Source organism: Butyricicoccus faecihominis, from assembly GCF_014648015.1.
Classification (GTDB): domain Bacteria; phylum Bacillota; class Clostridia; order Oscillospirales; family Butyricicoccaceae; genus Agathobaculum; species Agathobaculum butyriciproducens.
Map to the genome: position 1 here is coordinate 108,168 of NZ_BMQH01000003.1, position 56,005 is coordinate 164,172.

Genomic DNA, 56,005 nt, shown 5'->3' on the forward strand with positions numbered 1-56,005 from the left:
CTGGCAGACTTACAGGCCAGTTTTCCCACTGTATGGGGCCAGTACATCGAAAAGCTGTCCGAATACATGGCCTCTACCGGTAAGCGGTATCAGAGTCATGCCGCCACCATCCGGCGCTGGGCCGGTGAGGACGCAAAAAAGGCGGCCCCGCCCACCCGCAACCGGGATTACAGCGTAAAGGAGGATGAAACTGTATGATTGAGATTACCGCAGAAATCCGGGCGCTGATCGACAAGGCAGCTGCCGGTGTGGAACTGGCCGGGGACGAGTACATAGACCCGGCAGACGGCCTCATTCACTGTAAGAAGTGCGGCGGCCACAGGCAGACCGTTGTGCCATGCTTTGGAAAACCAGGCTACTTCATGCCCCGCTGTATCTGCCAGTGCCAGCGGGAGGCCGAGGAACAGCGCAAGACTGCTGAAGAACGGCAGCGCCGCATGGAGCGTATCAAACGCCGAAAGGCACAGGGCTTGCAAGACCGTTATCTGTATGACTACACATTTTCCAATGATAACGGGCAAAACCCATTGATGGACAAGGCTCACGCCTATGTGGAGAACTGGAAAGAGGCATATAAGAGCAATATCGGGCTTTTGCTATTTGGAGATGTGGGAACCGGCAAGTCTTTTTTCGCCGGATGTATTGCCAATGCTTTGCTTGACCGGGATGTGCCGGTGCTGATGACGAACTTTCCCACCATCCTGAACCGTCTGACGGGAATGTTCTCTGAGGACAGGTCGGAGTTTATTGCCAGCTTTGACGAGTATGACCTGCTTATCATTGACGATCTGGGAGTAGAGCGCAGTACCGAATATGCTATGGAGCAGATGTTTTTCGTCATTGACAGCCGCTACCGCAGCCGCAGACCCATGATTATCACAACAAACTTGAAACTGTCCGAGCTGAAAAATCCGCCTGATCTGGTCCACGCCCGTATCTATGACCGTATTCTGGAACGGTGTGCGCCGATTCTCTTTGACGGGAAGAATTTCCGGGAAGAAAATGCCGGTGCTACCCGACAGGCAGCAAAAGACATTGTAAACAGTAAGCAAGACTGATTTTTTACCGGGCGGCACAGACCCGTTCGGAGAAAGGAGCGCCATGAACAAAGAACCCCATACTATGCAGGTGGCAGACGCCGTTACTGCGTCCAGAGCGCCGGAAAACACGCCAGCGATGGTAAAGAAAATCGGCAAGACAACCTACAAGGTTCATGTCCATTTCAGCCAGACCAGCACAGAAACCATGAGCGATAAAATCAAGCGTATGCTCAAAAATGAAATTCAGCAGATGTGACAGACTGATAAACGAAGCCGCCTTGTGCTAAACTGATAATGGTACGCACCAAAATTTTTGTCAAGGAGGACACGAAAATGCTTTACACAGAAAAAGAGAAGCATGAAATTGAACGAGTAAAGGAGGTCTTTGCGGAACATCTGCGGCAAAGCCCTGATTTTGAACTGCTCTGGTCGGACAAGGTAGGCTATGTCTGGCTGGCGATTGGCGTCAATCCGCTTTATGTGGATACTGGCATTAGGATAGAATCAGCTGCTGATCTCTGCGGCAGGTGTTTGGATGATGTTGCTACGGATGTTTTATATATGACAGGCAACGATCATGCACTGGAGAAAGCCGATCCGCTGGAATTGGCGGAAATCAAGCGGCGCTGGGAGCCATATATCAACCAGCTGCCAGACTATGCGTATCTCTGCAAAGACCTGCTGAACGGAAAAATGTAATCTATCAAACGAGGTGTCAGGAGCCATACAATGCTTCTGGCACCTTTTTTGTAGATTTTTTGTGAATTTGATTAAAAAGTCCTTGACAATTTGTCTCTGGCAAAACCGCTAAGTCGATTTTGATTTCCTGCGGTGCGCGTCTGGCCGTATTTGATATTGCGGAGCTACGCGAGGTTACATCCTACGATGAGTTGGAACTGGATACGCTGGGAGACAGAAAAACGGCCCTGTTCCTCATTATGAGTGATACGGATGACAGTTTTAACTTTCTCATTTCCATGTGCTACACCCAGTTATTCAACCTGCTTTGTGAAAAGGCCGATGATGTGTATGGCGGCAGGCTTCCGGTTCATGTGCGCTGTTTGATTGATGAGTGTGCTAACATCGGGCAGATTCCGAAACTGGAAAAGCTGGTGGCCACCATCCGAAGCCGTGAGATCAGCGCCTGTCTGGTGCTGCAGGCACGAAGTCAGCTTAAAGCCATCTACAAGGACAATGCCGACACCATCATCGGCAACATGGACTCACAGGTATTTCTCGGCGGCTCCGAACCGACTACCTTAAAGGAACTCTCCGAAGCGCTCGGCAAGGAAACCATCGACACCTTCAACACCTCAGACACGCGCGGCAGCAGTCCAAGCTGCGGCACGAACTATCAGAAGCTCGGCAAGGATGTGCCATACTTGTTGGTGAAGAGTTCAGCTGCCTTGAATTTGATATGAACAGGGACACGATCAGCTGGATTCGGAGAAAAATCGAATACAGGAGGTTGCTTATGGAACACTTACCGAAGAAAACCTGTCAAAACGGCATCAGCTATACGCTGGTCGGTGACTATTACATTTCGGATTTACAGTTACCGGAAGAAAACCGCCCCATTGGAATCTGGGGGCGGATGCACAAAGCCTATCTGGAACTGTATCATCCAGCCCGGTATAATGACCTGATTTTGTCCGGCAAACTATGGACATATCTGGCAGATCTGAATGAGCAGGCACAGAACCGGCTGGATTGTATTATTGCCCAGATGAAAGAAGCTGAAGGAATTACGGAGGAATTGAAAACTCGTGATCAGATGGCGTGGGTCAGGGCAATGAACAGCTTACGCAACCGGGCAGAAGAAATTATTCGTTCTGAAATGATTTACTGCTGAAGTGTCAGTCTTCCGGTTCAGCCAGTTTTACGATAACATTGCTCTGCCGGAGAAGCCAGCCTGAAAATTCCTTTGGGCTGGCTTCTTTCTTTTTCACAGCCTGTTTGCGCTGCAAGGCTCCTTTTTTGAAGGATTCAAAAGCAGCCAGCATTTCTTTCAGACGCTCAGAAGGAAAACCAGAAGTTTTCTTTGCCTTATTGATTTTGTTTCGCCAGTTCTGGCACTCATTTTTGTAGAGCAGATCATAATTGTTTTCTCTGGCTCGTTCATCAAACTCACGCTTGCTTTGGAGGGACTGTTTTTTGCGGCACTTATCGCTGCACAGCTCATATCGCTGGCTTTTGGCAAGAAATACTTTTCCACAGATTTTGCATTTTCGGAAATAAAGCCCCCAATCATTCAGGCGATTCAGATAATAGATCATCAGCGGATACAGGGATGAATGAGTAGCAACACACTCCGTTTTCCGTTTGTTGTCTGGATACCAGAGATCAAGTCTGGTATCTTCCTGCGGCACAGAGCCATAAATATGTGTGGAAATATTTAGTCGTTTTGGCTTCCCTGTATCCTCGTCAAAGTCAAGGGGTGGATTGCCCATAAATAAGGCTGTGAAGCTATTCATTTTCTCAATAAAACGCTCACAGGCAGACTCTCGATCTCGTGGTTCTCTTGCCTTCAAATATTCATTCCAGATACGAAGTGCCACATACATTCTCACCGGATCACCGGTGAGATATTTTTTTGCCAGAAAATCACCGGACACCTGTTCCAGTTCTGGCTGCTTCCACCGGTTAGAGTGAAGCGATTCTCTCAGCGGTATTAAACCGAGGCGATTCCATTCACCGTCTGGATCATGTTCGAAGGCTGAAAGCATAGTTCCCAAAGGGCGTGTAACATCACATAGCACCTCGGCATCAGCATATCCCTGTAAACGAAACCGGATTTGCAGTTCTTCTCCAATCAAAATACGCTCTTTCATTTTCTGTCTGTCCAGCGTCAGCACCAGCAGAATACGGTCATAAAGCGGTTCGTGCCGCACAAATTCAAAGTCCATACAATTCCCTCATCTTGACTTATGGTAATTTTATAATTCAGTTATATACGTTACACTCATGGTACTGTAAAGCTATTGTTTTGTCAAGTTTGTGGCGATATGATGACGTCAGATGGTAATTTTGTTCCATCGTGTACCTTGACAACTGAATGACCGTCTGAACCGAGATAAACCGCCATGACCTCTCCTAAAACGAGGGCGAGCGCATCGAGAAATCGGTGACTCATGTATGTCGAGCAGGGCAGCATGAAGGAAACGGGACAGGTAGAACGGCAAATATGCGGAAAATGAAATATCAAAAAATTTAAATAAAGGAGGAACACCGATATGAAAGAAAAAATAAAGTGGAATGATTACGATTCACTGCCCCTGATTTTGGATGTTACGGATATTCAGCATATCATGGGAATTTCCAGAGCCAGCGCCTATGAGCTGGTACACACGCCGGGATTTCCGGCGGTGCGCAGTGGCAGGTTGATTAAAATCAGCAAGAAAGCCTTTTTTAATTGGCTGGACAGCGGCGGCAATTCCCACGAGAACGAAAAAGAGAAAACAGCATAACCGTGAAATGGAATATGAGGAGGATTCTTATGATGAAGCTGTCTAAGTATGAGAAAGAAACCATTATCAACTGGAACGAAGCGGAAAGCACCGCCAGCATCTATACGTTCAACGCTGATCTGAAACGCAGATTGGCAGAGTTCAGTCGGAAATATCCCCAACTGTGTCGGTTAGAGCGCAGTACCCCGGAGGGAAGCGAGACCTATGTGATTGAAAAGTCCCGGCTGTCTGTCCGGTTGATTCCACCATACAGTGAGGAAAGGCTGGCGGCTGCCAGAAAGTACGCCAAACAACATGGATTTCAGGTTTTGCGTACAGAAAAGGAAAGTGCCTGATTACAGGACAAGTGACAGCAAAATGCCGGGTCTGCACCCGGCATTTTCACAGGCTGTTTGTTCAGGGGGTAAACGTATCCAGTACCATAGAAGATGAAAAATATCCGATTCGGGAGCTGTTTTCCCGGTCAGGAGAAAGGAGGAAAAAGCAATGGGAAATTTGTATGGATATATCCGTGTCAGCACCAGAGAACAGAATGAGGACAGGCAGATTCTTGCTCTGAAAGAACTTTCTATTCCAGAGAAAAATTTATTTATTGATAAGCAATCTGGCAAGGATTTTGAACGTCCTCAGTACCGGAAAATGGTACGGAAACTAAAAAAAGACGATCTGCTCTATATCAAGAGCATCGACCGTCTGGGGCGTAACTATTCTGAAATTCTGGAGCAATGGCGGATTTTGACTAAAGAAAAAGGAATTGACATCGTGGTGCTGGATATGCCTTTGCTGGATACCCGTCGGGGCAAAGACCTGATGGGGACATTCCTCAGCGATATTGTGCTGCAAGTATTGTCCTTTGTGGCAGAAAACGAGCGCACCAATATCCGACAGCGCCAAGCAGAAGGAATTGCCGCAGCCAAAGCAAGAGATGTCCGCTTCGGCAGACCCCCAGCGCCTTTACCTGAAAACTTCCATCATCTATATCAGCAATGGAAAAATGGAAAAATCACCGGAACAGCTGCCGCAAAGCTGTGCGGGATGCCGCTTTCCACCTTCCGCTATCGTGCGGAGATTTACGAAAAAGCCAAGTTGTTGTAAGCAGGTGTTTTTACAGAATTGTGTAGACGAACTTTCTTTGACTGCAGTATGGAGATTACAGGTGAATACAGGAGGCACAAATGTTGCCGACTATTGCTTGAGAAATCATGTCGCAGCAATGGGATGGAGTCTGCGTGAATTAACCCAGGCAGAACGTTCTGGGATACATACATTTTTGGATTACTGTAATCTGGCAAGAACTCAGTACAAATCATTTGACAGTGTGTGCCGTATGGTAGAGGATGTAAAAGAAGGAGACCTCCTATGGATGCGCTCAAGAAATGAAGGAAAATACTATATTGCAAGGGTTAAGGCAAATAGCACCTGGGCGTTTCGTGAAGATGCGGTACAGATTGATGCTGCGAATCAGTTGACAAACATTGACTGGTATCTGGCTACAGATACGGCAGATGAAGAATCCGTTCCTGGTGCTGTGGCAACATCATTTATTATGGGATCAACCATCCAGAGAATTAAGAAAATGGAGTGGAAGCATACAGTCAAATGCTGTATAACCGTGTCCACGATTCAGCACTGGATTTATTCAATTATCCCGATCCGGCTCTCTCATTATGTGAGAAACATTTTTATAGCTTGCTCCAGCCGGAAGATGTTGAAGATTTACTTGCGCTGTGGTTGTATGATACCAAAGGCTATGTTTGCATCCCATCGACAAATAGAATTGCCACACCAAAGTATGAGTGCGTTTTGGTTGATCCAAATGACCTGAACCGAAAGCATATTTACATTCAGGTAAAGAAGGGTGATGTTGATCCTAATACAGATGACTATTCCAGCCTGAATGGTGAAGTGTATTTGCTTACAACGGAAGGAAACGTTCAGAATGCACAGAAATATTCAAATGTGAAAGTAGCAGATCCAACGGTTATTTATGAATTTGCGATCAATCCGGATAAGTCCCATATCATTCCGGAAAATGTTTTATACTGGGTGAAGTTTCTGGCAGAAATAGAAAATAATCGATTGGAGTTCTCTGCGTGTAAGGGAATCATGTTTGATACGAATATCTCGTATTCAGACACAAATGAATCCGAGATGATTCTTGGAAACAAAATAGCGGCATATGGAGATGCAAAACGGTATATCGACAGCTTCCCCCAGGGGGATTATGCTCTTTTTTATTCCAAAGGAAGAGGAATTATTGCGGTTGGACAGATTGTCACAGACACGCCGACAGAAGTGGCAGATGAAAAATATCATAGTGTCAGAATGATTGTGCCGGAAAAATTTAATGGGGATGTCAAGGCGTTGCCTGCACTTTCTCCGAATGAAATAAAAACAATTTTGAAGCGGAATTTTTATTGGGCATCGACAATAAAAACACCGTTTCTTACAGGGGCACAGGTTGAAATGTTGATTCGAGAATTGCAAAAAAGCATGTTTAACGATGTGCAGAAGGGAGAGGAATAAGCAATGCCCTTACAGATTATCAGAAACGACATTACAAAGATGAGTGTTGATGCAATCGTCAATGCTGCCAACACATCTCTTTTGGGCGGTGGTGGTGTGGACGGCTGCATTCATCGTGCCGCCGGACCGGAGCTGCTTGCAGAGTGCAGTACGCTGCATGGCTGCGAGACAGGCAGCGCAAAAATCACAAAGGGATACCACTTGCCCTGCAAATATGTGATCCATGCAGTGGGACCGCGTTGGAGGGATGGCAAACATCGGGAACAGGAGCTTCTGGAATCTCGTTATCGGACATCTTTGAACATAGCAAAAGAAAATGGCTGTCAGTCGTGTGCCGATAAGACAGTAATTTGAGAGAACCACAAAATCGGCATCTGCCAGGCAGGATTGGACAACAAAAAACAGGTGGCACTCAGCCGGGTGCCGCCTCAGCCTGTCGAAAAAGGTCACCTACGGGTGGCCTTTTTCTGGTAAAATGGTTCGAAAAATGAAATAATAAGTACGGGTGATAAACGTACTTACGAAAGATATTGAAAACAGAAATCAAGTTGAGTTTGTAAGTTTGGAACAGACGGTTCCTCAGGACCATCTGCTGCGTCAGATCGATGCAGCGATCAACTTTAATAAGGTGTATGAATTTGTTGAGGATTTGTACTGCAAAGACAATGGACGTCCCAGCATTGATCCTGTTGTTCTGTTCAAAATTGTGCTGATTCAATATATCTACGGCATTCGTTCTCTGCGGTGAGCGCTGGAAAAGAATGGGATGAATATGGCGTATCGGTGGTTTATTGGATATCCGCTGAACGAGCAGGTTCCGCATTTTTCAACGGTGAGCTATAACTTCAAACACCGTTTTAATACCGCATCGGTAGAATATATTTTCCGCTGGGTATTAAAGGCAGCTGCGGACGAGGGATATTTGGACACAGAAGCCATATTTGTAGACAGTACGCACATAAAGGCAAGTGCGAATCTGAAAAAGCAGGCCCGCAAAGCTGCACCCAAAGAAGCAAAGCCGCTATGCACACGAATTGTTTGATGAGATAAACAAGGACAGAGAAACGCACGGAAAGAAACCCTTCGACGAAAACAACAACGGGAATGATTCCGGCAGTGGAGATAACTCCGGTAAATCGGAAATGGTAGAAAAGACTGTTTCTACTACAGACCCGGAATGCGGCGTATTCCACAAGGGCGAACACAAGAAAGTCTTTGCTTATGAAGCGCACACCGCTTGTGACAAGCACAACTTTATTTTAGGTGTACATGTTACGCCCGGAAATATTCACGACAGCGTAGCATTTGATTCTCTGTATGATGATATTTGCCAGCACTACCCCGAACACAAAATCGTTGCAGCCGACAGCGCCTACAAAACCCCTTGGATCTGCAAAAGAATCTTTGAAAGTGGCAGAGTTCTGACTTCTGCCTATACACGCCCCAAAACCAAAGATGGCAAACCCCTTACATGCTATCTGCTCTTTTGTCCTGTCGGAGTGAACGGCAGATGACATACCCTGCCGGAGCAATCATAATCAGAATAAAAATGCTGATCAGTTCATTCACTTCGGATGGCGCAAAGCCCTGCAGCATAGTAATGAGGTTGTTTGCGAAATGCACGAGGATGGGAAACAACAGGTTCTTTTTCTTCTCGTAAAGGATTCCTGCGGCAATGCCCATAAGGGTGGCATAAACGGCCTGCACGATATTCAGGTGATAAACGTCGAAGAGTATGGATGACATTAGAATCGCGGCCCAAACGGGGGTGAATTTCCGCATGGAGCGAAGTACAATGCCGCGGAATAGAATTTCTTCTACAACAGGTGCAGCAATCACCGCAATCATAAATGTTCCAAATGCATTTCCGCCGGCAATATTTTCAGCACCGGCGTTTATTGCCTCAACGCTTTTCTGCAGCGAGGGAAGCTGTTCTGCCAGCATGATCCAAAGACCGGAGATCCCGCAAATGCCAAATCCCACGACCAGACTGCCGAGCACATCTTTAAAATTTGTCGCTGTGCGCGGTTCGCTTATATCTTTCCTCCAAAGCAGTTTATAGAGCGTAAAGAATACGAGGATAAGAACAGCGTAGATCAAAATCTCGCCCCAATATGAGTGTTTCATAAATTGCTGCGGGGGGATATGAAAAATATCCAAAACGAGCCTTTCCACAAGGAAATATAATAGATTGGATAGCAAAAAATGTAGTGCGATTGCAAGAATGGGAATAGCGAGATATCTTTTTTTCATCATACGGTCAATTTTTTCTCCTGTCTGTATTTTTGAGGGGACTGCAGCAGTATAACAGATTTAACTTAAAGTCTTCGTTAAGGGGCGAAGCCGCAATCTTTCGGAAGCGGCATCGCAAAAGGACACTGTTCATCTTCCCTGTCGAACCGTTTGACCTTCCTCTAAAAGATGTTTTCCTCATAGTTGGTGACATGCTGAATTTGGCATTAGGCTCCTTGCGTTCTGCAAAGATTTTAGAGTTCAAACAGAAAATACCCACAGCCAAAGCGGCTGTGGGTATGATCAAATCAGATTGTACGAGCTGACGCTACCTTGTCAATCTCTGCAGGTTCGTAGTTGCGCTCTCCTTCTGTAAAAGCCCAACATTCTGCCCGGTGTATCCGCACTTTCCAATACGCCCAAAGGGGGCTCCTTATCGCGTAGAAGGAGGAAGGCCGTCCGTCTCTGGCGCCTTGAGAAGAAAGTGGCTTTTATGAAAGTCAAGCAGGCCCTCATCCCGCATTTTGCCAAGCTCCAGCGACAGTCCGCTGCGCTCCACGCCGAGATAATCCGCAAGCTGCTGGCGGGAGAATGGAATGTCGAATTCATAGCCACCCCGGCGCTGCGCCTCGGCGGAAAAATAGGACATCAGCTTTGCCCGCGTTGTGCGCTGGCCCATGTGGGTGAGCTTTTCGTTGAGCCGCAGGTTCTTCTCTGCCAGTTCGCCCAGCAGGTTGCGGATGATCCGGCTGTGGTGGGAGCAGGCGGAGGGGCACATGCTCAAAACGCGTCTTATATGCAGAAACATCACCGTCACCGTGCTCTCCGCCTCCACGCTCACATTCAGCACCGCCCCCGGCGCGCAGGCGAACACCTCCGCGAAGGTCTGCCCCGGCCCGGTCTTGGAGAGGATGTTGCGGTTTCCCCAGATATCCTCCTGCACGATGAGGGCGCTGCCTGCCAGCACAAGCCCCACTTCATCCACCGCGTCTCCGGCGCGGAGCAGGCGGGAGCCTTTTGGGAAGGTGTCGATCCTCGCCCCAAGGCAGGAGAGCATGGCGGCAAGCTCATCGTCGGAAATGCCGGAGAAAAGCGCCGCGGTGTGGAGTACCGGAAAAAATTCTTTCATAAATAATCCTCTTTCGTTGAAAATTCAACCGACTTGTTGCCTTTAGTATAGTACAATGAGCGCAGACAAGCAACAGGAGGACCGAACATGAAGCGACGGATCATTGAAATCGATCAGGAGAAGTGCAACGGCTGCGGCGCCTGCGCCGCAGCCTGTCACGAGGGCGCCATCGCCATGGTGGACGGCAAGGCGCGGCTCATGCGGGACGATTACTGTGACGGGCTGGAACTGGCCGCGAAAAAGGCGCTCCAGCAGAGCGGGAAATTCATTCCGTGGCAGGTGGTTACCGTAACAGTGGACGGCCGGCTGGTGGAAGAATAACAAAATCATTAGAAAAAGGAAGGAAGAAAGAAGCACAATAAAGTATATATGCAGTCTTTGCGGTTGATAATATGACGAGAGCGCAGGTTATCCAGAGGGCGGCATCGCCCCCGGAACGCCTTGGAGCGAGGTGCCGGAGGATTTTGAGTGCCACCTGTGCAATGTGGGAAGGAGTTCTTCGAGGAGGCGTGAGCTTCTGATAAAAGGACATAATTTGAACCGAAATAGGAGGAAAACGATAATGGATCATAAAATGTTTTGCTTTCAGTGCGAGCAGACAGCGGGTTGTACCGGCTGTACCGGTAAGGCTGGTGTCTGCGGTAAGACCGCCGATGTAGCGGAACTTCAGGACGAGCTGACGGGCGCGCTCATTGGGCTGGCAAGAGCCACGGACGCCGATACACCAGTCAATGCCGATACATGGCGGCTGATGATCGAGGGATTGTTCACCACCGTCACTAATGTGAACTTCAACGAAAAGACCATTCGCGAGTTGATCGAACAGGTGCACGCGGAAAGGGAACGACTGGCACCAAACTGCTCTGGCTGCGGCTCTCGCTGCGGGCGGAATGATGATTATGATATGAATTTGCTCTGGAACGCGCAGGAGGATATTCGCAGCCTCAAATCTCTGATCCTTTTCGGTGTGCGTGGTATGTCGGCGTATGCCCATCACGCCATGGTACTGGGCTATGTCGATGAGGAAGTAAACCGCTTTTTCGCCAAGGCACTCTTTGCCGTGGGCGAGGACTGGGGCATGGATGAGCTGCTGCCCATCGTCATGGAGGTGGGCGAGAAAAACCTCAAGTGTATGGCGTTGCTGGATAAGGCCAACACCGAAAGCTACGGTACGCCCGCGCCTGCCACTGTCCCGCTGACGGTGGAGAAGGGGCCGTTCATCGTCATCACAGGCCACGACCTCCACGACCTGAAGCTGCTGCTGGAGCAGACCGAGGGTAAAGGCGTCAACATCTACACCCATGGCGAAATGCTGCCTGCCCACGGCTATCCTGAACTGAAAAAATATGCCCATCTCAAGGGCAACTTCGGCACGGCGTGGCAGAATCAGCAAAGAGAATTTGCCGACATCCCCGCGCCGGTGCTGTTTACCACCAATTGCCTGATGCCGCCGAAAGCAAGCTACGCCGACCGCGTGTTCACCACGGCGGTGGTATCCTACCCGGAACTGACGCACATCGGCGAGGATAAGGACTTTACCCCTGTCATCGAAAAGGCATTGGAGCTTGGCGGCTACAACGAGGACAAGCCGTTCACCGGTATCAACGGCGGCGGCACGGTCATGACCGGATTCGGTCATGGCGCGGTGCTTGGCGTGGCGGATCAGGTGATCGATGCGGTAAAGAGCGGCGCTATCCGGCACTTTTTCCTGGTCGGCGGCTGTGACGGAGCCCGCCCCGGACGGAACTACTATACTGAGTTTGTCAAGCAGACGCCCGCCGACACTGTGGTGCTGACGCTGGCCTGCGGCAAATTCCGCTTCAATGACCTTGATCTCGGAACCATTGGCGGCCTGCCTCGACTCATGGATGTAGGCCAGTGCAACGACGCTTACGGTGCTGTCAAAATCGCGCTGGCCTTGGCGGATGCCTTTGGCTGCGGGGTCAACGACCTGCCCCTGTCTCTGGTGCTCTCGTGGTATGAGCAGAAGGCAGTGTGTATCCTGCTGACGCTGCTGTATCTGGGGATCAAGAATATTCGCCTTGGCCCCACGCTGCCGGCATTTGTCTCGCCCAATGTGCTGAACTACCTTGTAGAGAATTTCGGTATTGCTCCCATCACCACCCCGGAAGAGGATCTGAAGGTGCTGCTGAAGCGCTGACAAACCGTAATGCGGCTGCGGAGAGGAACATCTCCGCAGCCGCACTTTATTGAAAGCACTCATGAGCGTTTTTTTGGTTCTTTGCTTCGATACTCCTACACGCCGCCTGCACCAGATAATGCTTCTCATGGCAGAACACCTGGAGATGTGAGGAAAGTTGCTTGCTGCAAAAGCCGCAACACTTTGTATATCTTAACATAGGTTTTATGATCCGGTGCTATAATAACCTTAGCAAATCGAGCAATCGCCAAAGAAAGGACAGATTAGAACTATGAGATCACGATGGGAAATCACTTTTATTATATGTGTTGTGCTTATTGCCGCCGTACTTGCAGGCTGCGGCGCAGCCGAGCAGCGTCCGGCATTGGAAAAAATTGAATACACGAACCTGAACGACAGTGGTTCGAGGGAGCTTTTGCAGGAGCTGCTCTCCGACGCAGGCGTGTCAGATGGGCGTATTCAGGGCTTTTTCCGCCGTGTGGATCACTTTAATGACATCGTGAAGCAGGAATGGCTTACGGATGGCTTTGAGGAAGCGGAGCTGCTGTATACGAAATACGACCCTTATACCATGCAGGACGAATGGACGGCGAAGAACGGGACGTTTCCGGGCTATAACTGCCGGATCACCGCCATGAGCCTGTTTGGGGATTTCATCTCTGTGAGCGCAGACTCTCAAATCAATTCCGGTGAAGATGTGCTGTTTGTGGACGAGGAGACGCTGAAAACAGATCCCTCTGCGTTGGGAGGAAGCAGCCTTGCGGATTTCCGCGCACTGTATTCCTCTATGAAGGCGAAGAATACCACGGAAATACCGCGTCATGTGCAAACTGTACAAGAAGAATGGGCATCCCGCGGCGTTACATTTCAGGAGAATGAAAGGATCCGCCTTATCACGGTATTCTTCCATGATAAGCCGACTGAGGAGGAATCTCTGCTGTTTGTCGGGCATGTTGGCGTACTTTTGACGGCGGAGGACGGGACGCTGTACTTTGTAGAAAAAGTTGCCTTTCAGGAGCCGTACCGGCTGCTGCGATTTGCGAACCGAACGGCACTGAGCGATTATCTTATGGGGAAATATGACACCTCATGGGGACAGGATACGGCGACTCCCTTTATCATGGAGAATGACAAGCTCATGGACGGCTGGCGTCCAAACCCGGATAGCGGAAGCTCCACACTCGGCTAAGGACTGCGCGTTGCTGCCAAACTATGCATGAAGTCTTTAGAGGAATCATGCCGGAACGCTTATTTCTCTCTTTTCTGGAATCTGCTTAACTATTTCAGTATATTCTTATTACAAATCTTGCTGAATAAGGCGTAAAGCTATGAAAAAGGAGTGCCCCTTGGGGCACTCCTTTGCTCTGTTGGAACAGTGCGAAGCTGTCATTTTAAGTCTGCTTCTTTATCATAAAGCATTGGCATTCAGTTTTTCAAATTCCACATAGGCTACGGCAAAGGCACAGACCTGCCGTGTGCAGCCGGGGATGGTATCCTTGAGATAGAAATGTGGTTATTTCTCTCGAAAGAGCGAAACAGAGTTTAATAGAATAGATATCCCTACACATACCCACAGAGCCTTGCTCATGGTTGGCATAATATCCATCAAGCCTCCCCAATCTTCATTTAGCACACGCATCGCTCCGTCTGAATAAAACGAACATACGGTCAATGCAGTGAACGATAGGGCTGCGAATCTAAACCATTTTTCATTCTTGTTTTTAAAAGAGTAAATCAGATTGAATCCTGTAAAAATGATCGCAGAAATTCCGAAAAACAGCCACATATATATGATCTCCTTAATCTAACATGCCCTGCGCTCTTTTGAGGCAAGGCTCGCAATCGTATCGCTTACGGACAGGAACTGCCGTTGAGAGGATCGTTTGCAGCCCTTTACCGATTCTCCGCCAGATATTCCTCCGCATAGTGGACGGCCACTGCGCCGTCCGATACGGCGGTGACCACCTGCCGCAGCGCCTTGGTGCGCACGTCGCCCACGGCAAACACGCCGGGAAGATTCGTGCGGGTGGATTCGTCTGCCACGATATAGCCGGACTTGTCCAGCGCCAGCTCATTTCGGAACAGCTCCGTGGCCGGGGCACGTCCCACGCTGATGAACACGCCGTCACAGGCAAGCTCCTGCTCCGCGCCGGTGTTGACGTCTTTTAGCCGAAGCCCCGTCAGGCGGCTTTCGTGCAGCAGTGCGGAAACGGTGCTGTTCCAGCGGAATTCCACGTTGGGCGCGTTCATCAGCGGCTCATGATAGACCTTCGTCGCCCGCAGGCTGTCGCGGCGGTGGATGAGATAGACCTTCTTTGCAATACGGGACAGGGCGAGAGCGTCCGCCGCGGCGGAGTTGCCGCCGCCCACCACCGCCACGGTCTTGCCCCGATAGGGCGCGCCGTCGCAGGCGGCACAGTAGTGGACGCCCTTGCCGATGAGCGTATCCTCGCCGGGAACGCCCAGGGGACGGGGCGACGCGCCGGTGGCGATGACCACCGTGCGGCCCTGAAAGACGCCCTCGCTGGTTTCCAGCGTCTTGATCTTCCCGGAAAGGCTTACTTTGTACACCTCCGCCAGCTCCGTCACCGCGCCGAAGCGCTCTGCGCTCTGCTGCATTTTTTCGCCCAGCGTAAAGCCGTCGATGCCGTCCTCGAAGCCGGGATAGTTGTCGATCTGCTCCGTCAGCGCCATCTGCCCGCCGGCGGAGAGCTTTTCCAGCACCAGCGTGGAAAGTCCGGCACGGGCGGCATACAGGGCGGCGGTGTAACCGGCGGGGCCGCCGCCGATGACGATCATATCATAGATCTGCTTCATAATCGTGTCCTCACTGCGCCAGCGTTTCCTTGATAAACGCTTCAATGGCCGCCTTGGAGGCGGGGGCGACAATGGAGCCGAGCACCTTGCCGTCCTTAAAGAGCAGCAGCGTGGGGATGGTGTCGATGCCGAAGCGCTCGATGAGCTGCGGCTCCTCGTCGTAGTTGATCTTGCCCGCCGTCAGGGTATCGGCGTACTGCTCGCCCACCTTGTCAAAGGCCGGGGCAATGCGGCGGCAGTAGGGGCACCACTGTGCCCAGAAGTCCACCAGCACGGGCTTGTCCGCGCGGAGAACATCGTTTTCAAAGCTGTTGGTCGTAATGGTAAGCATCGTATATCCTCCTATTTCTGTGTAAAAAGCTGTGTTTCAATATCTGTGATCGTAATGTGCGAGAGATAGGCGGCGCATTCCTCGTTCATGTTCCGATACAGCGTGTCCATGACGCCCGCCATGCCGGAGCAGATGGCGCAGTCCCGGTCGATGTCGCCGCTGTGCCACGCACAGTCCACAAAGCGGGTATTTACCGCCTCCGCCACTTGCCGCAGAGTCAGGCTCGCAGGATCGGCCGTCAGGCGGTAGCCGCCGTCCAAGCCCTCCCGGGTCTCCACCATTCCTGCCTTTTTCAGCCCCGCCAGCACCCGGCGGACGCGGGTGGGGTTGGTGCAGATGTTCTCCGCCAGCGCTTCGCTGCTGAGAGAGCGTCCGCTGTGGCTCAGGCAGACCAGCGCGTGGACTGCCAGATTAAAGGAGCTGTTCACAATTATCCCTCCTTCACAAGCTCGTAGGGCCAGTCGATGACGCCGCCGAAGTCGTAGACGCTCTGATACCCAAGCGCCAGCAGCTTTTGGGCGGCATCCTTGCTGCGGCGGCCGCTGCGGCAGTAGATCAGCAGCGTTGCCTCCTTATCGGGCAGCGCCTCGGGCATTTCGCTCCCGATGCTCTCGTTGGGGACAAGGACGGCGTTTTCAATATGTCCGCCGTCGTATTCCTCCCGGGTGCGAACGTCCACCACCACGACCTCCTGCGAGGTCATCATCTTATAGGCTTCCTCGGCGCTGATTTTATGATACGCCGCCTTCTCTGCCACGTCCTCCGTATCCTTTTTTGTTTTGGACAGCGCGCAGCCAGCCAGCAGTGCCAGCGAGGCGGCAAGTGCCGCAAAAAGTAATATCTGACGCATAGATTCACCTCCGAAATAACTGTGTCTGTTTTGATAACAGTTTATACTGTAACTATATCAGACACAGTTTGAGCTGTCAAGAGTTACTCTCAAAAAAAATGACAAAACATATCCTGATAGACGGGAAAAAAGCAAGATCGGCAGTCCGGTGCAGGGAAATCTATTACTGCGGCAACGACATGTCAACGCAGTTTTTTACGGCAAGCGTGGCGGAGGAGCTGCTGCTGAATACCGGATTGACGGAAGAAAACAAAGACCGTACCAGACATTTGCTGAAAGAATTTGGGCTTTACGAGTACAGGGATGCGCATCCGTCCGCCCTGTCCGGCGGACAGAAGCAGCGCCTTGCCATCGCCTGCGCCATTTTTCCGGCCGCAGGATATTGATCCTTGATGAGCCCACCAGCGGCCTTGATGGGCAGAATATGCGCCTGATCGCGGAAAGGCTGAAAAGCGAAGCGCGGAACGGCAGAACCATTCTTGTGATCACCCACGACAGGAAACTGATCGAAAGTTGCCGCGATAATGTTGTGGAGGTTGAAAAACGATCGCCATGAATCAGCCGAGGACTGTTATGTGATATCCGCGCCGGAGGGATCGCTTTCTGTCCCTGCCGGCAGTTCGACCGCGATGGTCGTGCCCTTGTCCGAGCTTTCCTCCACCCAAACGGAGCCGCCGTGGAGATCGGCGATCTCCCACACCAGAGAAAGCCCCAGTCCCGCGCCGCCGTACTCGCGGCTGCGGGATTTGTCTACCCGGAAGAAGGGATGAAAAATGCTCTGCTGATACTCCTCCGGAATGCCGCAGCCGGTGTCGGAAACGCGAATGATGCACTTTTCCTGCCCATGCTCAAGCTCGACCTGCACCGAGCCGCCGGGGCGGTTGTATTTGACGGCGTTCTCCGTCAGGTTGAAGAGTAGATGGTAGATCAGCGCGTCGTTGCCGGTCAGGGAGCTGTCGCCCTCCGCTTCCAGCGTGATGCTTCGCTTCTCCGCCAGCGGCGCGAGATCTGTGAAGATCTCCTCGACCATGGAGCGAGCTGGATCCGCTCATTCCGCGCCACCTGCCGCAGATTGCTCATCTCCAGCAGCGTCCTGGTCATCTGCGTCAGCCGCTCTGTCTGCTCGCGCAGGAGGGTGAGAAACTCCGCCGTCTCCGGTCGCACATCGGGATGCTCCGCGGAAAACAGCTCCAACTGTGCCTGCATTAGTGCCAGTGGCGTGCGCAGCTTGTGGGCGGCGTTGCCGATGAACTGCCGCTGAGCAGCGTTACCGCCGCCGTGATGTACCAGTTGGTGGTGCGGAAGCGCCCCTGCACCCCATCGACGACGATGGTCAACTCCTCGTTGGGCGCTATGAGCTGCGGGTCAAAGCTCGCCGCTCCGCCATCATTCAGGATCACCGTGCTGCCGCCTTGTAAGCTGTCCGCAATGGTGTCCATATAGTACACACCGGAGGAGCACAGCAGTAAATTCATGGCCACGCAGGTGATGCCGATGGGCAGGACGGTCATCAGCGTGATGCGCCACTGCAAAGAAAGACGCTTCATTCCTCCTCGCCTCCCATCAGATAGCCCTCGCCGATGCGGTTGCGGATGGGGTCATAGCCCAGCATGGCGCGGAGCTTTTTGCGCAGGGCGGAGATGTGGACGCGAATGGAATTGCTGAAGCTGTCCACGCTATTGTCCCAAACGTGATCCATCAGCGCCTCCTGACTTACTGGACTTCCTTGATGCACCATCAGGTATCCCAGGATTCCCGTTTCCTTGCGAGTCAGCGTCAGCGTCTGCCCGTTGACGGCGGCGGTACGGGAGCGGGTGTCAAAGGTCAGGCCTCCGCAGCTTAGCAGCACATCCTGCTGGGTGAACTGCCGCAATGTCAGGCTGCGGATGCGGGCCTCCAGCTCCGCCAAGTGGAAGAGCTTTGCCCGATAGTCGTTCGCCCCGGGCGCGTTCATCTTCAATTACTAAAAGGTGCATGAGAGCCCTCCTTTATATTTCTTCGTTTTTGTGTTGCTTTCCTTATAGAAAAAACAGATAAGAGTTGCGTTAAGTTTTCGTTCTTAACAGAGACTTTAACTCTCCCGCGCTATAATGGGGGTAGAAAATCGGAAAGGGTGATGAAAAATGAGCTGCGGGAAAAAGGCCGCGGCGCAGATCGTGCTGCTGATAACCGGAATTACCATGCTGTGCTTCGGTGTCTGGCGGGGCGAGGCGGCGACGGTGCTGAGCAAAGCAATCCAATTATGTCTGGAGTGTGTGGGCATTGGGTAAAAAGTTTTCAGGCGTTTCACAGACCATGTCCCGCTTCCGGGGCTGGATTCAGGCGGGGGCGACGCTGCTGACCAACCTGCATCTGCCGAATTTCCTCAAGGGCAGACTGTATCAGGGGGCAGGGAAGACCGTCTGCGTGCCGGGGCTGAACTGCTACTCCTGTCCGGCGGCGTCCGGGGCCTGCCCCATTGGGGCGTTTCAGGCGGTGGTGGGCTCGTCCAAGTTCAGCTTCTCCTACTATATCACAGGCTTTCTCATTCTGCTGGGCGTGCTGCTGGGGCGCTTTATCTGCGGCTTTCTATGCCCCTTCGGCTGGTTTCAGGAGCTGCTGCATAAAATTCCGACAAAGAAGCTCTCCACAAAGAGGCTGAAGCCGCTGACATACCTGAAATACGCTGTCCTGCTGGTGATGGTCATTCTCCTGCCGGCGTTCCTTGTGAACGATGTTGGCATGGGAGACCCGTTCTTCTGCAAATACCTCTGCCCCCAAGGCGTGCTGGAGGGAGCCATCCCGCTGTCCCTTGCCAATTCCGGCATCCGGGCGGCGCTGGGCAAGCTGTTTACATGGAAATTCAGCATCCTGCTGTCGGTGATTGCGCTGAGTGTACTGTTCTACCGACCGTTCTGCAAGTGGCTCTGCCCGCTGGGCGCGTTCTACGCGCTGTTCAACCGGGTGTCCCTCTTCCAGATGAAAGTGGATAAGAATAAGTGCGTCTCCTGCGGGAAATGCGCCAGAGCCTGCAAGATGGATGTGGATGTGACGAAAACGCCCAACCATACCGAGTGCATCCGCTGCGGGATGTGCATCCGCGCCTGCCCGACGAACGCCGTGAGCTTCCACTACGGCTTCGGCAATGGGAAAGAAACAACAAAGAAAATAACGATGGAGGAATCAAAATGAACAGAAAGAGAATTTTTACACGGGCTTTTGCCGTGCTGATGTTGCTGGCCTTGGCGGCCTGCGGTACGAAGAACAATGACAAGATGGGCGACATGAGCGGTAACGGCTCCGCCATGACTGGCGAAGCGAAAAATGCCGAGGAAGCGCTCGCCATGCACAAGGAACTCATGGCACAGGAGAACGCGCTCCTGTCGGAAAAAACCGAGCTCTGGGAGAAGGTGTTCATGGCGGCCGATAAGGGCATGACCATGCAGGAGGACGGCAAAAACTATGGCGACTTCCTGCTCAAGACCATCGAGGACGCCAAGGAAGAGTTCAGCGACGAGGAGTTTGCATGGCTGAAGGAGTCAGCCACGGAGATCAGCAATATTGAAAACAAGCTGACCGAGTTGGAAGAGAAGTATCCCGATATCATGCAGAAATCCATGGACGGCGATATGAGCATGCCCGCGGGCAGCGACACGAGCAACCCTCCCGACGACGGCAGTATGCAGAAATTCCCCGTCTTTGATGGCAAGGACCTGGATGGCAACACGGTGAAGAGCGACGAGCTGTTCTCCGCCAACGCCGTCACCGTGGTGAATTTCTGGTTCACCACCTGCAATCCCTGCGTGGGTGAGCTTGGCGAGCTGGACGCGCTGAACAAGGAACTGGCGAAGAAGGGCGGCGCGCTCATCGGCGTCAACACCTTCACGCTGGACGGCGACGAGAAGGCCATTGCCGAGGCGAAGGAGGTGCTTGCCAAGAAAGGCGCCACCTATCAGAATGTGTATTTTGACTCCGACGGTGAGGCGGGAAAGTTTACCACCAACATCTTTGCCTATCCCACAACCTATGTGGTCGACCGCAGCGGCAACATCGTGGGTGAACCCATCGTAGGCGCCATCACGGAAAAGAAGCAGGCGGAGACGCTGCAAAAACTCATCGACCAGGCTCTTGCCGCCGATATGGGCTGACCTGAGATTTAAAAAAGTGCCTGCTGCGCGCCATTGCATTGCCCTCGGCGGGCAAGGGGCGGAGTGAGCCCGGATTCCCCTGAAAGGAGGAAACGCGATGTATCGAAGTGTATTAGCCCTGCTTTTCGCCGCGGTACTGCTGCTGAGCGGCTGCGCCGCCGGGCGGCAGACTGTGCCGAAGGAAAAGAGCGGACAGGAAGCAAACATGGACGGCCCGGCTTTTGACCGGTCTGACGAGGAGATCACCTATATGGATACCACAGACAATGTCATCTATCTGGCGGGCGGCTGCTTCTGGGGCATGGAACAGCTGATGCAGTCCATCCCCGGCGTTATCGACGCCGAGAGCGGCTACGCCAACGGCACCTGCGAGGCGGACGCCGATTACAAGACCGTCTGCAAGGGAGAGACCGGCTTTCGGGAGACCGTGCGGGTGGAATACGACCCCGAGCAGGTGAGCCTCGACGCGCTGCTGATGGCGTACTTCTATGTCATCGACCCCACGGTACAAAACCGGCAGGGAAACGACCGGGGCAGCCAGTACCAGACCGGCGTTTACTTCACCAATGAAAGCGCGAGAGAAACGGTGAAGCGCATCGCGGAGATCGAGCGCGGCCGCAGCGAGAAATTCTTCGTGGAGATCGGCCCGCTCAAGAACTACTATCCCGCCGAGGAATACCATCAGAACTACCTCGAAAAGAATCCGGACGGCTACTGCCACATCCCGCGCGAGGAGATGGAGCTTTTTTCCCGGCTGCGCATCGACCCGGGCGACTATCAGAAGCCTGCGGCGGAGTCCATCCGGGACAAGCTGACGGCGGAGCAGTACCGTGTTACGCAGGAGAGCGGCACGGAGCGTGCCTTCACGGGCGAGTTCTGGGACAAGTTTGAAAAGGGTATCTATGTGGATGTCGTCACCGGCGAGCCGCTCTTTTCCTCCACGGATAAGTACGAAAGCGGCTGCGGCTGGCCGGCTTTCACAAAGCCCATTGAGGGCCCTGCCGTGGTGGAACTGGAGGACCTGAGCCACGGCATGCGCCGCACAGAGGTCAGAAGCCGTGCCGGAGACTCCCACCTCGGCCACGTGTTCACCGGCGATCCGGAGTCCCCCAATGGCGTGCGCTACTGCATCAACAGTGCGGCTCTGCGCTTCGTCCCCTATGAAAAAATGGAGGCCGAGGGCTACGGATATCTGCTGCATCTGTTTGAAAAATAGGATGCAAGCGGTCGGCAATTCTTATGCAAAGTACCATCAGCACATCACAGCATATCGGACTGCCGCCGGGCAGTCCGATATGCTGTGAATGGATTTTCCGGCACTCTCAATGAGCCGATTTCGAAACGGAGAAGCACCATGTATCTTTTTCAAATAAGCAACTGCGATGACCCTGCTGTGGACAGAGAAACCGTAGAGCTGCTGCACCAGTGTTTGGAAGCTGAAAGCCGGCGGCGCTGCCCTGCTATGTGGAATGCGATAGACCGCATCAGAACTCACGCCGCGAAAGGCCCGGCGCGCGAAAAGCGGACGGTGCGCTACCGCATTTATGGCGTGTTCCTGCTGGCTCTGGGCCTTTTGACACTGATTCTTGGTTTGATGCCGCCAAAAACCACCGCGGGAATCATTGTGGGCGGAGCCGTGATCATTGCAGGTTTGCTGGAGTTTGCCCTTGCTCGCGGAAGAACGCCGCCGCGCATACCGGCATCCTGCAAAAAGGAGGCGTGGAAAGCGCTGAAGCTGCGGCGGGCCGTTGATTGGGAAAAGTTCAAAACCACTATCCGCTTCGAGGATGCCGGTGTAACGATCTGCGCAGAGGAGAAGGAAGAACATCTCTCTTATACACGGATAAAGAGCGTCTTTGAATCATTGCATTTGTGGCTTGTGGTCTGCGACGATGAACGCGTGCTGCTGCTTCAGAAAAAGGACCTGAGGTCTGGGAACGCAGACAGCTTCCTCTCTGACATCATTTCAAAAATGAACACAGGAGCAGATGCATCCGGCTGAACATGGCAGCTATGTGATGTCACCAGCCCGTTTGTCCCAGTGGGACTTCAACTATGGTCCAGCTATCGGCGGAAGTACACAAATGAGCAATTTCCGGAAGGATGATCGGAGGCAGATGAACAAGCGAGGGATAGCTTTTATAGTGGTAGATATCAGGGCTGTTGTCAGCAAAATGTAGGAACAAGAGGCCAATCGGTAGGCAACGAACATGGGGGTTGAAGCAGCATTCTATACCCGCCTAAGAAATAACCGGCAGGCATTCGACCACTGAGAACACACCATCTGATACATCCCTCTGTTCAGAGCTTCTGAACAGCCATCCATGTTGAAAGCGGAGAGACTGCGATACAGCAATCTCTCCGCTTTTCTGTCGTGATCTTCTGCTTTGAGCGCAGAGGCCGAACCTGCACGATAATGAAAAACATGGCTCCAAGCCGGAACAGGCGGTTCTTATGAGGTATCCTCACATCCGCGGCACTGTCGTCGCTGTCGAATGGCAGCCCTCCTTCATTCACCTATGGCCGGGCATCGGATGCCCTGACTTTTTGCGTCCTTTTGAGGATACCCCGCCCCGTCCATCATCGTTACCCTCAAATACTCTTATGCCCGCAGCGGTGTCGCTGTGGGATTTTTTGCGCCCTGTGCGCAACCCCGCTGCCGCGGCCCGCCCTCCGTTTCCGAGATTTGCAGCCAACCAAATTTCAGAATACGGAGGAAGCATACGGATGCAATCAAAGATGTACTGATTCCGCCGGATGTGATCCCACAGCGTCAGTGCTTTACCTACGCCAATGAAGCAGATGTGCTGAATGTTGCACTGTTCGGCATCACGGCAAAGGAATGGCGCCAGACACACCCGGATTCCAAAGGAAATATTCGGGATGAAGCAAGCCTGCAACAATTGATCGTTCTTGCTAATCTTGAAAGCATCAATGCGGAGTTGATTCGCCAAGGAATCCCCCAGAGTGAGAGACTGCTCCGGTTGAACGCCAGCGCAAAGCAGATGATGCAGTCCCCTTGTAGGAGATCATCGCATTGACGAATTTAGATCATATGGTGAACTGCTGAATAAGAAAAGCAAATAAGCCCTAAGTATATATTAAAACTAAGGCAACACCGCACAATTAAAGCGGCGGTGCTTTGCGGAAATTTTGTGCCCTGACTTTGTTGCAGTTTCACGGTAATACATCAAGTATTACCGCAAAACTGAGCCTCGTCAGTACGCAAAATTTACTCGCAAATCACTCTTGTTCAATTATGCGGTATTGCCCTAAGTTTATCATCCGCAACATACATAGAAATCTCTACTCTGTAACACATTGGGAGGCCTCATTATGGAGTTTGACCGTGAAGTATTTGGGTGGCCTTTTTCTGGTAAAATGGTTCGAAAAATGGAATAATAAGTACGAGTGATAAACGTGCTAACGAAAAATATTGAAAACAGAAATCAAGTTGAGTTTGTAAGTTTGGAACAGATGGTTCCTCAGGACCATCTGCTGCGTCAGATCGATGCAGCGATCGACTTTAATAAGGTGTATGAATTTGTTGAGGATTTGTGCTGCAAAGACAATGGACGTCCCAGCATTGATCCTGTTGTTCTGTTCAAAATTGTGCTGATTCAACATATCTACGGCATTCGTTCTCTGCACCGAACACTGGAAGAGATTGGGATGAATATGGCGCATCGGTGGTTTATTGGATATCCGCTGAACGAGCAGGTTCCGCATTTTTCAACGGTGAGCTATAACTTCAAACACCGTTTTAATACCGCATCGGTAGAGTGTATTTTTCGCTGGGTATTAAAGGCAGCTGCGGACGAGGGATATTTGGACAGAGAAGCGCACGGAAAGAAGCCCTTCGACGAAAACAACAACGGGAATGATTCTGGCAGTGGAGATAACTCCGGTGAATCGGAAATGGTAGAAAAGACTGTTTCGACTACAGACCCGGAATGCGGCGTATTCGGGCGAACACAAGAAAGTCTTTGCCTATGAAGCGTATACCGCTTGTGACAAGCACAACTTTATTTTAGGTGTACATGTTACGCCAGGAAATATTCACGACAGCGTAGCATTTGATTCTCTGTATGATGATATTTGCCAGCACTACCCCGAACACAAAATCGTTGCAGCCGACAGCGCCTACAAAACCCCTTGGATCTGCAAAAGAATCTTTGAAAGTGGCAGAGTTCTGACTTCATTCTACCACAAACCGCGATGGCTACCGCGAATACAAAAGCCGTTCTTATCTGTGTGCAGACTGCCCAACAAAAGCGATGTGTACACAAAATGCCAAGTGCGAAAAAAACGTTACAAGGCATATCTGGCAGCACTTTGTGGAGATGGCTGAGGATGTACGACACACACCTTCGTACAGGGATATCTACAAGCTAAGACAACAAAAAATTGAGCGTGTGTTTGCCGATGCAAAAGAAAAGCACGGTATGCGCTATACGCAGTACAGAGGCTTGGCTCAGGTTACCAACTGGGTGAAGCTTAAATTTGCTGCCATGAATTTGAAAAAACTGGCCGCTTGGAAATGGAAACGCAAAAATCCTTCTCATAGGAAGAGGTGGAGAAGGATTTTGGCGGCCGATTATTTTTCTTGGCTGCTATTTTTCCCTTTTCAAACGAAAAAGCCTGCCTTGGCGTGATTGCTAAGACAGACTTTTTCTACAGGCTGAGCGGCACTCAGCTGGGTGCCGCCTGTTTTTGTACATCTAAGGGTCGAAAATCACCAATTTTCGTCTCTGTAAAGCAAGGGCAGTGAAAAAGGTGAAATAGTTATCGCTTTTGTGCAGTTCCTTTGTGAAACAGTGAATTGCTGCGGGGTGAACACCATTCGCTGGGGCGTGTGTATATTTGCGGTCGTGCAAAAAATCCCACAAAACCGCAAAGTCGATAGGTGGGTATTTCGATGCAGAGTATGTTCGACACTGTGGAAACTGAAAATCAGCTTGTATTCGCAGAAAAGTTGCATTTTAGGGCGATAACCGCCGGGTGATTGTAAAGCGCTATTCAATACCACCCGGCTCGCTCGATGCAGGAAGCCACGCATCGGATATATTCTGTGCTGACGGGCATAATATAGCAAAACAGACAGCTTTCGTCAACCGTTGCGCAGAAATGCGGCTTCGGTGGAAAGCTGCTATTTTTTGCAAGATACGATTTCTTACTTGGTTATCTCTGCATCGACCAGATGGCAGTCCATATATCCGTTTTCTTCGTAGGTCTGGAATGTGCCAACGACCGTGATTTCTGTTCCCAGTTCGGGATAGTCGGCAGGATAGCTATGCTCGCCCGCGAGGACGAATTCCAGCCCCTGCGAGCAGCAGGCAGTCGCGTCCATGATGATGCAGACCGTGTACACCGCGCCGGTGTTCGGATTCCCATAGGCCGCAAACTGCCCATTCATTTGGATGCGCTTTCCGACATACCGATCCGGCTCGTACATCATGTTATAGATCTCGGAGTAGACCATCGTGCTGCTGAGCGTAGTCAGATCGACATCCGGTTCGCCGGAGGCCTGTGCCGGTTCATAGTCCGGAAGCGCTTCGGCGGGCTGCGTCTGCTCCGGTTCCGGAACGGATTTTTTCGGTGCAGTTTTATCCGAAGCAGGCTGCTGCTCCGGAATTGCAGTCGGCGGAGCGGTTGTTTCGCCTGTGGCATTCGCCATCTGCTCCTGAACGACCTGCTGGGTCGCGCTGCCCTGCTTCGATTTGGACTGGATCTTCTGATCGCCGCAGGCGCAGAGGGAAACCAGATAAAGCGCGACGGCGAGAATAAACAAAGCCTGTTTCATGTGCGGATACCTCCCAATCGGGATATTCCTGAGAAAATCAGAAATGCAAAAATATCCACAGCCACAATGGTCGAGCCGACCGGCGTTCCAGCTAGGATGGAGATCAGAATGCCCAGTGCGGCGCAGCAGACGGAAAGGACGGCCGCACAGATCGTCACCGCACGGAAGTTTTTGTAGACCCGCATGGCAGACAGCGCCGGGAAAATAACAAGGGCGGATATGAGCAGTGAGCCGACAAGGTTCATTGCCAACACGATCACAACGGCGACCGTTATGGCAATCAGTAAGTTATACAAATCGGCCTTTGTCCCCACAGCCTTTGCAAAGTTTTCATCAAAGGTCACAGCGAAAATTTTGTTGTAGCAAAGAACAAATACCGCCACGACCGCCACCGACAGCACCGCGCACAGCCAGACCTCGCTTTTCGTCAGCATCAGAATAGAGGTCGAGCCGAATAGCGTACTGCACACATCGCCGGACAAGTTAGAGGATGTGGAGAACAAATTCATCAGCAGATAGCCGATAGCAAGTGCCCCCACCGAGATCATGGCGATGGCGGCGTCGCCCTTGATCTTCGTGTTCTGCCCGGTACGCAGAAGCAGCACGGCGCTGATGATTGTAATGACCATGACCAGCGGCATTTCGTTGGTGATTTGTAGCACAGCGGCAACCGCCATGGCTCCGAACGCCACATGAGAAAGTCCGTCACCGATGAAGGAAAACCGTTTCAGCACCAGCGTTACGCCCAGCAGAGAGGAACAGAGCGCAATCAGCACGCCGACCACCAGCGCATAGCGGACAAAGGGGTACGCCCAATAGAGGGTCAGTTTTTCCAAGATTGCAGTCATTGTTCATCACCGCCTTTCTCTGCGGCAAATAGCCGCCCTTGCGGGCTTTGGAGATACTCTGCCTTTGTTCCGAAGAAAACGGTGTTGCCAATATGCAGAATATGGCTGGCGTATTTGACTGCGGCGGCAATATCGTGAGAAATCATAATAATGGTGATACCGTCCCGATGGTGCAGTTCGTCGATCAGACGATACATTTCCGCTGTCACTTTGGGATCAAGCCCGGAAACAGGCTCGTCCAAGAGCAGCATTTTTTGTGTGGCGCACAGCGCACGGGCAAGCAATACCCGCTGTTGCTGCCCGCCGGACAACTCTCGATAACATCGCTTTGAGAGCTTATCAATCTGCATTTTCCGAATGTTTTCTTCAGCAAGCTGTTTTTCTTCTTTGTTATAAAAGGGGCGGCTGCCGCAGCGCCCCTGACACCCGGAGAGAACGATCTCTCTCACGGATGCAGGGAAATCCTTTTGTACGACGGTCTGCTGCGGCAGGTAGCCGATCCCATTTTTCCTTAGCCCGTCGCCTGTCAAAATTCTGCCGCTGATGGGCGGCTGCAAGCCAAGGATCGTTTTCATAAGTGTACTCTTACCAGAGCCGTTTTCCCCTACGATGCAGAGGTAGTCGCCTGCAAAGACCTCAAAGCTGAGATCTTGCAGAACGGACTTCCCATCATAGCCGACGCGGAGATTTTGACAAGTGAGCTGAGCCATAAACCTACCTCCTTAACCCAATGCTTCTTTCAGCACGGACAGGTTCTTCTCCATCACGGAGAGGTAGGTCGTACCGTTTGCCACATCTTTAGAAGCGGTGGACTGCATGGAATCCATGGTCAGCACCTTTTGATTTTTCTCAGCGGTGTTCTGGACAATGGTTTCGGAAATTTTATGCTGTGCGCCCTCAATGGTCAGAACGCAGGGCAGTTTCGATTCATCCACCTTCTTAGCAAGGAACGAAACGGTCTCAAAGCTGGCTTCCGTTTCGGCGGAGCAGCCCACAAAAGCGGCATAGTAGCTCAGACCGTAATCGTCCACCAGATAGCGGAACGGGAAACGGTCGCCGAACAGAACGGTCTTATAGGTCGCAGCGTCCACGGCAGCCTGATATTCGCCGTCCAGCGCAGAGAGCTTTTCGATATAGGCAGCGGCGTTGGTAGCGTAGGTGTCCTTATTGTCGGGGTCCAGCTCCTGCAAGGACTTGGAAATGGCATTTACAAGAACCTCCGCGTTTTTCAGAGAAAGCCAAACGTGCTCGTCCTTTTCTTCCTCATGCTCGTGGTCTTCGTCCTCGTCGTGGTCATGCCCTTCCATGTGTTCGCAGATCTCTTCGCCGGTCATGTCAGCCGGGAAGAAGGTGGGCCAGGAGTTTTCGGGATCGACAATCGCGTCGAAGCTCTCGTTGCTCATCCGGATGTGGAAGTGTTCGGCGGCGGCCGGTTCGATCATGTGGTCATTGAACTCAATGTAGACCGGCGCGCCGGAATCCTTGTCCTCCGCCTCAAAGCGATACATGGCCGCCTTCGTGCCGGTAGACCAGTTCTGAATGTAATAGCCGACATACTTGTAGTTAGAGCCGACCTTCTTGCTATCTTCGTAGGTGAACTCGATGTGGTCACCCTCAATATCGATGTTGGTAATGTCCGTTTTGTAGCCGTTCTGATAGTAGGTCTTGTATTCTTCGGCGGTCATTTCGCCTTTCTCTGCCATCGCTGCAAACGCATCATCCAGCGTTCCGTCCAGCACAAAGGGATAGGCAGACTGCCAGTCGCCCGCCCAATCAGACAGGCTTCTGTCCTGAACCTCGTCATCTTCAAAGGTGGAGACTTCCTTGCTGTGGTCATGGTCGTGATCGTGCTCTGTTTCCTGCATACCCTCGACCACTTCTTCGGTCTTGACGCTGTCGCCAAGGACATCCAGCAGGTTGATGACCTTCATGTTCTTGTTGGTGGCATTTTTCAGAGCATCGTCCACCCAGTCGTCGGACTCGCCGCCCACATAGATGAACAGGTCGCAGTTGGAGATTTTGACAATGTCATCGGCAGTGGGCTGATAGCTGTGCAGGTCAACGCCGTTATCAAGCAGCATCGTGACTTCGGCGTTATCGGCTTTGTCACCTAAAATCTCACGCACCCAGTCATATTCGGGGAAAATGGTGGTGACAATGCTCAGTTTGTCGGTTTTGTTGGTATCGTTCTGCTTTCCGCAGCCGGCAAGAGCGCCGACGAGCATCAAAAGCGCAAGCAGCAGCGCAGTTATTTTTTTCATAGGGTTTGTTACCTCCAAATCATGATAAGAACTTAAAAATGGGCGCAAAAATACAAGGGTAACAGCAACGCCGCAAAAGTCTATCCGAAAACAGATAGACTACACCCTTGTAAAAAGTTCTTATTTTTAATTTGAAAGTTTGACCTTGAGAGAAACCAGCGTAAAGGTGCGGGCAACCTCTGTACAGGAGGGAATGATCCGGCACAGAATATATAGAATCGCCGTTACAGTAGCTGCGGCGGAGCCAGCAAGCCCAATGCTTTTGAGCAGGTTTTCGCAGACGTTGATCTGATGGCAGATGGCGCAGTCCACGCCAGTACAGTCATGGTCGGATTCCACTGCGATATAGGCAAGAGAGGACAGCATAACAAAGGCCAGCACTACGGCCAGCAAGCCCGTCATAAAACGAAATTTCTTTGTCATGGTCTGTCCTCCTTTCCAATCGTTATTTTCCCTTGCAGTCCGAACAAGTTCCATAGAGGATCGTGTCAGTCGTGTCCAATATAAACTGTTCGCTCTGCGCCAAAAGCTTTGCGAGCAAAGCTGCGTTACCATCTGCCATGTGAAAGGTCTTGCCGCATTTGATACAGCTCATGTGCAGCGCACCTTTGCAGCCTTCGGCATCAAGGTATTGATAGTAGACCTCGCGCGTGCCGCTCTTGCTGCTCCGACGCACTTTTTCCTCTGTCTCTAACTGTGCAAGGTTTCGATATACGGCGCTCAGGCTGATGTTTTTATCTGCCAAAGCGTCCGCAATTTGCCGTGCGGACAACAGCTCGTCCGGGTGCTGGCTCAAATAGGCAAGCAGAACCTTTCGCTGCCGCGTGCTGTAGCTATGCAAGTCACCGCACCTCCAATTTGCAGTTCATTCGCAAATATTATAATCCAAGAAAGCAAGAAAGTCAATATGCGAGTTGTTCGCAAATTGCAAGTTTTCAATGAACGCAGCTACCGCGAAAATCAAAACTACTTTTACTGTTGCCCAATATGTTTGACTGCATATTTTAGGACTACAATTTCTGGATGTTGGAGTTGCCACTTGTCCAGATCCAGGAGACGCTCGGCAAGGCAGGGGTTACCCTTTCCCATTCGAGCAAATTCGATATGATTGTAGAATATTTTGTCGAACGAGGAAGCATAGAATAAAGCCAAGGTTTGGTGAGCATCAGCCGAACAATCCCAAGCTGGTGTATACGATGGACTTCAAGGTGACTCCGCATATGCTGCGGCACACCTACATCACCAGTCTGATTTACAAAGGTGGTGATCCTAAGACGGTGCAGTATCTGGCAGGCCATGAGAACAGCAAAGCGACTATGGACATCTATGCGAAAGTCAAGTATAATAAACCTGAGGAATTGAGCAGCGTTGTGAATGCAGCATTCGGGCTGCGTTAAACTACACCAAAAATTTCTCGATTTCGTGGGTTTACCTATGGGTTTACTGAGAGAGGAAAGCCCGAAAACCCGCATGAATACTGGACTTTTCGGATCAAGGTCAGGTGAGTACGGTCTCAAAGCCGCTCGTCGCGCACCGCAGTTCTCCAAGCGCTAATCAATATTTGTGCTTTCAAAGTGCAGAAAACGCAAGTTTTCTGCACTTTTTCTTTGTTTTTAGACAAAACAATATATATGCAGAATTGCAATGCAAAACATGAGAAACATGTGCTTTTCTCATCAATAAAACCGTGCTGCAATAGAAGTAGACCAAAAAACGAAACGGAGAATGCACATGGCAAAGACAAAACGCTCGATCGATATACTGCACGGACCGCTGAACGGCAAACTCCCGGCGAGATTGTCGGCCGGCTGATCAGCCTGTTGTTCATGGTGCTCGGTACCTGCCCGCTGCTGCAATCGATCGAAACCTGTATCCCGTCAAAAACCGGCTGTTTCATCGGTCGTTTTTTTGTATGCCGAGACTAACCCTACCACTGGACGAATGCACAAAAATATGCTACAATTCAATATAGATATTTACACGGAGGTGTCGTGCGATGCACAGTACCAGAAAGGTCAAGGATGATCTCATTTATGTTGGCGGCAGCGACCGCCGCCTGAGCCGCTTTGAAAATTTGTTCCCGATTCCCAAGGGGGTATCCTATAACAGCTATGTGCTGCTGGATGAGAAAACCGTGCTGTTTGACACGGCGGACGAGTCCATTAGCCGTCAGTATATCGAAAACGTCGTTCACGCGCTGAACGGCCGTCCGCTGGACTACATGGTCGTTCAGCACATGGAGCCGGATCACTGTGCGATGATCGACGATATGCTGCGCCGCTATCCGGAGGCGAAGATGGTATGCAGCGCCAAGGCGGTCGGCATGTTCGCCCAGTTCTACGGAACGGACGTTGCCGCGCGTGCGCTGGTCGTCAAGGAAGGCGACAAGCTGTCCACGGGCGAGCATACGCTGCACTTTGTTATGGCGCCGATGGTGCACTGGCCGGAGGTCATGGTCACCTACGACGAGAAGGACAAGATCCTGTTCTCTGCTGATGCATTCGGCACATTCGGCGCACTGGCGGGCAACATTTTCGATGACGAGATCACGTTCGACACCACATGGATGAACGATGCCCGCCGTTACTACACCAACATTGTCGGCAAGTACGGCGTACAGGTGCAGACGCTGCTTAAGAAAGCGGCATCGCTCGATATTGAGATGATCTGCCCGCTGCATGGTCCGATCTGGCACAAGGATCTCGGCCTGCTGCTGGAGAAGTACCAGAAGTGGAGCACCTACGAGCCGGAGGACAAGACGGTCATGATCGCCTACGCGACCATGTACGGCAACACCGAGAACGCCGCAAACGTGCTCGCAGGCATGCTGGCCGACAAGGGCGTGAAGAATATCGCGATGTACGATGTATCTGAGACCGACGTTTCCGAGCTGGTGGCAGAGAGCTTCCGCTGCAGCCATCTGGTGCTCGCTGCGCCGACCTACAACAGCGGCATCCAGCCCAAGATGGAAGCATATCTGTCCGACATCAAGGCGCTTAACCTGCAGAACCGCACGGTTGCCGTCATCGACAACGGCACCTGGGCCGCTACTGCGGGCAAGCAGATGATCGGCATGCTCGAGGGCATGAAGAACATGACCATCCTCGAGAACCCGATCTCCATCAAGTCTGCACTGGCAGAGAACCAGCTCGGCGCACTCGAAGCGCTGGCTGACGAGCTGGCAAAGCAGGTAAACGGTTAAGGCAATACCGCATAATTGAACAAGAGCGATTTGCGAGCAAATTTTGTGTACTAACGAGGCGCGGTTTTGCAGTAATACTTAATGTATTACTGTGAAATCGCAACAAAGTCAGTACACAAAATTTCCGCAAAGCGCCGCAGCTTTAATTGTGCGGTGTTGCCTTAATAATCAAATACCGGCGGCTGTCGCAATGCGGCAGCCGTTTTGCTGTATATGCAGGGGAGAGCGGCGAGGAAAAATGCCCTCCCTTCCTTTATAAAATGTATACGAAATTGATGATGTTATAGAGAAAACCCGGATTTGTCCAAGCAAACAGCAGGGAAAAGTGAAAGAGCGTCAGCGGTGCGGGACGAATGCATCTCCCGGTTTACTGTTTTCCACGGAAAGACAGGGCAAAGTGGCATGAAAAAAACGCATGAAAGCACAAAAATTTTGTGCGAACAGTGAAAAATTAAAAATTTTGTGAAATCCGGTTAAAAATGTGTTGCATAATGCGTTAATAGTGCTATTATAGTACAAGGGTTGAAACAACCGCCACAATATCTAAAGTATAGAGAAATACATCAGGAGAAGAAACGAGGAATTTTTATGCTTCGGTTTTTGGAGAGCATGCAGTGGGTGCTGTTCATTTTCTTTACTGCGGCGTATGCGTACCAGATCTTTTACCTTCTGGTTGGCTTGTGGGGCAAGCAGCGCGGCGGCGTAGAAAATGCAGAGCTGCACCGTTACGCGGCGATCATTTCAGCACGCAATGAGTCCGCCGTTATCGGCAGACTGATCCGCACCTTGAAGGAGCAGGATTATCCGTCAGAGCTGCTCGATGTCATTGTTGTTGCAGATAACTGCACGGACAATACCGCTGAGGTAGCACGCAGCGCCGGTGCGATCGTGTACGAGCGATTTAATAAGGTGCAGGTCGGCAAGGGCTACGCGCTGGATTATCTGTTCAAGCATATTTTTGAGGAGCAGGGTGAGGATGCGTACGACGCGTTTTTCGTATTCGATGCGGACAACATCGTAGATCCGCAGTTCGTCCGTGAGATGAACAAGATGTACGATACCGGCGAGTATTCCGCACTGACCAGCTACCGCAATTCGCAGAACTTCTGCGCGAACTGGATCTCCGCAGGCTATGCACTGTGGTTCCTGCGTGAGTCGCGCTTCCTGAACCGCCCGAGAACCCGTCTGGGCGTCAACTGTGCGGTTTCCGGCACTGGTTTTCTGATTTCGGCTGATGTGCTCCGTGAGGAAGGCGGATGGAATTATCATCTGCTGACTGAGGATATCGAGTTCTCCATCGCCAGTGCGGTCCGCGGCCGTAAGATCGGCTACTGCGGCAATGCCATCATCTACGATGAGCAGCCGGAGCGTTTCCGCCAGTCGTGGGACCAGCGTCTGCGCTGGAGCAAGGGCTTCTATCAGGTGGACGCAAAGTATACCGGCGCACTGCTGCGCGGCTGTACGCGCGGCGGCAAGGCGGGCATGTCCTGCTATGATATGCTGATGACGGTTGCACCGTGCAACCTTGTTACCATCGGCTCGCTGCTGCTGGCCGTACTCCTGTGCGTGACCAGCTTCGCACAGCCGGCATACATTACATACCGCGTTATGCGCATGCTCGGCCGTATTCTGATGCTGACCGTGCGCGGCATTACGTTCAGCCTGTTTGCCTTCGGCGCGGTGACGATGATCGCCGAGTGGAAGCGCATCGCAGGTCCGGCGTGGAAAAAGGTGCTGTATACCTTTACCTTCCCGTTCTTCATGCTCACCTATGTTCCGATCTCGATCGCCGCTCTGGTCGGCAAGGTCGAGTGGAAGCCGATCCAGCATGGCATCGCCAAGGTGCAGGAGGAGCGCGAGAGCGCGTAATTGAATCAAAACAGCCGCAGGGTGTCTGCGGCTGTTTTTTTACCATTTGCAGATGTGTAATCGCAGGGGAGGCCGGTGGTCTCCCTTGCGGGATAAATTGTGCGGACCGATGACAAGCGGTGCGCCAAGGTCGGCGCACCCTGCGGGATAGCATTTAGCAATAGATAGAATTCGCAGATGCCGTCTGTGGCCACCAGACCAACGAGTTGCGCGGCACAGGTATCTCTGGAGGACTCTCTCTTGCCCTTCAGGCAATTCACCGTTCTCTGATTTTCGCTGTGCTGAATAGGAAGGAGGGGACCTTGGTTCTCTTCTTCTTGTGCCCCTGCCGGTGAGGCAGGATTCTCTCGCTTCACAAGCGAAAACCCTAATTTCTGGAATGACAATGAAAAGCCGCTCAAACACGGCACAATCGACTTTGCAAATTTGCCGTATAGTTTTGAACCGATCCATCAAAAGTTCATCACACGCGATTCTGACGCGAAATACAAAACGAAAACCGATGCCATCCATGTCTGCAACCGCAAAACCGCTCAAACAGGCAGAAAAAAAGAGCCGTGCTTTCGCACAGCTCTTCAAAATTTACTTGAGCAGATATACGTTTGCGTACTGCACGCCAAGCTCGTTTGCACGCTCGTGGGTGCTTACTGCAATGTCGATCTTGTTGCCCTTGATCGCTCCGCCGGTGTCCTCAGCGATGAACACGCCGTAGCCCTCGATGAATACGCGGCTGCCGAGCGGAATGACGGACGGGTCAACTGCGATCGTGCGGCCTTCGGTCAGGGTGGTGCCGGTAGCAGTCAGTGCCTGATTGTTGCCGTTGCACGCAACGCACGGATCGTAGAAGGTCAGTTTATAATTGCCAAGCGCAGTGGCATTTGCCTTGATGGCATCGCTTGCCAGATACGTTGTGGAGTAAGCTACCGGACGGGCAGTGGCTGCACTTGCGACCAGCTGGTTGTAAGCGGTCTTGGTTGCAGCGGCCTTGATCTCGGCTTCCTTCTTAGCTGCTTCTTCAGCGGCCTTTTTGGCAGCCTCAGCCTTAGCCTTCTTAGCAGCTTCCTCCTGCGCCTTCTTGGCAGCATCCTGCTGTGCCTTGAGTGCGGAAGCCTTTGCCTTCGCCATAGCCTGCTGTGCGTTGGAGATTTCGGCAGAGGTGAGCACCGTGCCGACAGAATGGTTCAGAGTGGAAGAGAGTACCGCAGTCGGCTGATCCAGTGCAGCAGCGCCGAAGGTTGCCATCGAGCCTACCGTGAAGGTTGCCGCGAGGAACATGGCAGCATGCTTACGCAGAGAAATAGACATTTGTGTTACGCTCCTAAAAGTCAGGTGAAAACGCAGCGGGAACACTTCCCGCGCCATCGGAAAAACCGATGTTGTTTTCTGGGTTGTTACTGTTTTGTTTACGTTCTGTTTCCGAACTGTAACCAATCATACTGCATCCTCTCCAATTTGTCAAACGGTTTCATAGAATTTTGTGCATATTTCACAGAGTTCGTCGCTGGATTTCGTTAATCTGTATGGCATAATTGGGCGAAAAAACAGTTTTTTACGGTTAGCCGTGTAAAACGCACATCGGCGGCTTTGTTACAAACCGCAGGGACCGAAAAGAAAGTCTGCCCGGTTTGACCGGTCATTATGCAGGACACGCAGAATGGGTAAAACAGCGGGACACTGTGCATAAATAGTATATAGGTAGATTGGCTGTTTCGACGAAGCCGCGCAGAGCGCTTTGGTGACTGACTCTTTACAATTCTGCTGAGCTGTGGTATATTAAAAATAAGTGTTTGCAGTCCGTGCGGGAATGCGCTGTGCCATTTGCAGCGAAAACGGGCCGCATCCTTCACATGTGGATAAAGACAGACGGGATCGCATGGTCTGCCTTTTCAGAAAAGCGGAAACGACATCCGCGTACATATAATAAACAACAATCAGATAAAGGAAAGTGATAATACTATTATGAAGGAAAAATTGAAGATCATACCGCTCGGCGGCCTGAACGAGATCGGTAAGAACATGACGGTGATCGAGTACGGCAATGACATCGTAGTTATCGACTGCGGCGTTGCCTTTCCGGATGACGATATGCTGGGTGTTGACCTGGTCATTCCGGATACAACGTACCTCAAGCGCAACCTGAACAAGCTGCGCGGCTATGTGATCACCCACGGACATGAGGACCATATCGGCGCTATTCCGTATGTTCTGCGCGAGTGCAACGCACCGATCTACGCGACCCGACTGACCTGCGGCATCATCGAGACCAAGCTGTCCGAGCACAAGATGCCCCAGAAGGTCAAGATGAACCGCGTGCGCGCCGGTGATACGATTAAGCTCGGCTGCTTCAAGATCGAGTTTATCCACACCAACCACTCTATTGCGGATTCGGTTGCGCTGGCGATCACCACGCCGCTGGGCACCATCCTGCACACGGGCGACTTCAAGATCGACCTGACGCCGGTTTCCGGTGAGATGATCGACCTTGTCCGCATCGGTGAGCTGGGCAAGAAGGGACTGCTTGCGCTGATGAGCGACTCGACCAATGTCGAGCGTCCGGGCTACACGCCGAGTGAGAAAATCGTCGGCAAATCGCTCGAGAAATTTATCATGGAGAGCGACCAGCGCATCATCATTGCAACGTTCGCGTCCAATGTATCGCGTCTGCAGCAGATTCTCGACATTGCCGCCAAGGCAGGACGCAAGGTAGCCGTCTGCGGCCGAAGTATGGAGAAGATCTCCAAGGTTTCGATGGAGCTGGGTTATCTGAAGGATTCCGGCAAGGTCATGATCGACATTTCTGAGATCAAGCGCTACGCGCGCAGCCAGCTGATCATCGTATCCACCGGCTCTCAGGGTGAGACCATGTCCGCGCTGTACCGTATGGCGTACGGCAGCCACAAGCAGGTGGAGGTCAATTCCGGCGACCGTATCCTGATCGCAGCGTCTGCTATCCCGGGCAACGAGAAGTCGATCAACAACATGGTCAACGAGCTGTACAAGCAGGGCGCTGAGGTCATTTACGACCGTTCGGCAGCCATCCATGTTTCCGGCCATGCCTGCCAGGAGGATCTTAAGCTGATGCTCGGTCTGTGCAAGCCGAAGTACTTCATTCCCGTACACGGCGAGTATCGCATGCTCGTGCAGCATGCCGGTCTGGCACGCGAGATGGGTGTCAACCCGAAGAACATTCTCGTCAGTGAGATCGGCCGTCCGATCGAGATCAGCGAAAATTCGGCTCGTCTGGGCAATTCCGTGCCGGCCGGCCGTCTGCTGGTAGACGGTCTGGGCATCGGTGATGTCGGCACTGCCGTTCTGCGTGACCGCAAGCATCTGTCCGAGGACGGTCTGCTGGTTATCGTTGTCACGGTTGATGCAACGACCGGCGTTGTCATTGCGGGTCCGGATATCGTATCGCGCGGCTTCGTTTACGTCAAGGAAGCCGAGGCGCTCATGGAGGAGCTGCGTACCATTTCGCAGATGGCGCTCGACCGCTGCTCGGTAGAGAATCTGCGTGACTGGAACAGCCTGAAATCCGCCATCAAGGGCGATGTCAGTGATTACCTGTTCAAGAAGACCAAGCGCAGTCCGATGGTCCTGCCGATCATTATGGAAATCTAAATGTAAGCCAGATAAGAAAAGACACCGATTTTTTCGGTGTCTTTTTATTCCTTAACGGGAGAATAATGGAGAATTGAGAATGGAAAATGAACGTGCGGGTTAATTTATACGCATTATTGTTTCACATAACGCAATTTGAAATAAAAATGGAGAATGGAAAACTGTATCGTAATTCTCCATTCTCCATTTTCAATTCTCAATTACCCTTTATACATGCCGATCTTGCACAGCTCTTTGATCATATCCGGCACGGTCTGACCGGCGATCTCGAGGCGCTCTGCGGCGCCGGGTTTCTCCTCGGAGAAGGTATCCCATGCGGTGACAAGATGTCCGGTCGGCTCCATGCCGTATTTTTTCAGCAGGGGAACGAAACGCTTTGCAGTCTCGCTGTAAATGGACAGAACCTTGTACTTCTGTACGAAAAGCTCCTCCTCGGTGGTCAGAGAGCCAATGGCGAATGCCGAAAGACCGTCCTGATACAGCAGCTCGCCGTAGCCGTCTAAAATCATGGTCAGCTGCTTTTTCGTCATGCCGTCCAGATACCAGACCTCATCGCTTTCCGCATCCGGATGGATGGCGAGAAACAGCGGCTCGTCCAGCTCGGCGTAGAATGAATGCACAAAGTCGCTCAGCTTCTCGAAGCTGAGGTTTGCGGTGATGGTGTTGCCGTCCAGCTCGTACTGCTCGGACAGCTTTTCGGGGAACGGAACGGTCACGCCTGCAGCGGTTTGAAACATAGAAATATCTCCTTATATATAATGTATAAAAATGCGGTTTACAGTCGAATGCTGATCTCGCCCGAGGACAGGGCATTTACCTGTCCGTCCGCGGTTTTCACCAGCAGATGCGCATTCTCGTCCAGTCCGATGCACTCGGCTTCGTAGCGGCCTGCCGGACTGCTGACCGTTACCGGACGGCCGATGCAGCACAGCCGTTCGCGGTACTGCTCGAGCAACTCGGGTTTCTTGCCCTGATCGAGCAACGCGTACACGTCCTCGAAGTGGTTGAGGACAGCGGCTGCCAGTTCGGCTCTGCGGGGCGGCTTGCCGAAGTCGCTGATGGCACCCGCGACCGCCTGTACCTCCTCGGGCCACGCCGGATTGGGATGCAGATTGATGCCGATGCCGACCACAAGCGAGCTTACCGTGCCGGTTTCGCCCTCGATGGTCGCTTCCGTGAGGATGCCGCACAGCTTGCGTCCGTTCATCAGCACGTCGTTCACCCATTTGATCTGCGGCGTGAAGCCTGCGGTCTGCTCAATGGCGCGCACGACCGCGATCGCCGCCGAAATGGTGACGAACGACAGGTGCGACAGCGGCAGTGTCGGATGCAGCAGAATGGTCATGTACACGCCGGTGTCGGCAGGGGAGACGAATGTGCGGCCGAGCCGTCCGCGTCCGCCGGTCTGCTCCTCGGCAAACAGCGTGAAGCCGTGTCTGCGGCCGAGATACTGCTCCTTCATCGTCGTGTTGGACGAGGTAAGCGACGGCTCGACCAGGATTTCGCGTCCGATGACCGCGGTATCGAGCAGCGCGTTAATGCCTGCGGCGGTCAGGCTGTCATCATCCGAGGCCAGGCGATAGCCTTCTCCGGTCACGGCGTCAATGGCAAGGCCGCTCTCGCGCAGTGCGGCGATCGCCTTGTGCACCGCCGCACGGGATACGCCAAGCTGCTCGGCCAGCCGTCCGCCGGAAAGGCGGGTGCCTCGTGCCTGTTCGAGTGCCTGCAAAACGGCGTCCTTCACGGTCAATTTGATCATCTCCATCATTAAAATGCTAATCTCTATTGTAAACGAAAAAAGAAGATAGTACAATACTATCATGCAAAACAATAGGCGGCATAACGGAAAATCTATGCCGCAATGGAGGAAAATACCTTGAAGACCAAGCAAGAGATCCTGACCGCGCTTGCACACAGCGGCGACGATAAGCTGCTGCTGGCAGGACTGCTCGACAAGGAGCAGACGTGTGAGCAGCGCGGTTATCTGACCCATACCAAGTTCCTCGACCTCAAGCAGCGGGCGTTGTGCACGGATGCGGTGCGCCTTGCCGGAGCGACCGGTCATGCGCTGTTCTGGGGCGGCTATGAGGACGCGGAACGCGGGATCTATCTGTTTTATCCGGATTACATGGATGCCGAGAGCGCAAAGCTGTCCGCTCCGTTGGCGCTGCTGCGCGCCCGCAAGCGCAGGGAGGACACGCTCACGCACCGCGACTACCTCGGTTCGCTGATGGGTCTGCAGATCGATCGTTCGGTGGTCGGTGACATTCTCGTGCACGAGGAAGGCGCAGACATCATCGTGCTCGAGGATATGGCGGAGTTCATCCTCATGCACTTCGCCAAAGCGGGCCGCAAGCAGCTTTCGCTGACGCGCGAGGACCTCGGCGACCTGAAGCACGCGGCAGTCGAGGAAAAACGGGGGACCGGTTCGGTGGCGTCGCCCAGACTGGACAGCGTAGCCGCTCTGATCTTTGGTCTGCCGCGCAAGGACGCACAGGCGCGGATCGAGAAGGGACTGGTGTTCGTCAACAACACACCCTGCATGAAGCCGGAGCACCAGATCACGGAAGGCGACCGCCTGACCGTGCGCGGCGTCGGCCGTGCGCGCGTGGAAGCGTTCGGCGGCACAAGTCGTAAAGGGCGAATTTTCCTCGAATATGTCCGAAATGCGTAAATATTGGCAGAATGTGTCCGGCAAAGCCTGTTGTCAAGCGGGTTTGTCTATGTTATACTTTAGGCAATACCAAACGATTAAAGCTGCGGCGCTTTACGGAAATTTTGTGTCCTGATGTCGTTGTGATTTTTTGCAATACCTCGTATTGCTGCAAAACCACGCCTAATCAGTACGCAAAATTTGCTCGTAAATCGCTCTTGTTCAATCATTTGGTATTGCCTGTAACCCACATACGAGGTGTATCTTATGAAAAAACGCTTACTATCTGCTTTCCTGTGTGCAGCGATGCTGGCAACGATGATACCGGCAGCGTTTGCCTCCGATCTGGACGGACACTGGAGCAAAAACTTTATCGAATATCTGGATGATGAGGGCATCATCAATCCGAGTGCGACCACTGGCAAGTACGAGCCGGAGCGCAAGGTCACTCGTGCGGAGTTCATGCGCTATGTCAACCGTGCGTTTCACTTCACGGAGAAGGCAAGCATTTCGTACAGCGATGTGCAGTCCAACTCGTGGTACTACGACACGGTGCGCATTGCCGAGAAGTACGGCTACATTAACGGCACCGGCAACGGCAGGATGAATCCGGAGGGGTATGTCACCCGTGAGCAGGCGGCGGTTATCCTCGGACGGCTGTACAAGGCCAATCCGGGCAATGTAAAACCGGCAAACCTGTCGTTTAAGGATAAGGCGCAGGTTGCGGCGTGGTCGGCAGGCTACGTCAAGGCGGCTGTGGACAAGGGCATCATCACCGGCTACAAGGATAACACCTTCAAGCCGGCCAAGGTCATCACCCGTGCCGAGCTGGCGAAGATCCTGTACTATTACCTTGGAACCTCGCTTTCGACGGCCGGCAAAGCCTATACCGGCTCCGACCTCAAGAGCGATACCGCGAACGTCACCATCTCGGAAAGCTGCACGCTGTCCGACGCGACGATCGACGGCGATCTGTACCTGACCGAAGGTCTGGCCTCGGATGCGGTACAGCTGAATGACGTGTACGTCAAGGGTACGATCATCGTAGCCGGCGGCACGGTAACAATGACGAATACAATGAGCGACCACATCGTTGTGTCCTCGCCTATGGGTCGCCTGCTGCAGGTTACTGCGGCAGGCGCCGCTCGTTTTCCGAACACAGAGGTCCGCAGCACAGCGGTGCTCTACGAGAAAAAGCTGACCACCCCAGGCTATGAAGGCTTCGCGGATGTAAAAATAAACGGCGATAAGAAGGTTTCGCTGACGCTGGATGCGGATATCAATCATCTGGAGCTGGATACCGAATCCATGGTTTCCACCACCGCGAATGCGTCGGTCTACCGCATGACCGCCAGCAAGCCTGCGTCTGTCACCGGCTATGGCACGATTTATCAGGCGGAGATCAAGAGCAGCGGCGTGAGTTTTGCCAGCAGCGTGCGGGTCTCCGGCTACACGATCGCAAACGGCGTGACCGCCACCGCAGGCGGACAGACGCTCACGGGCAGCGTGACGGCGGCTGTTTCGCCGGAAAGCATAGCGGTCGATTTGAATAACCTCTCTGCACTGGGCAAAAATGTTGCGGTCACCGTGCCGAACGGTCTGAAAATTGAGAAAATCGAGAGTAACGGTGCAGTCCTCACCGCAGGCACGGACTATACGCAGACCTCGACCGGCGCCGCCATCAGCGCGGACTGGCTGGGCAGGCTGCCGCGCGGAAGTTACAAGCTGACGCTGACGCTCTCGGACGGCAAAACGGCGGCAATCGCCATTGCTGTTACCGATTCTTCGGTGAGCGAAAATGTGCAGAATGCGTCTTTTGACCGCTATTACAAGTCGGAGAACTACGCAGATGTACGCACGCGTCTGAGCGGCGCCAATACCTCGGAGGATATCCGGGATGTGGTGCTCGGTCTGTCGAGCATCGACTACACGTTCGATTCTTCGACGCGTTCGCTTATCCTGCCGCGCGGTGTGCTGGCACAGCTTCGAGCGGGCAGCTATACCATCAGCGTTGAACTGAAAAACGGCAAGACCGAGGCGTTCACCCTGACCGTGAGCGATTCCGCACCGACCGGCGAAAGCTGGGCGGTCGAGGAGTACAACACGTTCTCGCCGAGCGAACCGAAGTTCACGCTGCCGCTGACGCGCACAAGCCTGAAAAGCGTGACCGTGAACGGCGATACGCTGACCTCAAACAAGGACTACACGGTCAGCGGTCAGACGCTGACGCTGAAAAAGTCCGCGCTCGAGCGTTACCGCAAGGACGGTACGACTGTCGTATTCAGCGCCGATCTGGCGGACAGCACGACTTATGCCCTCGTTATCGACTATGTAAAGCGAAAGTAATTTCTTGTAAAGGAGCGTGATGAAATGAAAAAGGCAGCAGGCTTTATCGTTTTACTGATTTTCATGACGGGATTGATCGGCTGCAGTGGAAAAACGGTCAAGCTGGACTTGCCGTTTACAGCCGATGATGTGGAAAGTGCTGTAATGTATCATTTCGAGGGCGTTCCTATAGAGGCAGAGAAGAAAATCGTTACAGAAAAAGATGATATCAAAGCGCTGTACGAGCGGCTGGAAGGTCTGCCGCTCAAAGATAAGACGATAGATGATAGCGGTGACGGAGGAGATGTGACCAGTTTTCGGTTTCAGCTTTCGGACGGGACGAACTATGAACTGATTTACGTCTGCAGCGGCGTGAAAAACGGCTATCTGGCTTCGCAGACAGGCGGATTTCGCTATTTCACACGTGCGGATATCGGCGCCTGTTGGAATGACTTGAATCAAGAGCTTATGGCAGAACCTGCCGATCAGAGCGAACTGCCGGGATATGATCCGACATAAAGGCATAAAAACCCTCCGTATGAAACCATACGGAGGGTTTTCTCGATCTTACGGGCACGCTCAGCACTCACACTTCCAGAAGTAAGCCGAGTACGGCGGCAATTCGCTTCCACCGCCGAAGTCGTGCATTTCTCCGGTAATGAGGTCCACAGCACGGCCGCAGCGCGCGTCAAAGTGTGCGTGGTACGGCTGCTCGTCGATATTTACGGCAACGAGCACTCGTTCGCCGTCTGTCTCGCGCTCCCAGATGCACTGCTTGTTGGTGAGTACAAGCTGCTTAAAGCCGCCGTAGCAGAGCGCACGGCTTTCGCGGTGCGCCTTCGCCATTGCGGTGATGCGGGCGGTCAGGTCGTTCACGATCGGCTGCTCGAACGAGGGGCGCAGAGCGTCATCGCCGTCCTGCTTTTTGCCCTCGGCACCCCACTCGCTGCCGTAGTAGATGCACGGAATGCCGGGCATGCCGAACAGCAGCGCATAGATCAGCGGCAGATGCGCCGGATTCTGCAGGATGGACGCAACGCGCGTCACATCGTGGTTATCCACAAACGAAAGCAGGTGCTTGCCTTTATACAGCGTCCAGTTTTCCGGACCGAACTGGCGCAGCAGCGAATGCGTGATCTCGAACAGGTTGTAGCTGTTCATCGAGGAATACAGACCCTTGTAGCACTCGTAATTCGTGCAGGAGTGCAGCATGCCGTCTCCGACAAACTGGTTGTAATCGCCGTGGAGCAGTTCGCCGACGAGGAAAAAGTCGGGCGAGAGCGAGTCGCAGAAGCCGCGCAGCGCACGGATGAAATCCTTGTCGAGACAGTACGCCACGTCCAGCCGCAGACCGTCAATGCCGAATTCGTCCTTCCACTGGCGGATACACTCGAAAATGTGGTGCTGTACATCGGGGTGGCGCAGATTGAGCTTTACCAGCTCAAAATGACCTTCCCAGCCCTCGTACCAGAAGCCGTCATTGTAGTTTGAGTTGCCGTCAAAGGAGATGTGGAACCAGTCCTTGTAGGGGGAATCCCATTTTTTCTCCTGCACATCCTTGAACGCCCAGAAACCTCGTCCGACGTGATTGAATACGCCGTCCAGCACAACTTTGATGCCGTGCTCGTGCAGCGTTTTGCAGACAGCGGCGAAGTCCTCGTTGGTGCCGAGACGGCAGTCCACGCGGCGAAAATCGCGGGTGTCGTAGCCGTGGCTGTCGGACTCAAAAATCGGGGAGAAGTACACGGCATTGCAGCCGAGAGATGCAATATGCTCCGCCCAGTCGCTGACCTTGCGGATGCGCGGAACGGTCACGCTGTCGTTTACGCGCGGCGCACCGCAGAAGCCGATGGGATAGATCTGATAAAATACGCTTTCGTATGCCCACATGAAAAAACACTCCTTTACATCGGGTAGCATTTTCAGTATAATAAAAGTGAATAAGAAATGCAAGCGATTTGCGATAAAAATTATGCAAGATGGCAATAAAATGCGAAAAAATTCTTATGCTGCGGGATTGGGGATTTGTCTGCTTTTATGCGCTTGCAGTCAGCAAAAGCCGATTAGATTGCTTGCCGACGCAGAAATTGTGTCCACAGACAGCCGGAATCAAACAATCACTGTGCGGGATGCGGGAGAGACGACTGTATTCGGCGAGCATGGCACGGCAGACTGTTTGAAAGCAATGCTTTCTGCCTACAATTCCGACACCGGCAAAACGCAGGAAATCGGCTTTGAGGACCTGCAGGTGGGAGACTACGTTGTCATCGGCCTTTATGACAACGAGAAGGCGCAGGCGCAGACCGAGACCGTTCACGCCGAGTCTGTCGAGCGAATGAGACAAAAATCTGCGCAGGATTGAAAAAACACTTGCAATCCGCCACATGATATGATATTATAGTTGAGTAACAATGAACACGGGCATTCCTCTGCTCATTTATGGGTTTACGATGCGGCAAGAATGTCTAAGACGAAAGGAAGACTAAAAAATGGATCTCGTTAAAGTCCTGTCCGAGCAGCAGCTCAAGAGCGATCTGCCCACTCTGAAGATCGGCGACACCGTTAAGGTACACGCAAAGATCAAGGAGGGCAACCGCGAGCGTATTCAGGTATTCGAAGGCATCATCATTGCTAAGAAGCACGCTGGCGTAAACCAGACCGTAACCGTTCGCCGCATTTCTTACGGCGTAGGCGTAGAGAAGACCTTCCCGGTACATTCCCCGAACGTTGCTAAGTTCGAGGTTGTTCGCAGCGGTAAGGTTCGCCGTGCTAAGCTGTACTACCTGCGCGGCCGCGTAGGCAAGGCTGCCAAGATCGCAGAGAAGGTTTAATTCTAACATTACAACCGAACAAAAACGGGGAGCTTTTGCTCTCCGTTTTTTGTTTTCACTTGCGCATACGCTGTATTATCGCTATAATAATATTGTATGCTATCTTTTTGATGGAGGAAATCATAATGCAGCAAACCGAAAATAAAAAGAGTGAGGGACGCTTCTCGAGCGAGCTGTTCGGCTGGGGCGAATCCCTGATGGCGGTTCTGGTGTTCTTCGTGGTCGTATTCACGTTTTTCGTGCGCCTGATCGGCGTGGACGGCATGAGCATGTACCCGACCCTCGAGGATCACAGCATCATGCTGGTAAGCAACCTGAACTATACGCCCGAGCGCGGAGACGTTGTCGTGCTGCGCAAGGAGGGTTTTTACAACAATCAGCCGATCGTCAAGCGCATCATTGCGACCGGCGGCGATACGGTGGACATTGATCCTGTAACCGGCGACGTGAGCGTCAACGGCGAGGTCCTCGATGAGCCGTATATCAACGAAACGATCGACGTACTCGAGCATATGGGCGATCTGACCTATCCGCAGACCGTGCCGGAGGGCTGCGTGTTCGTCATGGGCGACAACCGCAACGCCTCTACCGACAGCCGCGACAGCCGTCTCGGCATGGTGGATGAGCGCTACATCCTCGGTCATGTGCAGAGCGTGGTTTTCCCAATCAGCGATTTTGGAACGGTGAAGTAATATGAATATTCAATGGTATCCCGGACATATGACAAAGACCCGCAGGCAGATGGCGGAGTATATCAAGCAGGTGGACGCGGTCTGTGAGGTCGTGGACGCACGCATTCCGCAGGTGTCCCGCAACCCGGATATGGATGAGATCGCGGCAGGCAAGCCGCGTATGATGATCCTTAACCGCATCGACCTGGCCGATCCGAACATGACGGCTGTCTGGGCGAAGCATTTCCGTGAGCAGGGCATGGCGGTCATCCAGACCGACAGCCGCAGCGGCAATGGCACGCAGGCGTTCTCCGGTGCGGTTCGCACGCTGCTGGCGGACAAGATCGCCCAGTGGAACGAGAAGGGTCTGGTCGGCAAGTCCGTCCGCGTGATGGTCGTCGGCATCCCGAATGTGGGCAAATCCACGTTCATCAACCGCATTCTCGGCAGAAAATCCGCCAAGGCGGCAGATCGTCCGGGCGTAACACGCGGCAGCCAGTGGTTCCGCGTGGAGAGCGGTATTGACCTGCTCGACACCCCGGGCATCCTGTGGCCCAAGTTCGACGATGAGCGCGTCGGCATTCTGCTGGCGTGCACGGGCGCGATCAAGGATGATATTCTGGATGTTGAGACGCTCGGCTGCAAGCTGATGGAGCTACTCGCCGAACAGGCGCCGCAGACCATCATCGACCGCTACAGCATCGCCATTCCGGAGGAGGAGTGCGATTTCCTCGGTTATGGGCTGCTGCAGCAGGCGGGCAGGCGCCGCGGTTTCCTGCTGCGCGGCGGTGAGATCGACACCGAGCGCATGGCGCGCATCCTGCTCGATGAGTTCCGCGGCGGTGTTCTCGGCCGCATTACGCTCGAGAAGCCGGAATAAACCAACATTTCGAGGGCGAACCGCAGTGTTCGCCCTTGGTTTTAGGAGAGACAAACATGACTTGGGAATACGAAGAAAAAGCATGGGCGAACGGCTACGGCTCGGTGTGCGGCGTGGATGAGGCCGGACGCGGTCCGGTCGCCGGACCGGTGTGCGCTGCCGCAGTTATCCTGCCCGCCGGAATCGTCATCGAGGGACTGAACGACTCGAAAAAGCTCAGCGAAAAGAAGCGAGAGAAGCTGTTCGATGAAATCACGGAAAACGCGCTTGCGTGGTCGGTTTCGCTCGTGGACGAGCGGGTGATTGACGAGATCAACATCCTGCAGGCGACTTACCGCGCGATGAAGCAGGCGGTGGACGGTCTGACACGCCCGGCGGATTTCGTCTATGTGGACGGCAACCGCTCACAGGGACTCGAGCAGCCGCACGAGTGCGTGGTTTCCGGCGATGCAAAAATCCCGTCTGTCGCGGCAGCGTCCATCATCGCCAAGGTAACGCGAGACCGCCTGATGCGCCGGTTCGCCGAGCAGTACCCGCAGTATGGCTTTGAAAAGCACAAGGGCTACGAGACTAAGGCGCACGATGAGGCACTGCTCGAACACGGTCCATGCCCGATTCACCGGATGACCTTCCTCAAGAAATTTTACGAAAAGCATCCGGATGCACCGCGATGAAGGGCGCGTGGGGAGAAAAAGCGGCTCGGCTGTACCTCGAAAAGCGCGGCTGGCACACGGCAGCGACGAATTTCCGCACCCGGTTCGGTGAGATTGACATTATTGCGGAGAACGCGCAGTATGTTATCTTTGCGGAGGTCAAGACGCGCAAAAACGCCCGCTACGGTCCGGCGTGCGAAGCCGTCACATCGGCCAAGCAGGCGAAGATCATCGCCGCTGCACAGGCATGGCTGCAGGAGCACCCGACCGAAAAGCAGCCGCGGTTTGACGTGATCGAGGTTTACGGCGAGGAAAACGCATCGGTTCCGCCGCGCATCAATCATCTGGAAAACGCCTTTGGAGGGTGAGTATGAAGCTGTTTGATCTGCACTGTGACACCATCTATGAGTGCTGCGAGACAGGAAAACACCTGCGGGAGAACGATTTACATATCAATTATGCAGCAGCGCACAGGTATCAGCCGTATGTGCAGTTTTTTGCGCTGTTCTGCGGTGCGAGACAGCCGTATTCGCCGGAAACGCGCGACTGTCTGCTCGATACGCCCGCCGATGAGCGGTTCGACCGCATGCTGACGACTGCCAGACGCGAGTTTGCCGCCAACGCCGACTGGCTGACGTTCTGCCGCTCGGCGGCGGATATTCGGGCGGCGGTGGAGGCGGGAAAGGCGGCGGCGCTGCTCTCTATCGAGGGCGCGGAGCTGCTGCCCGACCGGCCGGACGCGCTCGACTATGTTTACGACGCCGGTGTGCGTCTCATCACGCTGACGTGGAATTACCGCAGCCGCTACGGCTGCTCATCCGCCGTGGATCAGAACGAGGGTCTGACCGAGCTGGGCAAGCAGCTGGTCCGCGACTGCGGAGAGAAGGGGATAATCGTTGATGTATCTCATCTGTCCGACCGCGGCTTCCAGGATGTGTGCGAGGCAACCGACCGTCCGTTTGTTGCAACGCACAGCGATTCGCGGGTTCTGTGCCGCAACTCGCGCAACCTGACCGACGAGCAGTTCGCCGAGATTGCAAACCGCAGGGGATTGGTCGGCGTCAACCTGTACACGCCGTTCCTCGTGCGGCAGAGCGATTCGGTGATTGATGACGCCATCGACCACATCGAGCGCTTCATCGGCATGTACGGCGAGAAGGTGGTCGCGCTCGGCTGTGACTTTGACGGCTGCGATACCCTGCCGATCGGCATTGACGGTCTGGCGGATATGTACCGTCTGGCAGACCACATGTTGACGCTTGGCTACAAGCAGGAAACGGTCGATGGGCTGTTTTATGACAACGCATTCAACTTTATGCAGAAAATGTTGTGACAGGACGGCGGAATTTCCACGGAATTGCCTATTGCCCAAACATACATATTTGCTATACAATAGAAGGAGCAATCAAAACCACTGCGGAGGTTGTAAAAATATGGATTATGTAAGCACAAGAAATAAGGAGCGCAAGGTTTCCGCGGCATACGCCATCGCCAACGGTATCGCACCGGATGGCGGCCTGTACTGCCCGACCGCGTTTCCCGCGCTTACCGACGCGGATTGGAAAACGCTTGCGGAGAGCGATTACAAGGGCCGCTCGGCGCTCATTCTCGGCAAGTTTCTGACCGACTTCACGGCGGAGGAGCTGGCGGACTTTGCGTCCAAGGCCTACGCCGATGAGAAGTTCGGCGGCGCAGATACTGCACCGGTGGTAAAGCTGGGCGAGGGCAAGAATCTGCTCGAGCTGTGGCACGGTCCGACCTGCGCGTTCAAGGATATGGCGCTGCAGATGCTGCCGCACCTGCTCACCGCGTCCCTGCGCAAGACCGGCGAAACCCGTACCGCCTGCATTCTGGTCGCTACATCGGGTGACACCGGCAAGGCAGCGCTCGACGGCTTCCACGATGTACCGGGCACCAAGATCATGGTGTACTATCCGGTGGACGGCGTATCGCCTATGCAGAAGCTGCAGATGGTAACGCAGGAAGGCGGAAACGTCGAGGTCGTAGCCATCCACGGCAACTTTGACGATGCACAGAGCGCGGTAAAGCGCATCTTCACCGATGAGGATACCCGCGCAGCGCTCGACAAGGACGGCATGATGCTGTCCTCGGCAAACTCCATCAACTGGGGCCGTCTGGCGCCGCAGATCGCGTACTACGTTTCTGCGTACTGCGATATGGTTGCCGCAGGCACCATTGCACAGGGCGACAAGATCAACGTCTGCGTACCGACGGGCAACTTCGGCAACATCCTTGCGGCGTACATCGCCAAGAAGATGGGTCTGCCGGTCAATAAGTTCATCTGCGCGTCCAACCGCAACAACGTGCTGACCGACTTCTTCAAGAAGGGCGGCGAGTACAACCGCAACCGCGATTTCTTCACCACGACTTCTCCGTCGATGGACATCCTGATTTCGTCCAATCTCGAGCGTCTGCTGTTCTTCGCTTCCGACTTCAACGACAAGCTGGTTGCTGAGCTGATGAACAAACTGAACACCGAGGGCAGCTACAAGATAGCTGAGGACGTATTTGCCAAGATCGAGGCTGAGTTCGACGCAGGCTGCTGCGACGACAGCCATGCGGCTGATACCATCAACAAGCTGTGGAAGGACGAGAACTATCTGTGCGATACGCACACCGCAGTTGCCGTTCGTGTATACGAGGACTACCGCGCCCGCACCGGCGATGAAACGCCGACCGTGATCGCGTCCACCGCGTCTCCGTTCAAGTTCTGCCGCTCGGTTATCGAGGCGCTCGGCGGTACGCTCGAGAACGACGACGTTACCCAGCTGGAGGTGCTCTCTCAGCTGACGGGTGTACCGGCACCCGCTCCGCTTGCCGCTCTGGCAGGCAAGACGCCGCGCTTTGACCGCGTGGTAGACAAGGCCGACATTCTGTCCACCGTCGGTCTGCTCAAGGATCTGTAATGGCGCTTTATACGCTTGCCGATCTGCACCTTGCTGCCGATGTAGCCAAGCCGATGGATATTTTCGGCGGCCGGTGGCAGGGGCACACGGAAAAGATCATCAAAAACTGGCGTGCGCTTGTTGCGCCGGAGGACACCATTGTTTTGGGCGGGGATATTTCGTGGGGCATCAACCTTGCGGAAGCGAAAGGCGATTTTGCGCTGATCGACTCGCTGCCGGGCAAAAAGATCATTTTGAAGGGCAACCACGATCTGTGGTGGGAAACCGCCTCCAAAATGCACCGTTTCTTAGATGAAAACGGATTTACTACTATTGATTTTCTGCATAACAACTGTTTTTTCTATGAAAAGACTGCGCTGTGCGGCACACGCGGCTGGCCCTTTGAGGAGGACTTCGCCGACCCGCACAACGAGAAGATCTTCAAGCGCGAGCTGCTGCGGCTCGAGGCATCGCTGAAGCTCGGCGCTGCCGCAGACCCGGAGGAGATTCTCTGTTTCCTGCATTATCCGCCGCTTTATGCGTCCTACCGCTGCGGTGAGATCATCGAACTGCTGCATAAGTACGGTGTAAAGCGCTGCATTTACGGACATTTGCACGGGAAAAGCCTGAGTCATGCCGTAACAGGTGAGCAGGAAGGAATTGAATGGAAGCTCGTCTCCGGAGATTTTGTGGATTTTATCCCGATTTTTCTGAAAAAATAGAAAAAACTATGGAAATTCTCAAAATAATCTGGTAGAATGATTTAGATACAATCGAAAGTAAGTAAGGAGATTGGCAACATGGAACTGAAAAACACTGAAAAGCAGGAGCACAGCGTCGTTGCTCTGACTATCGAGATCACCAAGGCTGAGTTTGAAGCAGCTAAGGACAAGGCATTCAAGAAGACCGGCAAGAACATCACCGTTCCGGGCTTCCGCAAGGGCAAGGCACCGCGCAAGATGATCGAGAAGCTGTACGGCGAAGGCGTGTTCTTTGAAGAGGCTTTCAATATCATTTACCCGGACGCTATGGAAATGGCTGTTGAGAAGTCCGGCATCAAGCCGGTCGGCCGTGCAGACGTTGATCTGGGCGACCCGGCAGAAGAGGGCGGCCTGACCATCATCGCCAAGGTGCCGGTTGAGCCGGAAGTTGAGCTCGGCGAGTACAAGGGCATCGAGGTTGAGAAGGAGACCGTTAAGGTTCTGCAGGCTGACGTTAAGGCAGAGCTGAACCGCATGGCTCAGCGCAATGCCCGCACCGAGACCGTAGAGCGCAAGGCTAAGAAGAACGATACCGTTGACATCGACTTCGAGGGTTTTGTAGACGGCGTTCCGTTCGAGGGCGGCAAGGCTGAGCATCACGAGCTGACTCTGGGCTCCGGCGCATTCATCCCGGGCTTCGAGGATCAGCTGATCGGCTGCAAGGCCAGCGACGAGAAGGACGTAGTTGTTACCTTCCCGGAGGAGTACCACGCTAAGGAGCTGGCAGGCAAGGAAGCTACCTTCAAGTGCAAGGTGCACAAGGTTGAGGAGACCATCCTGCCGGAGATCGACGACGAGTTCGCAAAGGACGTTTCCGACACCTGCGAGACCCTTGACGATCTGAAGAAGGAGATCACCGAGCGCCTGAAGGCAGAGCGTCAGGAAGCTGCTGACAACGCTTTCGAGGAGAAGGTTCTGGACGCTGTAATCGACGGCATGAAGGCTGACATTCCGGCTGCTATGATCGACTCCCAGGTTGACACCATTGTACAGGACTTCGGCTACCGCCTGCAGATGCAGGGCATGGGCCTTGAGCAGTACCTCAAGATGACCGGCACTGAGATGGGTGCATTCCGCGCAATGTTCCAGAGCCAGGCAGAGCGTCAGGTGAAGACCCGTCTGGCACTGCAGAAGGTTGTAGAGCTGGAAGGCATTACTGTTTCCGACACGGAACTCGAGGAAGAGTATGCTAAGATGGCAGAGCAGTACAAGATGGAAGTCGAGAAGGTTAAGGCCATCGTATCCAAGGAAGCTCTGGAGGGCGATCTGAAGATCTCGAACGCGCTCGAGTTCATCAAGAAGAACGCCAAGGTTAAGAAGGCAGCAAAGAAGAAGGCTGCTGAGGAGACCACCGAGGAGACTGCAGAGTAATTTCTGCTGATTCCCCAAAGCGCGCAAACAACAGCAAACCAAACGCTTAGCGTTGGTTCATAAGAAAAGCGCGAGCGACGCTCGCGCTTTTTCACCTATATTCAAGGAGGACAAAATCTGCGCTTTTTCGCAGCTTATCCACCTTGCTGAAAGGAGTTTTCCCAAGTGAGTTTAGTCCCTATGGTCGTAGAGCAGACCGGTCGCGGTGAGCGTTCGTTTGATATTTACTCCCGTCTGTTGAATGACCGCATTATCATGCTGTGCGATGAAGTAAACGACACGACCGCTTCTCTGGTCGTGGCTCAGCTGCTTTATCTGGAAGCACAGGACCCGGATAAGGATATTTCGCTGTATATTAACAGCCCCGGCGGCTCCGTAACCGCAGGCATGGCGATTTACGACACCATGAACTATATCAAGTGCGATGTTTCGACCATCTGCATCGGCATGGCGGCTTCCATGGGCGCGTTCCTGCTGTCCTCGGGCGCCAAGGGCAAGCGCTACGCGCTGCCGAATGCCGAGATCATGATCCATCAGCCGTCCGCCGGCACGCAGGGTCAGATCACTGATATGGCGATCCACCTGAAGCGCCTTGAGATCATCAAGAAGCGCATGAACAAGATTCTGTCCGAAAATACCGGCAAGCCGGTTGAGACCGTGACGGCTGACTGCGAGCGCGATAACTTCATGACCGCAGACGAGGCTGTTGCATACGGCCTGATCGACAAGGTATTCGATAAGCACTAAGGCAATTCTGCATTGTCGTAATTGTAATTTTTTTTCGTAGTATAGAGGTGGCATATGCCAAGTTATGATGATGGAAAAGAACTGAAATGCTCGTTCTGCGGCAAGCCGCAGAGCCGCGTGCGCAAGCTGATCGCAGGACCGAACGTGTATATCTGCGATGAGTGTATCGGCGTATGCACCAGCATTCTGGATGACGAGCTGGATCTCATGCCGGAGTACGAGCCGCAGAGCCATGCACTCGTAAAGCCCGAGCACCTGCCGACGCCGCAGGAGCTGAAAAAGGTGCTCGATGAGTACGTTATCGGTCAGGATCGTGCGAAGATTGCCCTTTCGGTTGCGGTTTACAACCACTACAAGCGCATCTACCATCCGGAAACCGAGGTAGAGCTGCAGAAGTCCAACATCCTGATGCTGGGTCCGTCCGGCTCGGGCAAGACGCTGCTGGCACAGACGCTGGCCAAGACTCTGCAGGTTCCGTTCGCGATCGCGGATGCGACCACGCTGACCGAGGCCGGTTACGTCGGTGAGGATGTCGAGAACATCCTGCTGCGACTGATTCAGGCGGCGGACTTTGATGTGGAGCTGGCAGAGCACGGCATTATCTATGTCGATGAGATCGACAAGATTGCCCGCAAGAGCGAAAACCCGTCCATCACCCGCGATGTTTCGGGTGAGGGCGTACAGCAGGCACTGCTGAAAATGCTCGAGGGCACGGTTGCCAACGTACCGCCGCAGGGCGGACGCAAGCATCCGCATCAGGAGTTCATTCAGATCGACACGACCAATATTCTGTTTATCTGCGGCGGTGCATTTGACGGTATCGAGGGTATCATCCAGAAGCGCACCGGTAAGCAGGGTATGGGCTTCGGTTCTGAGGTAAAGGGAAAGGAAGACGAGCAGACCGACCGTCTGCTGGCCAAGATCGAGCCGCATGACCTGATGAAGTTCGGCCTGATCCCCGAGCTGATCGGTCGTCTGCCGGCCATCGTTTCGCTCGATACGCTGGATAAGGACGCACTCGTCCGCATCCTGCAGGAGCCGAAGAACGCACTGGTCAAGCAGTACGAAACGCTGTTCGCAATGGACGGCGTAGAGCTGAAGTTCCAGCCGGAGGCGCTGGAGCGTGTGGCTGAGGTCGCACTCGAACGCAAAACGGGTGCCCGCGGTCTGCGCGGCGTGCTGGAGAACGTGATGACCGATATCATGTTCCGCATTCCGTCCGACGAGACCGTCTGCCGCGTGGAGATCACGCCGGGCGTTGTGGACGGTACCGGTGAGCCGGTTGTCGAGCACGGCGAACGCACGGCTGTTCCGGCGGAAAAGAAGCCGCCGAAAAAGGCTTCGCGCAGAAAGCCGACCAAGAGCGCATAATCAATCAAAATCAATACGGGCGGGGAACGAGATTCCCGCCCGTATTTTTAACGTTCAACGCCTTTACAAACCCCGGAAGATATACTATACTGAAACTAATAGACAATTTTCCGTGCAAGGAGAAACGAATATATGACAGAGCTTAACGGAATCGTCCTTAGCCGCCTGCCGGTGCTGCCGCTGCGCGGACTGACGGCGTTCCCTAATATGATTGTCCACTTTGATGTGGGCAGAATGATGTCGATTCGCGCACTGGAAGCGGCAATGAAGAATGGACAGACCATCTTCCTGACCGCACAGCGCGAACTGAAAACCGATACGCCGACGCCGAGCGACCTGTACCAGATCGGCACGATCTGCCAGATTCGCCAGATCCTGCGTCTGCCGGGCGACAATATCCGCGTGCTGGTCGAGGGCAAGACCCGTGCGCTCGCGCACAACTTTATCGCCGCCGAGAAGGACGAGGACTGCATGTATGCCGAGGTTGAGGAACTCGAGGACTACGTTTACGGCGTGACCGAACGCCGCGCGCAGGCACTCGTGCGCACCGCGCAG

The 56,005-nt window shown here is 53.2% G+C and carries 60 protein-coding genes and 8 pseudogenes (1 of these 68 running past the window's edge); 48 read left to right on the top strand and 20 right to left on the bottom strand.

Going from position 1 to position 56,005, the window contains the following annotated elements; translation table 11 throughout:
* From IEY11_RS03755 to IEY11_RS03780, 6 genes and pseudogenes are all read left to right on the top strand, one after another.
* Positions 1-198: pseudogene (locus tag IEY11_RS03755) on the top strand (hypothetical protein); the annotation flags it as partial.
* Entirely contained in the window at positions 195-1,058 is an 864-nt protein-coding gene (locus IEY11_RS03760; RefSeq protein ID WP_151165513.1) for an ATP-binding protein, read from the top strand. The pseudogene IEY11_RS03755 and the gene IEY11_RS03760, both read left to right, overlap by 4 nt.
* A gap of 64 nt (positions 1,059-1,122) precedes the next feature.
* The gene (locus IEY11_RS03765; RefSeq protein WP_425463782.1) at positions 1,123-1,296 is read left to right on the top strand and encodes a transposon-encoded TnpW family protein; all 174 of its coding nucleotides are present in this window, start codon (positions 1,123-1,125) and stop codon (positions 1,294-1,296) included.
* A 77-nt stretch (positions 1,297-1,373) separates the two neighbouring features.
* On the top strand, positions 1,374-1,739 hold the full coding sequence (locus IEY11_RS03770; protein WP_050004289.1) for a hypothetical protein: 366 nt from the start codon (positions 1,374-1,376) through the stop codon (positions 1,737-1,739).
* 86 nt (positions 1,740-1,825) lie between these two features.
* Positions 1,826-2,416, top strand: a pseudogene (locus IEY11_RS03775) (VirD4-like conjugal transfer protein, CD1115 family); the annotation flags it as partial.
* Between the two features lie 98 nt (positions 2,417-2,514).
* The gene (locus IEY11_RS03780; RefSeq protein ID WP_118730245.1) at positions 2,515-2,892 is read left to right on the top strand and encodes a TnpV protein; all 378 of its coding nucleotides are present in this window, start codon (positions 2,515-2,517) and stop codon (positions 2,890-2,892) included.
* Between the two features lie 4 nt (positions 2,893-2,896).
* Here the strand turns inward: IEY11_RS03780 and IEY11_RS03785 are convergent, their stop codons facing one another.
* Complete coding sequence (locus IEY11_RS03785; RefSeq protein WP_118730244.1) at positions 2,897-3,946, bottom strand: hypothetical protein; 1,050 nt, start codon at positions 3,944-3,946, stop codon at positions 2,897-2,899.
* 327 nt (positions 3,947-4,273) lie between these two features.
* Between IEY11_RS03785 and IEY11_RS03790 the strand changes: the two genes are divergently transcribed.
* The 7 genes and pseudogenes from IEY11_RS03790 to IEY11_RS03825 all read left to right on the top strand — a co-directional run bounded on the left by IEY11_RS03790 (position 4,274) and on the right by IEY11_RS03825 (position 8,547).
* A complete protein-coding gene (locus tag IEY11_RS03790; RefSeq protein WP_118730243.1) occupies positions 4,274-4,507 on the top strand; it encodes a helix-turn-helix domain-containing protein in 234 nt (77 codons plus the stop codon).
* A 29-nt stretch (positions 4,508-4,536) separates the two neighbouring features.
* Positions 4,537-4,842, top strand: a complete 306-nt coding sequence (locus tag IEY11_RS03795; protein ID WP_118730242.1) for a molecular chaperone — start codon at positions 4,537-4,539, stop codon at positions 4,840-4,842.
* Positions 4,843-4,993: 151 nt separating this feature from the next.
* Entirely contained in the window at positions 4,994-5,602 is a 609-nt protein-coding gene (locus tag IEY11_RS03800; protein WP_188885834.1) for a recombinase family protein, read from the top strand.
* A 504-nt stretch (positions 5,603-6,106) separates the two neighbouring features.
* Positions 6,107-7,033 carry a hypothetical protein gene (locus tag IEY11_RS03805; protein WP_147358109.1) on the top strand — a complete coding sequence of 309 codons (927 nt, stop codon included), beginning with the start codon at positions 6,107-6,109 and terminating at the stop codon, positions 7,031-7,033.
* Between the two features lie 3 nt (positions 7,034-7,036).
* Positions 7,037-7,369, top strand: a pseudogene (locus IEY11_RS03810) (macro domain-containing protein); the annotation flags it as partial.
* Positions 7,370-7,661: 292 nt separating this feature from the next.
* Positions 7,662-8,075, top strand: a pseudogene (locus tag IEY11_RS03820) (transposase).
* Positions 8,068-8,547, top strand: coding sequence for a transposase (locus IEY11_RS03825; RefSeq protein WP_118730236.1), 480 nt, complete (start codon positions 8,068-8,070; stop codon positions 8,545-8,547). The pseudogene IEY11_RS03820 and the gene IEY11_RS03825 overlap by 8 nt, the downstream one beginning before the upstream one ends.
* Here the strand turns inward: IEY11_RS03825 and IEY11_RS03830 are convergent.
* Together IEY11_RS03830 and IEY11_RS03835 are read right to left on the bottom strand one after the other, a co-directional pair.
* Positions 8,501-9,289, bottom strand: a complete 789-nt coding sequence (locus IEY11_RS03830; RefSeq protein WP_118730235.1) for a CPBP family intramembrane glutamic endopeptidase — start codon at positions 9,287-9,289, stop codon at positions 8,501-8,503. The genes IEY11_RS03825 and IEY11_RS03830 overlap by 47 nt on opposite strands.
* A gap of 409 nt (positions 9,290-9,698) precedes the next feature.
* A complete protein-coding gene (locus IEY11_RS03835; protein WP_188885836.1) occupies positions 9,699-10,394 on the bottom strand; it encodes a Crp/Fnr family transcriptional regulator in 696 nt (231 codons plus the stop codon).
* A gap of 87 nt (positions 10,395-10,481) precedes the next feature.
* Between IEY11_RS03835 and IEY11_RS15200 the strand changes: the two genes are divergently transcribed.
* From IEY11_RS15200 to IEY11_RS03855, 4 genes and pseudogenes are all read left to right on the top strand, one after another.
* Complete coding sequence (locus tag IEY11_RS15200) at positions 10,482-10,715, top strand: ATP-binding protein (protein ID WP_188885837.1); 234 nt, start codon at positions 10,482-10,484, stop codon at positions 10,713-10,715.
* Between the two features lie 82 nt (positions 10,716-10,797).
* Positions 10,798-10,878: pseudogene (locus IEY11_RS15205) on the top strand (rubredoxin); the annotation flags it as partial.
* A 78-nt stretch (positions 10,879-10,956) separates the two neighbouring features.
* A complete protein-coding gene (gene hcp, locus IEY11_RS03850; RefSeq protein WP_188885838.1) occupies positions 10,957-12,555 on the top strand; it encodes a hydroxylamine reductase in 1,599 nt (532 codons plus the stop codon).
* A gap of 271 nt (positions 12,556-12,826) precedes the next feature.
* Positions 12,827-13,744 (top strand): DUF4300 family protein, encoded by a 918-nt coding sequence (locus IEY11_RS03855; RefSeq protein WP_243183945.1) that lies wholly within the window; start codon positions 12,827-12,829, stop codon positions 13,742-13,744.
* 324 nt (positions 13,745-14,068) lie between these two features.
* Here the strand turns inward: IEY11_RS03855 and IEY11_RS03860 are convergent, their stop codons facing one another.
* From IEY11_RS03860 to IEY11_RS03880, 5 genes are all read right to left on the bottom strand, one after another.
* Positions 14,069-14,341: a hypothetical protein gene (locus IEY11_RS03860; protein WP_118480771.1), complete on the bottom strand. Its 273-nt coding sequence runs from the start codon at positions 14,339-14,341 to the stop codon at positions 14,069-14,071.
* A gap of 107 nt (positions 14,342-14,448) precedes the next feature.
* On the bottom strand, positions 14,449-15,372 hold the full coding sequence (gene trxB / locus IEY11_RS03865) for a thioredoxin-disulfide reductase (RefSeq protein WP_118730233.1): 924 nt from the start codon (positions 15,370-15,372) through the stop codon (positions 14,449-14,451).
* Positions 15,373-15,382: 10 nt separating this feature from the next.
* Entirely contained in the window at positions 15,383-15,703 is a 321-nt protein-coding gene (gene trxA, locus IEY11_RS03870; protein ID WP_188885839.1) for a thioredoxin, read from the bottom strand.
* An 11-nt stretch (positions 15,704-15,714) separates the two neighbouring features.
* Positions 15,715-16,131 carry an RrF2 family transcriptional regulator gene (locus tag IEY11_RS03875; protein WP_118480765.1) on the bottom strand — a complete coding sequence of 139 codons (417 nt, stop codon included), beginning with the start codon at positions 16,129-16,131 and terminating at the stop codon, positions 15,715-15,717.
* A gap of 2 nt (positions 16,132-16,133) precedes the next feature.
* Positions 16,134-16,553: a rhodanese-like domain-containing protein gene (locus tag IEY11_RS03880; protein ID WP_188885840.1), complete on the bottom strand. Its 420-nt coding sequence runs from the start codon at positions 16,551-16,553 to the stop codon at positions 16,134-16,136.
* Between the two features lie 98 nt (positions 16,554-16,651).
* On the opposite strand from IEY11_RS03880, the gene IEY11_RS14820 reads away from it, so the two are divergent.
* Entirely contained in the window at positions 16,652-16,939 is a 288-nt protein-coding gene (locus tag IEY11_RS14820; RefSeq protein WP_243183946.1) for an ATP-binding cassette domain-containing protein, read from the top strand.
* 38 nt (positions 16,940-16,977) lie between these two features.
* The gene (locus IEY11_RS14825; protein ID WP_243022757.1) at positions 16,978-17,109 is read left to right on the top strand and encodes a P-loop NTPase family protein; all 132 of its coding nucleotides are present in this window, start codon (positions 16,978-16,980) and stop codon (positions 17,107-17,109) included.
* 15 nt (positions 17,110-17,124) lie between these two features.
* Here the strand turns inward: IEY11_RS14825 and IEY11_RS03890 are convergent.
* Positions 17,125-18,100: pseudogene (locus IEY11_RS03890) on the bottom strand (sensor histidine kinase).
* A pseudogene (locus tag IEY11_RS03895) lies at positions 18,097-18,495 on the bottom strand (winged helix-turn-helix domain-containing protein); the annotation flags it as partial. The pseudogenes IEY11_RS03890 and IEY11_RS03895, both read right to left, overlap by 4 nt.
* 181 nt (positions 18,496-18,676) lie before the next feature.
* Between IEY11_RS03895 and IEY11_RS03900 the strand changes: the two are divergent.
* The 9 genes from IEY11_RS03900 (at position 18,677) to IEY11_RS14645 (ending at position 25,335) form a co-directional block, all read left to right on the top strand.
* Positions 18,677-18,823, top strand: a complete 147-nt coding sequence (locus IEY11_RS03900; protein WP_188885841.1) for a CD1871A family CXXC motif-containing protein — start codon at positions 18,677-18,679, stop codon at positions 18,821-18,823.
* A 25-nt stretch (positions 18,824-18,848) separates the two neighbouring features.
* The gene (locus IEY11_RS03905) at positions 18,849-19,724 is read left to right on the top strand and encodes a 4Fe-4S binding protein (protein WP_188885944.1); all 876 of its coding nucleotides are present in this window, start codon (positions 18,849-18,851) and stop codon (positions 19,722-19,724) included.
* Positions 19,721-20,680, top strand: a complete 960-nt coding sequence (locus IEY11_RS03910) for a TlpA disulfide reductase family protein (RefSeq protein WP_118730229.1) — start codon at positions 19,721-19,723, stop codon at positions 20,678-20,680. Before IEY11_RS03905 ends, IEY11_RS03910 begins: the two co-directional genes overlap by 4 nt.
* A gap of 250 nt (positions 20,681-20,930) precedes the next feature.
* The gene (gene msrB, locus IEY11_RS03915) at positions 20,931-21,896 is read left to right on the top strand and encodes a peptide-methionine (R)-S-oxide reductase MsrB (protein ID WP_407926641.1); all 966 of its coding nucleotides are present in this window, start codon (positions 20,931-20,933) and stop codon (positions 21,894-21,896) included.
* 138 nt (positions 21,897-22,034) lie between these two features.
* Complete coding sequence (locus IEY11_RS03920) at positions 22,035-22,682, top strand: YcxB family protein (RefSeq protein ID WP_118730227.1); 648 nt, start codon at positions 22,035-22,037, stop codon at positions 22,680-22,682.
* Positions 22,683-23,304: 622 nt separating this feature from the next.
* Positions 23,305-23,721: a hypothetical protein gene (locus IEY11_RS03925; RefSeq protein ID WP_147359202.1), complete on the top strand. Its 417-nt coding sequence runs from the start codon at positions 23,305-23,307 to the stop codon at positions 23,719-23,721.
* A gap of 436 nt (positions 23,722-24,157) precedes the next feature.
* A complete protein-coding gene (locus tag IEY11_RS14635) occupies positions 24,158-24,676 on the top strand; it encodes a transposase (protein ID WP_243183956.1) in 519 nt (172 codons plus the stop codon).
* Positions 24,612-25,031, top strand: coding sequence for a transposase (locus tag IEY11_RS14640; RefSeq protein WP_199677316.1), 420 nt, complete (start codon positions 24,612-24,614; stop codon positions 25,029-25,031). The genes IEY11_RS14635 and IEY11_RS14640 overlap by 65 nt, the downstream gene beginning before the upstream one ends.
* Positions 24,931-25,335 (top strand): transposase, encoded by a 405-nt coding sequence (locus IEY11_RS14645; RefSeq protein WP_118361403.1) that lies wholly within the window; start codon positions 24,931-24,933, stop codon positions 25,333-25,335. The genes IEY11_RS14640 and IEY11_RS14645 overlap by 101 nt, the downstream gene beginning before the upstream one ends.
* Before the next feature lie 518 nt (positions 25,336-25,853).
* On the opposite strand, the gene IEY11_RS03935 is transcribed toward IEY11_RS14645, so the two are convergent.
* The 6 genes from IEY11_RS03935 to IEY11_RS03960 all read right to left on the bottom strand — a co-directional run bounded on the left by IEY11_RS03935 (position 25,854) and on the right by IEY11_RS03960 (position 30,433).
* Positions 25,854-26,483: an RAD23 family protein gene (locus tag IEY11_RS03935; protein WP_188885843.1), complete on the bottom strand. Its 630-nt coding sequence runs from the start codon at positions 26,481-26,483 to the stop codon at positions 25,854-25,856.
* Positions 26,480-27,331 (bottom strand): metal ABC transporter permease, encoded by an 852-nt coding sequence (locus tag IEY11_RS03940; RefSeq protein ID WP_188885844.1) that lies wholly within the window; start codon positions 27,329-27,331, stop codon positions 26,480-26,482. The genes IEY11_RS03935 and IEY11_RS03940 overlap by 4 nt, the downstream gene beginning before the upstream one ends.
* Positions 27,328-28,041 (bottom strand): metal ABC transporter ATP-binding protein, encoded by a 714-nt coding sequence (locus IEY11_RS03945; RefSeq protein ID WP_188885845.1) that lies wholly within the window; start codon positions 28,039-28,041, stop codon positions 27,328-27,330. Before IEY11_RS03945 ends, IEY11_RS03940 begins: the two co-directional genes overlap by 4 nt.
* 12 nt (positions 28,042-28,053) lie before the next feature.
* A complete protein-coding gene (locus IEY11_RS03950; RefSeq protein ID WP_188885846.1) occupies positions 28,054-29,592 on the bottom strand; it encodes a metal ABC transporter solute-binding protein, Zn/Mn family in 1,539 nt (512 codons plus the stop codon).
* Positions 29,593-29,718: 126 nt separating this feature from the next.
* Positions 29,719-30,015 carry a hypothetical protein gene (locus tag IEY11_RS03955; RefSeq protein ID WP_118761881.1) on the bottom strand — a complete coding sequence of 99 codons (297 nt, stop codon included), beginning with the start codon at positions 30,013-30,015 and terminating at the stop codon, positions 29,719-29,721.
* 22 nt (positions 30,016-30,037) lie between these two features.
* The gene (locus IEY11_RS03960; protein WP_118761880.1) at positions 30,038-30,433 is read right to left on the bottom strand and encodes a Fur family transcriptional regulator; all 396 of its coding nucleotides are present in this window, start codon (positions 30,431-30,433) and stop codon (positions 30,038-30,040) included.
* A gap of 313 nt (positions 30,434-30,746) precedes the next feature.
* Between IEY11_RS03960 and IEY11_RS03965 the strand changes: the two are divergent.
* The 3 genes and pseudogenes from IEY11_RS03965 to IEY11_RS03975 form a co-directional block, all read left to right on the top strand.
* Positions 30,747-30,989, top strand: a pseudogene (locus tag IEY11_RS03965) (tyrosine-type recombinase/integrase); the annotation flags it as partial.
* Positions 30,990-31,588: 599 nt separating this feature from the next.
* Entirely contained in the window at positions 31,589-32,794 is a 1,206-nt protein-coding gene (locus IEY11_RS03970; RefSeq protein ID WP_118361448.1) for an FprA family A-type flavoprotein, read from the top strand.
* 588 nt (positions 32,795-33,382) lie between these two features.
* Positions 33,383-34,663, top strand: coding sequence for a glycosyltransferase family 2 protein (locus tag IEY11_RS03975; protein ID WP_188885847.1), 1,281 nt, complete (start codon positions 33,383-33,385; stop codon positions 34,661-34,663).
* 582 nt (positions 34,664-35,245) lie between these two features.
* Here IEY11_RS03975 and IEY11_RS15040 read toward each other — a convergent pair.
* Positions 35,246-35,968, bottom strand: a complete 723-nt coding sequence (locus tag IEY11_RS15040) for a 3D domain-containing protein (protein WP_279289179.1) — start codon at positions 35,966-35,968, stop codon at positions 35,246-35,248.
* Between the two features lie 654 nt (positions 35,969-36,622).
* On the opposite strand from IEY11_RS15040, the gene IEY11_RS03990 reads away from it, so the two are divergent.
* Positions 36,623-38,281, top strand: a complete 1,659-nt coding sequence (locus IEY11_RS03990; RefSeq protein WP_110436586.1) for a ribonuclease J — start codon at positions 36,623-36,625, stop codon at positions 38,279-38,281.
* A 200-nt stretch (positions 38,282-38,481) separates the two neighbouring features.
* Here the strand turns inward: IEY11_RS03990 and IEY11_RS03995 are convergent, their stop codons facing one another.
* The gene (locus tag IEY11_RS03995; protein ID WP_116704867.1) at positions 38,482-39,018 is read right to left on the bottom strand and encodes a hypothetical protein; all 537 of its coding nucleotides are present in this window, start codon (positions 39,016-39,018) and stop codon (positions 38,482-38,484) included.
* Positions 39,019-39,056: 38 nt separating this feature from the next.
* Entirely contained in the window at positions 39,057-40,049 is a 993-nt protein-coding gene (locus IEY11_RS04000; protein WP_194461859.1) for a biotin--[acetyl-CoA-carboxylase] ligase, read from the bottom strand.
* A 108-nt stretch (positions 40,050-40,157) separates the two neighbouring features.
* Here IEY11_RS04000 and IEY11_RS04005 point away from each other — a divergent pair, with 108 nt between their 5' ends.
* From IEY11_RS04005 to IEY11_RS04015, 3 genes are all read left to right on the top strand, one after another.
* Positions 40,158-40,955: a YlmH family RNA-binding protein gene (locus IEY11_RS04005; protein ID WP_188885851.1), complete on the top strand. Its 798-nt coding sequence runs from the start codon at positions 40,158-40,160 to the stop codon at positions 40,953-40,955.
* 246 nt (positions 40,956-41,201) lie between these two features.
* Entirely contained in the window at positions 41,202-43,280 is a 2,079-nt protein-coding gene (locus tag IEY11_RS04010; RefSeq protein WP_188885852.1) for an S-layer homology domain-containing protein, read from the top strand.
* 24 nt (positions 43,281-43,304) lie between these two features.
* Positions 43,305-43,778, top strand: coding sequence for a hypothetical protein (locus tag IEY11_RS04015; protein ID WP_188885853.1), 474 nt, complete (start codon positions 43,305-43,307; stop codon positions 43,776-43,778).
* Between the two features lie 60 nt (positions 43,779-43,838).
* On the opposite strand, the gene IEY11_RS04020 is transcribed toward IEY11_RS04015, so the two are convergent.
* Positions 43,839-45,149, bottom strand: coding sequence for an alpha-amylase family glycosyl hydrolase (locus tag IEY11_RS04020; protein WP_188885854.1), 1,311 nt, complete (start codon positions 45,147-45,149; stop codon positions 43,839-43,841).
* A gap of 178 nt (positions 45,150-45,327) precedes the next feature.
* On the opposite strand from IEY11_RS04020, the gene IEY11_RS04025 reads away from it, so the two are divergent.
* From IEY11_RS04025 to lon, 13 genes are all read left to right on the top strand, one after another.
* Complete coding sequence (locus tag IEY11_RS04025; RefSeq protein ID WP_188885855.1) at positions 45,328-45,621, top strand: hypothetical protein; 294 nt, start codon at positions 45,328-45,330, stop codon at positions 45,619-45,621.
* Positions 45,622-45,748: 127 nt separating this feature from the next.
* On the top strand, positions 45,749-46,090 hold the full coding sequence (gene rplS, locus IEY11_RS04030) for a 50S ribosomal protein L19 (RefSeq protein ID WP_110436593.1): 342 nt from the start codon (positions 45,749-45,751) through the stop codon (positions 46,088-46,090).
* Between the two features lie 125 nt (positions 46,091-46,215).
* Entirely contained in the window at positions 46,216-46,782 is a 567-nt protein-coding gene (lepB, locus tag IEY11_RS04035) for a signal peptidase I (RefSeq protein ID WP_110436594.1), read from the top strand.
* A 1-nt stretch (position 46,783) separates the two neighbouring features.
* Positions 46,784-47,641 (top strand): ribosome biogenesis GTPase YlqF, encoded by an 858-nt coding sequence (gene ylqF / locus IEY11_RS04040; RefSeq protein WP_188885856.1) that lies wholly within the window; start codon positions 46,784-46,786, stop codon positions 47,639-47,641.
* A gap of 56 nt (positions 47,642-47,697) precedes the next feature.
* Complete coding sequence (locus IEY11_RS04045) at positions 47,698-48,315, top strand: ribonuclease HII (RefSeq protein ID WP_188885857.1); 618 nt, start codon at positions 47,698-47,700, stop codon at positions 48,313-48,315.
* A complete protein-coding gene (locus IEY11_RS04050) occupies positions 48,312-48,662 on the top strand; it encodes a YraN family protein (protein WP_188885858.1) in 351 nt (116 codons plus the stop codon). Before IEY11_RS04045 ends, IEY11_RS04050 begins: the two co-directional genes overlap by 4 nt.
* Before the next feature lie 2 nt (positions 48,663-48,664).
* Positions 48,665-49,627, top strand: a complete 963-nt coding sequence (locus tag IEY11_RS04055) for a dipeptidase (protein ID WP_188885859.1) — start codon at positions 48,665-48,667, stop codon at positions 49,625-49,627.
* A gap of 100 nt (positions 49,628-49,727) precedes the next feature.
* The gene (thrC, locus tag IEY11_RS04060) at positions 49,728-51,221 is read left to right on the top strand and encodes a threonine synthase (protein WP_188885860.1); all 1,494 of its coding nucleotides are present in this window, start codon (positions 49,728-49,730) and stop codon (positions 51,219-51,221) included.
* Entirely contained in the window at positions 51,221-51,922 is a 702-nt protein-coding gene (locus IEY11_RS04065) for a metallophosphoesterase (protein ID WP_116704875.1), read from the top strand. Before thrC ends, IEY11_RS04065 begins: the two co-directional genes overlap by 1 nt.
* Before the next feature lie 78 nt (positions 51,923-52,000).
* Positions 52,001-53,332, top strand: coding sequence for a trigger factor (gene tig / locus IEY11_RS04070; RefSeq protein ID WP_188885861.1), 1,332 nt, complete (start codon positions 52,001-52,003; stop codon positions 53,330-53,332).
* A 165-nt stretch (positions 53,333-53,497) separates the two neighbouring features.
* Complete coding sequence (gene clpP / locus IEY11_RS04075) at positions 53,498-54,079, top strand: ATP-dependent Clp endopeptidase proteolytic subunit ClpP (protein WP_117490728.1); 582 nt, start codon at positions 53,498-53,500, stop codon at positions 54,077-54,079.
* Positions 54,080-54,133: 54 nt separating this feature from the next.
* Positions 54,134-55,450, top strand: a complete 1,317-nt coding sequence (gene clpX / locus IEY11_RS04080) for an ATP-dependent Clp protease ATP-binding subunit ClpX (RefSeq protein WP_118480713.1) — start codon at positions 54,134-54,136, stop codon at positions 55,448-55,450.
* Positions 55,451-55,582: 132 nt separating this feature from the next.
* Positions 55,583-56,005 carry the beginning of an endopeptidase La gene (lon, locus tag IEY11_RS04085; RefSeq protein ID WP_188885862.1) on the top strand. Its footprint extends 1,992 nt past the window's final position, so only the first 423 of its 2,415 coding nucleotides appear in the window; the start codon lies at positions 55,583-55,585; its stop codon lies beyond the right edge, outside the window.

Excerpts from the sequence above, each read along its gene's own strand:
- IEY11_RS03760 (WP_151165513.1), top strand. The coding sequence starts at position 195 with ATGATTGAGATTACCGCAGAAATCCGGGCGCTGATCGACAAGGCAGCT.
- IEY11_RS03765 (WP_425463782.1), top strand. The coding sequence starts at position 1,123 with ATGCAGGTGGCAGACGCCGTTACTGCGTCCAGAGCGCCGGAAAACACG.
- IEY11_RS03770 (WP_050004289.1), top strand. The coding sequence starts at position 1,374 with ATGCTTTACACAGAAAAAGAGAAGCATGAAATTGAACGAGTAAAGGAG.
- IEY11_RS03780 (WP_118730245.1), top strand. The coding sequence starts at position 2,515 with ATGGAACACTTACCGAAGAAAACCTGTCAAAACGGCATCAGCTATACG.
- IEY11_RS03785 (WP_118730244.1), bottom strand. The coding sequence starts at position 3,946 with ATGGACTTTGAATTTGTGCGGCACGAACCGCTTTATGACCGTATTCTG.
- IEY11_RS03790 (WP_118730243.1), top strand. The coding sequence starts at position 4,274 with ATGAAAGAAAAAATAAAGTGGAATGATTACGATTCACTGCCCCTGATT.
- IEY11_RS03795 (WP_118730242.1), top strand. The coding sequence starts at position 4,537 with ATGATGAAGCTGTCTAAGTATGAGAAAGAAACCATTATCAACTGGAAC.
- IEY11_RS03800 (WP_188885834.1), top strand. The coding sequence starts at position 4,994 with ATGGGAAATTTGTATGGATATATCCGTGTCAGCACCAGAGAACAGAAT.
- IEY11_RS03805 (WP_147358109.1), top strand. The coding sequence starts at position 6,107 with ATGCTGTATAACCGTGTCCACGATTCAGCACTGGATTTATTCAATTAT.
- IEY11_RS03830 (WP_118730235.1), bottom strand. The coding sequence starts at position 9,289 with ATGATGAAAAAAAGATATCTCGCTATTCCCATTCTTGCAATCGCACTA.
- IEY11_RS03835 (WP_188885836.1), bottom strand. The coding sequence starts at position 10,394 with ATGAAAGAATTTTTTCCGGTACTCCACACCGCGGCGCTTTTCTCCGGC.
- IEY11_RS15200 (WP_188885837.1), top strand. The coding sequence starts at position 10,482 with ATGAAGCGACGGATCATTGAAATCGATCAGGAGAAGTGCAACGGCTGC.
- hcp (WP_188885838.1), top strand. The coding sequence starts at position 10,957 with ATGGATCATAAAATGTTTTGCTTTCAGTGCGAGCAGACAGCGGGTTGT.
- IEY11_RS03855 (WP_243183945.1), top strand. The coding sequence starts at position 12,827 with ATGAGATCACGATGGGAAATCACTTTTATTATATGTGTTGTGCTTATT.
- IEY11_RS03860 (WP_118480771.1), bottom strand. The coding sequence starts at position 14,341 with ATGTGGCTGTTTTTCGGAATTTCTGCGATCATTTTTACAGGATTCAAT.
- trxB (WP_118730233.1), bottom strand. The coding sequence starts at position 15,372 with ATGAAGCAGATCTATGATATGATCGTCATCGGCGGCGGCCCCGCCGGT.
- trxA (WP_188885839.1), bottom strand. The coding sequence starts at position 15,703 with ATGCTTACCATTACGACCAACAGCTTTGAAAACGATGTTCTCCGCGCG.
- IEY11_RS03880 (WP_188885840.1), bottom strand. The coding sequence starts at position 16,553 with ATGCGTCAGATATTACTTTTTGCGGCACTTGCCGCCTCGCTGGCACTG.
- IEY11_RS14820 (WP_243183946.1), top strand. The coding sequence starts at position 16,652 with ATGACAAAACATATCCTGATAGACGGGAAAAAAGCAAGATCGGCAGTC.
- IEY11_RS14825 (WP_243022757.1), top strand. The coding sequence starts at position 16,978 with ATGCGCCTGATCGCGGAAAGGCTGAAAAGCGAAGCGCGGAACGGCAGA.
- IEY11_RS03900 (WP_188885841.1), top strand. The coding sequence starts at position 18,677 with ATGAGCTGCGGGAAAAAGGCCGCGGCGCAGATCGTGCTGCTGATAACC.
- IEY11_RS03905 (WP_188885944.1), top strand. The coding sequence starts at position 18,849 with ATGTCCCGCTTCCGGGGCTGGATTCAGGCGGGGGCGACGCTGCTGACC.
- IEY11_RS03910 (WP_118730229.1), top strand. The coding sequence starts at position 19,721 with ATGAACAGAAAGAGAATTTTTACACGGGCTTTTGCCGTGCTGATGTTG.
- msrB (WP_407926641.1), top strand. The coding sequence starts at position 20,931 with ATGGATACCACAGACAATGTCATCTATCTGGCGGGCGGCTGCTTCTGG.
- IEY11_RS03920 (WP_118730227.1), top strand. The coding sequence starts at position 22,035 with ATGTATCTTTTTCAAATAAGCAACTGCGATGACCCTGCTGTGGACAGA.
- IEY11_RS14635 (WP_243183956.1), top strand. The coding sequence starts at position 24,158 with ATGGTTCCTCAGGACCATCTGCTGCGTCAGATCGATGCAGCGATCGAC.
- IEY11_RS03935 (WP_188885843.1), bottom strand. The coding sequence starts at position 26,483 with ATGAAACAGGCTTTGTTTATTCTCGCCGTCGCGCTTTATCTGGTTTCC.
- IEY11_RS03940 (WP_188885844.1), bottom strand. The coding sequence starts at position 27,331 with ATGACTGCAATCTTGGAAAAACTGACCCTCTATTGGGCGTACCCCTTT.
- IEY11_RS03945 (WP_188885845.1), bottom strand. The coding sequence starts at position 28,041 with ATGGCTCAGCTCACTTGTCAAAATCTCCGCGTCGGCTATGATGGGAAG.
- IEY11_RS03950 (WP_188885846.1), bottom strand. The coding sequence starts at position 29,592 with ATGAAAAAAATAACTGCGCTGCTGCTTGCGCTTTTGATGCTCGTCGGC.
- IEY11_RS03955 (WP_118761881.1), bottom strand. The coding sequence starts at position 30,015 with ATGACAAAGAAATTTCGTTTTATGACGGGCTTGCTGGCCGTAGTGCTG.
- IEY11_RS03970 (WP_118361448.1), top strand. The coding sequence starts at position 31,589 with ATGCACAGTACCAGAAAGGTCAAGGATGATCTCATTTATGTTGGCGGC.
- IEY11_RS03975 (WP_188885847.1), top strand. The coding sequence starts at position 33,383 with ATGCTTCGGTTTTTGGAGAGCATGCAGTGGGTGCTGTTCATTTTCTTT.
- IEY11_RS15040 (WP_279289179.1), bottom strand. The coding sequence starts at position 35,968 with ATGTCTATTTCTCTGCGTAAGCATGCTGCCATGTTCCTCGCGGCAACC.
- IEY11_RS03990 (WP_110436586.1), top strand. The coding sequence starts at position 36,623 with ATGAAGGAAAAATTGAAGATCATACCGCTCGGCGGCCTGAACGAGATC.
- IEY11_RS03995 (WP_116704867.1), bottom strand. The coding sequence starts at position 39,018 with ATGTTTCAAACCGCTGCAGGCGTGACCGTTCCGTTCCCCGAAAAGCTG.
- IEY11_RS04000 (WP_194461859.1), bottom strand. The coding sequence starts at position 40,049 with ATGATGGAGATGATCAAATTGACCGTGAAGGACGCCGTTTTGCAGGCA.
- IEY11_RS04010 (WP_188885852.1), top strand. The coding sequence starts at position 41,202 with ATGAAAAAACGCTTACTATCTGCTTTCCTGTGTGCAGCGATGCTGGCA.
- IEY11_RS04015 (WP_188885853.1), top strand. The coding sequence starts at position 43,305 with ATGAAAAAGGCAGCAGGCTTTATCGTTTTACTGATTTTCATGACGGGA.
- IEY11_RS04020 (WP_188885854.1), bottom strand. The coding sequence starts at position 45,149 with ATGTGGGCATACGAAAGCGTATTTTATCAGATCTATCCCATCGGCTTC.
- rplS (WP_110436593.1), top strand. The coding sequence starts at position 45,749 with ATGGATCTCGTTAAAGTCCTGTCCGAGCAGCAGCTCAAGAGCGATCTG.
- lepB (WP_110436594.1), top strand. The coding sequence starts at position 46,216 with ATGCAGCAAACCGAAAATAAAAAGAGTGAGGGACGCTTCTCGAGCGAG.
- ylqF (WP_188885856.1), top strand. The coding sequence starts at position 46,784 with ATGAATATTCAATGGTATCCCGGACATATGACAAAGACCCGCAGGCAG.
- IEY11_RS04045 (WP_188885857.1), top strand. The coding sequence starts at position 47,698 with ATGACTTGGGAATACGAAGAAAAAGCATGGGCGAACGGCTACGGCTCG.
- IEY11_RS04050 (WP_188885858.1), top strand. The coding sequence starts at position 48,312 with ATGAAGGGCGCGTGGGGAGAAAAAGCGGCTCGGCTGTACCTCGAAAAG.
- IEY11_RS04055 (WP_188885859.1), top strand. The coding sequence starts at position 48,665 with ATGAAGCTGTTTGATCTGCACTGTGACACCATCTATGAGTGCTGCGAG.
- thrC (WP_188885860.1), top strand. The coding sequence starts at position 49,728 with ATGGATTATGTAAGCACAAGAAATAAGGAGCGCAAGGTTTCCGCGGCA.
- IEY11_RS04065 (WP_116704875.1), top strand. The coding sequence starts at position 51,221 with ATGGCGCTTTATACGCTTGCCGATCTGCACCTTGCTGCCGATGTAGCC.
- tig (WP_188885861.1), top strand. The coding sequence starts at position 52,001 with ATGGAACTGAAAAACACTGAAAAGCAGGAGCACAGCGTCGTTGCTCTG.
- clpX (WP_118480713.1), top strand. The coding sequence starts at position 54,134 with ATGCCAAGTTATGATGATGGAAAAGAACTGAAATGCTCGTTCTGCGGC.